The 40,797-nt window shown below is 51.2% G+C and carries 35 protein-coding genes, 10 tRNA genes and 1 riboswitch; of the genes, 23 read left to right on the top strand and 22 right to left on the bottom strand.

Features of this window, described 5'->3' with window-relative positions:
* Positions 1–177: 177 nt before the first annotated feature.
* From cysD to L1D47_RS11360, 6 genes are all read left to right on the top strand, one after another.
* Positions 178–1,083 carry a sulfate adenylyltransferase subunit CysD gene (gene cysD, locus L1D47_RS11335; protein ID WP_088904985.1) on the top strand — a complete coding sequence of 302 codons (906 nt, stop codon included), beginning with the start codon at positions 178–180 and terminating at the stop codon, positions 1,081–1,083.
* Between the two features lie 75 nt (positions 1,084–1,158).
* Positions 1,159–2,568: a sulfate adenylyltransferase subunit CysN gene (gene cysN / locus L1D47_RS11340; protein ID WP_239884948.1), complete on the top strand. Its 1,410-nt coding sequence runs from the start codon at positions 1,159–1,161 to the stop codon at positions 2,566–2,568.
* An 81-nt stretch (positions 2,569–2,649) separates the two neighbouring features.
* Positions 2,650–4,377 carry an SLC13 family permease gene (locus tag L1D47_RS11345; protein ID WP_239884950.1) on the top strand — a complete coding sequence of 576 codons (1,728 nt, stop codon included), beginning with the start codon at positions 2,650–2,652 and terminating at the stop codon, positions 4,375–4,377.
* Between the two features lie 63 nt (positions 4,378–4,440).
* Positions 4,441–5,088, top strand: coding sequence for an adenylyl-sulfate kinase (gene cysC / locus L1D47_RS11350; RefSeq protein ID WP_239884952.1), 648 nt, complete (start codon positions 4,441–4,443; stop codon positions 5,086–5,088).
* A 411-nt stretch (positions 5,089–5,499) separates the two neighbouring features.
* Positions 5,500–6,036, top strand: coding sequence for a hypothetical protein (locus L1D47_RS11355; RefSeq protein WP_235363982.1), 537 nt, complete (start codon positions 5,500–5,502; stop codon positions 6,034–6,036).
* Positions 6,029–6,940 (top strand): nucleotidyl transferase AbiEii/AbiGii toxin family protein, encoded by a 912-nt coding sequence (locus L1D47_RS11360; RefSeq protein WP_239884954.1) that lies wholly within the window; start codon positions 6,029–6,031, stop codon positions 6,938–6,940. The genes L1D47_RS11355 and L1D47_RS11360 overlap by 8 nt, the downstream gene beginning before the upstream one ends.
* A gap of 408 nt (positions 6,941–7,348) precedes the next feature.
* Here the strand turns inward: L1D47_RS11360 and L1D47_RS11365 are convergent, their stop codons facing one another.
* Together L1D47_RS11365 and tnpA are read right to left on the bottom strand one after the other, a co-directional pair.
* Positions 7,349–7,993, bottom strand: a complete 645-nt coding sequence (locus L1D47_RS11365; protein WP_239884956.1) for a hypothetical protein — start codon at positions 7,991–7,993, stop codon at positions 7,349–7,351.
* A gap of 106 nt (positions 7,994–8,099) precedes the next feature.
* Positions 8,100–8,507, bottom strand: coding sequence for an IS200/IS605 family transposase (gene tnpA / locus L1D47_RS11370; RefSeq protein WP_345778765.1), 408 nt, complete (start codon positions 8,505–8,507; stop codon positions 8,100–8,102).
* Between the two features lie 66 nt (positions 8,508–8,573).
* Between tnpA and L1D47_RS11375 the strand changes: the two genes are divergently transcribed.
* Positions 8,574–9,776 carry a transposase gene (locus L1D47_RS11375; protein ID WP_239884958.1) on the top strand — a complete coding sequence of 401 codons (1,203 nt, stop codon included), beginning with the start codon at positions 8,574–8,576 and terminating at the stop codon, positions 9,774–9,776.
* Between the two features lie 244 nt (positions 9,777–10,020).
* Positions 10,021–10,102: riboswitch (cyclic di-GMP riboswitch) on the bottom strand.
* Between the two features lie 22 nt (positions 10,103–10,124).
* On the opposite strand, the gene L1D47_RS11380 is transcribed toward L1D47_RS11375, so the two are convergent.
* Together L1D47_RS11380 and L1D47_RS11385 are read right to left on the bottom strand one after the other, a co-directional pair.
* On the bottom strand, positions 10,125–11,738 hold the full coding sequence (locus tag L1D47_RS11380; RefSeq protein ID WP_239884960.1) for an IS1634-like element ISShes12 family transposase: 1,614 nt from the start codon (positions 11,736–11,738) through the stop codon (positions 10,125–10,127).
* Positions 11,739–12,122: 384 nt separating this feature from the next.
* A complete protein-coding gene (locus tag L1D47_RS11385) occupies positions 12,123–13,589 on the bottom strand; it encodes a capsule assembly Wzi family protein (protein WP_239884962.1) in 1,467 nt (488 codons plus the stop codon).
* A 389-nt stretch (positions 13,590–13,978) separates the two neighbouring features.
* Here L1D47_RS11385 and cysQ point away from each other — a divergent pair, with 389 nt between their 5' ends.
* The 4 genes from cysQ (at position 13,979) to L1D47_RS11405 (ending at position 17,176) form a co-directional block, all read left to right on the top strand.
* The gene (gene cysQ / locus L1D47_RS11390) at positions 13,979–14,773 is read left to right on the top strand and encodes a 3'(2'),5'-bisphosphate nucleotidase CysQ (RefSeq protein ID WP_239884964.1); all 795 of its coding nucleotides are present in this window, start codon (positions 13,979–13,981) and stop codon (positions 14,771–14,773) included.
* Positions 14,774–14,801: 28 nt separating this feature from the next.
* A complete protein-coding gene (gene mak, locus L1D47_RS11395) occupies positions 14,802–15,692 on the top strand; it encodes a fructokinase (protein WP_033540072.1) in 891 nt (296 codons plus the stop codon).
* Between the two features lie 62 nt (positions 15,693–15,754).
* Complete coding sequence (locus L1D47_RS11400; protein WP_239884966.1) at positions 15,755–16,495, top strand: ElyC/SanA/YdcF family protein; 741 nt, start codon at positions 15,755–15,757, stop codon at positions 16,493–16,495.
* A gap of 12 nt (positions 16,496–16,507) precedes the next feature.
* Positions 16,508–17,176, top strand: a complete 669-nt coding sequence (locus tag L1D47_RS11405) for a DUF2982 domain-containing protein (RefSeq protein ID WP_239884968.1) — start codon at positions 16,508–16,510, stop codon at positions 17,174–17,176.
* Positions 17,177–17,226: 50 nt separating this feature from the next.
* On the opposite strand, the gene L1D47_RS11410 is transcribed toward L1D47_RS11405, so the two are convergent.
* The 4 genes from L1D47_RS11410 to galU all read right to left on the bottom strand — a co-directional run bounded on the left by L1D47_RS11410 (position 17,227) and on the right by galU (position 20,238).
* Entirely contained in the window at positions 17,227–17,670 is a 444-nt protein-coding gene (locus tag L1D47_RS11410; RefSeq protein WP_088904977.1) for a polymer-forming cytoskeletal protein, read from the bottom strand.
* Between the two features lie 110 nt (positions 17,671–17,780).
* Positions 17,781–18,257, bottom strand: a complete 477-nt coding sequence (gene napF, locus L1D47_RS11415; RefSeq protein ID WP_239884970.1) for a ferredoxin-type protein NapF — start codon at positions 18,255–18,257, stop codon at positions 17,781–17,783.
* A gap of 47 nt (positions 18,258–18,304) precedes the next feature.
* The gene (gene galE, locus L1D47_RS11420) at positions 18,305–19,318 is read right to left on the bottom strand and encodes a UDP-glucose 4-epimerase GalE (RefSeq protein WP_239884972.1); all 1,014 of its coding nucleotides are present in this window, start codon (positions 19,316–19,318) and stop codon (positions 18,305–18,307) included.
* 14 nt (positions 19,319–19,332) lie between these two features.
* Positions 19,333–20,238, bottom strand: a complete 906-nt coding sequence (galU, locus tag L1D47_RS11425; RefSeq protein ID WP_239884973.1) for a UTP--glucose-1-phosphate uridylyltransferase GalU — start codon at positions 20,236–20,238, stop codon at positions 19,333–19,335.
* 422 nt (positions 20,239–20,660) lie between these two features.
* Here galU and phhA point away from each other — a divergent pair, with 422 nt between their 5' ends.
* The 5 genes from phhA to maiA all read left to right on the top strand — a co-directional run bounded on the left by phhA (position 20,661) and on the right by maiA (position 25,586).
* Positions 20,661–21,458 carry a phenylalanine 4-monooxygenase gene (gene phhA / locus L1D47_RS11430; RefSeq protein ID WP_239884975.1) on the top strand — a complete coding sequence of 266 codons (798 nt, stop codon included), beginning with the start codon at positions 20,661–20,663 and terminating at the stop codon, positions 21,456–21,458.
* Positions 21,459–21,491: 33 nt separating this feature from the next.
* Positions 21,492–21,830, top strand: a complete 339-nt coding sequence (locus tag L1D47_RS11435; RefSeq protein WP_011865235.1) for a 4a-hydroxytetrahydrobiopterin dehydratase — start codon at positions 21,492–21,494, stop codon at positions 21,828–21,830.
* A gap of 233 nt (positions 21,831–22,063) precedes the next feature.
* Positions 22,064–23,608 (top strand): transcriptional regulator TyrR, encoded by a 1,545-nt coding sequence (tyrR, locus tag L1D47_RS11440; protein ID WP_011865236.1) that lies wholly within the window; start codon positions 22,064–22,066, stop codon positions 23,606–23,608.
* 244 nt (positions 23,609–23,852) lie between these two features.
* Complete coding sequence (locus L1D47_RS11445) at positions 23,853–24,839, top strand: fumarylacetoacetate hydrolase family protein (RefSeq protein WP_239884977.1); 987 nt, start codon at positions 23,853–23,855, stop codon at positions 24,837–24,839.
* Between the two features lie 102 nt (positions 24,840–24,941).
* The gene (maiA, locus tag L1D47_RS11450) at positions 24,942–25,586 is read left to right on the top strand and encodes a maleylacetoacetate isomerase (RefSeq protein WP_239884993.1); all 645 of its coding nucleotides are present in this window, start codon (positions 24,942–24,944) and stop codon (positions 25,584–25,586) included.
* A 22-nt stretch (positions 25,587–25,608) separates the two neighbouring features.
* On the opposite strand, the gene L1D47_RS11455 is transcribed toward maiA, so the two are convergent.
* Positions 25,609–26,499, bottom strand: coding sequence for a LysR family transcriptional regulator (locus tag L1D47_RS11455; RefSeq protein ID WP_239884979.1), 891 nt, complete (start codon positions 26,497–26,499; stop codon positions 25,609–25,611).
* Positions 26,500–26,665: 166 nt separating this feature from the next.
* On the opposite strand from L1D47_RS11455, the gene L1D47_RS11460 reads away from it, so the two are divergent.
* Complete coding sequence (locus L1D47_RS11460) at positions 26,666–27,883, top strand: MFS transporter (RefSeq protein ID WP_239884995.1); 1,218 nt, start codon at positions 26,666–26,668, stop codon at positions 27,881–27,883.
* Between the two features lie 13 nt (positions 27,884–27,896).
* Here L1D47_RS11460 and L1D47_RS11465 read toward each other — a convergent pair whose 3' ends face one another.
* From L1D47_RS11465 to L1D47_RS11525, 13 genes are all read right to left on the bottom strand, one after another.
* Positions 27,897–29,264 carry a sigma-54 dependent transcriptional regulator gene (locus L1D47_RS11465; RefSeq protein WP_239884981.1) on the bottom strand — a complete coding sequence of 456 codons (1,368 nt, stop codon included), beginning with the start codon at positions 29,262–29,264 and terminating at the stop codon, positions 27,897–27,899.
* Between the two features lie 2 nt (positions 29,265–29,266).
* Positions 29,267–31,084, bottom strand: a complete 1,818-nt coding sequence (locus L1D47_RS11470) for an ATP-binding protein (RefSeq protein ID WP_239884983.1) — start codon at positions 31,082–31,084, stop codon at positions 29,267–29,269.
* A gap of 92 nt (positions 31,085–31,176) precedes the next feature.
* Positions 31,177–32,574 carry a TRAP transporter large permease subunit gene (locus tag L1D47_RS11475; RefSeq protein ID WP_239884985.1) on the bottom strand — a complete coding sequence of 466 codons (1,398 nt, stop codon included), beginning with the start codon at positions 32,572–32,574 and terminating at the stop codon, positions 31,177–31,179.
* Positions 32,574–33,212 (bottom strand): TRAP transporter small permease, encoded by a 639-nt coding sequence (locus tag L1D47_RS11480; protein WP_041510711.1) that lies wholly within the window; start codon positions 33,210–33,212, stop codon positions 32,574–32,576. Before L1D47_RS11480 ends, L1D47_RS11475 begins: the two co-directional genes overlap by 1 nt.
* Positions 33,213–33,298: 86 nt before the next feature.
* The gene (locus L1D47_RS11485) at positions 33,299–34,309 is read right to left on the bottom strand and encodes a TRAP transporter substrate-binding protein (protein ID WP_275661439.1); all 1,011 of its coding nucleotides are present in this window, start codon (positions 34,307–34,309) and stop codon (positions 33,299–33,301) included.
* Positions 34,310–34,573: 264 nt separating this feature from the next.
* Positions 34,574–35,806 (bottom strand): MFS transporter, encoded by a 1,233-nt coding sequence (locus tag L1D47_RS11490; protein WP_239884987.1) that lies wholly within the window; start codon positions 35,804–35,806, stop codon positions 34,574–34,576.
* Positions 35,807–35,947: 141 nt separating this feature from the next.
* A complete protein-coding gene (locus L1D47_RS11495) occupies positions 35,948–36,175 on the bottom strand; it encodes a hypothetical protein (protein WP_041510714.1) in 228 nt (75 codons plus the stop codon).
* A gap of 315 nt (positions 36,176–36,490) precedes the next feature.
* Positions 36,491–36,566 (bottom strand) — tRNA-Val (locus L1D47_RS11500).
* A gap of 38 nt (positions 36,567–36,604) precedes the next feature.
* Positions 36,605–36,680: transfer RNA gene (locus L1D47_RS11505), tRNA-Val, on the bottom strand.
* Positions 36,681–36,716: 36 nt separating this feature from the next.
* Positions 36,717–36,792 (bottom strand) — tRNA-Val (locus L1D47_RS11510).
* Positions 36,793–36,830: 38 nt separating this feature from the next.
* A tRNA-Val gene (locus tag L1D47_RS11515) sits at positions 36,831–36,906 on the bottom strand.
* 58 nt (positions 36,907–36,964) lie between these two features.
* Positions 36,965–37,040: transfer RNA gene (locus L1D47_RS11520), tRNA-Val, on the bottom strand.
* 34 nt (positions 37,041–37,074) lie between these two features.
* A tRNA-Val gene (locus tag L1D47_RS11525) sits at positions 37,075–37,150 on the bottom strand.
* A 64-nt stretch (positions 37,151–37,214) separates the two neighbouring features.
* Here L1D47_RS11525 and L1D47_RS11530 point away from each other — a divergent pair.
* The 6 genes from L1D47_RS11530 to L1D47_RS11555 all read left to right on the top strand — a co-directional run bounded on the left by L1D47_RS11530 (position 37,215) and on the right by L1D47_RS11555 (position 40,663).
* Positions 37,215–37,475 (top strand): hypothetical protein, encoded by a 261-nt coding sequence (locus tag L1D47_RS11530; protein ID WP_239884989.1) that lies wholly within the window; start codon positions 37,215–37,217, stop codon positions 37,473–37,475.
* Positions 37,476–38,550: 1,075 nt separating this feature from the next.
* Positions 38,551–39,960, top strand: a complete 1,410-nt coding sequence (gene gltX / locus L1D47_RS11535) for a glutamate--tRNA ligase (RefSeq protein ID WP_239884991.1) — start codon at positions 38,551–38,553, stop codon at positions 39,958–39,960.
* A 103-nt stretch (positions 39,961–40,063) separates the two neighbouring features.
* A tRNA-Ala gene (locus L1D47_RS11540) sits at positions 40,064–40,139 on the top strand.
* Positions 40,140–40,219: 80 nt separating this feature from the next.
* Positions 40,220–40,295 (top strand) — tRNA-Glu (locus L1D47_RS11545).
* A 108-nt stretch (positions 40,296–40,403) separates the two neighbouring features.
* Positions 40,404–40,479, top strand: a tRNA-Glu gene (locus L1D47_RS11550).
* Between the two features lie 108 nt (positions 40,480–40,587).
* Positions 40,588–40,663 (top strand) — tRNA-Glu (locus L1D47_RS11555).
* Positions 40,664–40,797 lie beyond the last annotated feature (134 nt).

Below are 40,797 nucleotides of genomic sequence, written 5' to 3' on the forward strand. Positions count from 1 at the left end.
TTTTGGTATAAATAAATTAATATTTATAACTTCTAAATGAGCGCCGTGCTGGTATTATCCTGTTATATGCCGAATTTTGGTTAACCATGCTTAGATTTTATGTTGAATGAAATGTAGAGTAGGTTGGCGTATCGGTTAATAGCAAATTGATAACATTGGAATAAAACGGAAAGCCATATGTCGACACAGCAAACCCACCTTAAACAACTCGAGGCAGAATCGATTCAGATCATGCGTGAAGTTGCCGCAGAGTTTGAGAATCCCGTGATGCTATATTCCGTAGGCAAAGACTCTTCGGTGTTGCTGCATCTGGCGCGCAAGGCATTTTATCCTGGCAAAATTCCGTTTCCTTTACTGCATGTCGATACCAACTGGAAGTTCAGGGAGATGATCGAGTTTCGCGATCGCATGGCTAAGCAGCATGGTTTCGACCTTATCGTGCATAAGAATCCTCGCGGCCTGGAGATGAATATCTCGCCCTTTACTCATGGTAGCGCCAAACACACGGATATCATGAAGACACAAGCGCTTAAGCAGGCACTTGATATGCACGGCTTCGATGCCGCTTTTGGTGGCGCGCGCCGCGATGAAGAGAAATCTCGTGCCAAGGAGCGGGTCTACTCGTTTCGTGACAGCAAGCACCGCTGGGATCCTAAGAACCAGCGCCCAGAGCTTTGGAATATTTACAACGGTAAGGTCGATAAGGGCGAGAGTATCCGTGTATTCCCGCTGTCTAACTGGACCGAGCTGGATATTTGGCAATACATCTATTTGGAAAATATTGAGATCCCATCGCTGTATCTTGCCGAGCCCCGTCCTGTGGTGAAGCGCGATGGGACGTTAATCATGGTTGATGATGATCGCATGGAGCTTGAACCCGGTGAAACTGCAGAACATAAGATGGTGCGTTTTAGAACCTTGGGCTGTTATCCGCTGACGGGCGCCGTCGAGTCTCAGGCAACCACGTTGCCGGAAATTATTCAGGAGATGTTGTTGTGTACTACCTCAGAGCGTCAAGGACGGGTGATCGATAACGACTCCGCCGGCTCAATGGAAAAGAAGAAGATGGAAGGTTACTTCTAACTCAAGGCTTTGAGGTTTTAAGCATCGACGGCCCATAGGCCTGGTACGCAGCAGATAACGAATACGAGAAACACCATGACTACTGAAAACACATTATTGCAGACTGACATTGAAGGTTACCTAAAGCTTCACGAAAACAAAGATATGTTGCGTATCTTGACCTGTGGCAGCGTGGACGATGGTAAGTCGACCCTGATCGGACGCTTGTTGTTCGATAGCAAGATGATCTTCGAAGATCAGATGGCGGCCATTGAGAAAGATTCCAAGCGTTTTAACACCACAGATGAGGCCTTCGATTTGGCCTTGCTGGTTGATGGTTTGCAGTCAGAGCGAGAGCAGGGGATCACTATCGATGTGGCCTACCGCTATTTTGCCACTGAGCAGCGTAAATTCATCATTGCCGACACCCCAGGCCATGAGCAGTACACTCGCAACATGGCTACAGGTGCCTCAACCTCTGATCTGGCGATTATTCTGATCGACGCCCGTCACGGGGTGCAGGTACAGACCCGTCGTCACAGCTATATCTGTTCACAGCTTGGCATTAAGCATGTGATCATCGCCATCAATAAGATGGACGCCGTGGGCTATGACCAAGGTATCTATCAGGGGATCAAGAAGGCTTACCGTGAGTTTGCCAAAGATCTCGCCTTTACCGATGTGCGCTTCGTGCCGATCTCGGCGCTTAAGGGCGACAACGTGGTGAACGAAAGCGAGAACATGACCTGGTACCCGGGCTCAACGCTGATTAAACTGCTCAATACAGTTTCTGTGGAGCAGGACAGAAGCGAGTCATTCCGTTTCCAGGTGCAATATGTCAATCGTCCAAACCTCGACTTCAGGGGCTTCTGCGGTACGGTTGCGTCGGGCGAGATCCGTGTCGGTGATACGATTGCCGCCTTGCCATCAGGCAAAGAGAGCCGCATCAAGTCTATCGTCACCTTCGATGGTGAGCTTGAAAAAGCGGTGGCGGGGCAGGCGGTAACCCTTACGCTCACCGACGAGATAGATATCAGCCGCGGTGACATGTTGGTGCGTCCTCACGATAAACCCAATTCGACCACTCATTTTGAGGCCGATGTGGTGTGGATGACCGAAGAACCCCTCTGTGTTGACCGAGAGTATGCGCTCAAGCTAGGTAGTAAGGCGGTATACGGTTATGCCGATGCCATCAATTACAAGGTGGATATCAATCACCTGACCCAGCATAGCACCCAGCAACTGGCGCTGAACGAGATGGGTAACTGTCACTTCTCGGTCACCGAGCCGGTGCAGTTTGATGCCTACGACGATAACCGTGCAACGGGCGCCTTTATCATTATTGACAGGCTCACCAATGTGACTGTGGGCGCTGGGATGATCCGCAAGGCGATCGATGCTGGTAAGGGCAAGCAACGTGAGATCTCCGCCTTCGAGCTTGAGATGAACGCCTTAGTGCGTAAGCATTTCCCGCACTGGGGTGTTAAGGATATCTCCAAGGCATAAGCGAATCTAAACTGATGCTGCTCGCATTAGCGCAGCAGCATGTTGTCGGATTAAGATAGGACACTATGACATTAGGATACTATGACATTTAACGCTTATCTCACCATCGCCATCTTTGTCGCGACTATCGCGGGCTTGGTGCGTTTTCAAAACCGGCCAGCGCTGGTGTTTGGCGTGACCCTGCTGGTGTTGGTGGCGTTTAACCTGGTGACCAAAGAGCAGCTACTCTCCAGTATGTCGAATCCGGGTTTGGTGACCTTGGTGCTCTTGATCCTCTGCTCTTTTGCTTTGGAGAAGACCCGTCTATTGCGGGTTATCGCCTCTAAGGTGATTGTGAGCGGTTATCGCACCACCTGGCTGCGTCTGTTTGGCATGACGGCGCTGAGCTCTGCCTTGCTCAACAATACAGCTGTGGTGGCCACCTTGTTGTCGCCGATCCGCAATAACCCCCATCATGTGGCAAGTAAGTTATTACTACCGCTTTCTTATGCGGCAATTCTGGGGGGCACACTGACCCTGGTCGGTACCTCGACCAACTTAATCGTCAACAGTATGGTGATTGATGCATCAGGTCAGTCGCTCTCTTTCTTCTCTTTTACTGCGATAGGGGCCTTGCTGGTTGTGGGCTGCGGCCTGGTACTGCGTTTGGTGTCACGCTGGCTGCCGGATATCGCCCATCAGGAGACCTGCTCTAAAGGCTATTTCATCGATGCCAAGGTGGTCGAGGGCTCAGAGCTCATCGGCCGCTCGGTAGAAGATAATGGTCTGAGACATCTCGAGTCGCTGTTCTTAGTTGAGGTGGTGCGCAATGGGCGCCTTATCAGTCCGGTCACGCCCACCGAGGTACTGCAACTCGACGACAGACTAATCTTCAGCGGCGATATCACTAAGGTGATGCAGCTCAGCCAGTTCTCAGGCCTTGAGATGTTTGCCGAGAAAAATGGTCTGCTCGACACTAACCTCACCGAAGTGGTGGTGAAACAGGAAAGTGTGCTGGTGGGCAAGACCATGAAGAAGGCGGGCTTTCGTGCACTGTTTGACGCCGCTGCGGTGGCCATTCGCCGTGATGGCGAAGAGATCTCCGGTAAGCTCGGTGAGGTGCAGATTAAAGCGGGTGACTTTTTAGTGCTGGCGGTCGGTAAGGACTTCCTTACCCGCCACAACATCAGCAAGAACTTTATTGTGATCAGTGGCGTTGAGCCTGAGACCCGCATTAATGGCAAGAAAGCTTGGATCTCCATAGGCGGCTTTGTGTTGACCTTGACCCTTGCCGCTACTGGTGTGGTCGAGATGCTACAAGGCATGTTATTACTGCTGGGCGTGTTGATCTTCAGTCAGTGTCTCAATGTCAATGAGGTGGTGCGCCGCTTCCCGGTGGATATCTGGCTGGTGGTGGCTTCGGCCATATTGTTATCTCACGCGCTGGTTAATAGCGGCGTGGCAGAGTTAGTTGCCAACTGGGTAGAGAGTCGCGCAGATAGCGATCATTTGATGCTGGCGTTACTGCTGGTCTATCTAGCCACCTGGCTGATGACCGAGCTTGTGACCAATAACGCGGCGGCAGCTTTGATGTTTCCCATCGCCTACAGTATCGCCTTAGGCTTTGGAGTCGATTTTCTGCCCTTCGTGATGACGGTGGCCTTTGCGGCGAGCGGTAGCTTCATCAGCCCTTACGGTTATCAAACCAATCTCATGGTGTATAACGCCGGGCGTTATCGTCTGATGGACTTTGTGAAAGTAGGTGTCCCTGTGAGTTTGGCCTATGGCGCGATTGTTTTGTTAGCCGTGCCTGTGTTTTTCCCATTTTAGTCATGGGTTTGCTCAGTCTTAACTCACTGCCTAGCAGTAAAAATTGATTTTTAAGGAAAGCCGATGTCCCCCTATAAGACAGTCGAAGTAAATGTGAAATCCAGCGATGTCCAGTGGCATCAGGCCAGCGTGTCTCATGATGAGCGTGCGCAGGCCAATGGTCATAAAGGTGCCGTGCTTTGGTTTACCGGTTTGAGTGGGTCGGGCAAGTCGACTATCGCCAATGCGGTTGATCGTCTGCTGCATGACAAAGGCTGTAAGACCTATGTGCTCGACGGTGACAATGTGCGTCACGGCCTTAATGGCGACTTGGGTTTTTCTGACGAGGACAGGGTTGAGAATATTCGCCGTATCGGTGAAGTGGCTAAGTTATTTGTCGATGCTGGCTTGTTGGTCTCAACCGCCTTTATCTCGCCTTTTAGCGCCGATCGTAAGATGGTACGTGACCTGCTGGGCGCGGGGCAGTTTATCGAGATCTTCATTGATACGCCGCTTGATGTCTGTGAGCAGCGCGATCCTAAGGGACTCTACAAAAAGGCCCGAGCAGGGGACATAAAGCACTTTACCGGCATAGACTCAGCCTACGAGGCGCCACTGTCGCCAGAGGTGCATGTCAACACTGCTGAGCAATCGGTGCAGCAGTGCGCCGAGCAGGTAGTGGATTATTTAGCTGAGCAGGGGCTACTGAGCGCGGTTGCTACAGAGCTATAGCGTCCTAATACCGATTAACCAAGAGTCCAACTCCTACTCCGTATAAGAGTATGAACCTTATAACCTTTTCCTAGCTAAAAGTTTTATAGTGTAGTAGCGGATATTCATAATGCTGCCTTCACCTCTACTCAAAGCGAAAAACGGTCTTCTGTTGCCAGAAGACCGTGCCAACATGCTAATAATGTTTATTCACTATCGCAGTGATTGTCCTCATTGAATGCGGTATTGCTTGAACCAGCGCCAAACACTCTTATATCAGCTTTGCTTCCAATATTATCAAAGTCTGAGTTACTTAATGCTATACATTAGGGTATGTCAAGTTGTCGCAAAGGTATTTAAAATAATACCTTGTTGTCCACTAATTATTGGTAGTGTACTATTAATATAAAGTAACTTCGATAATCGGGACAGATGATGAAAATTGATGGCGCGATTAATAAACTAGACAAATTCGATAAGAAAGGTATACACGTTTTTACTAAGCGAGATCTGCGTCGTCTGTTTTTTGAAGATACGGACACAGGCTTTAAACAGAGCGTCACTCGCCTCGTAAGACGCAATATTTTGGAACAACCCGTGAAAGGGGTTTACGTTTATGTGCTTAGCAAGAACAAAGGGCGCCGAATGATTGAGATGATCGCGAGTGCTCTTCGGAAGTACGATTACAACTACGTTTCTCTTGAATCAGCGTTGTCGCAATACGGAGCTATTTCACAAATTCCAATTGACCGTATCACTATCATGACTACTGGAAGAAAGGGCATTTTCAAAACGCCTTACGGTGTTATTGAGTTTACTCACACTAAGCGAGATCCGCTGGATATCATCGATAACACGATCAAAACTGATCACCCGTTGAGAATCGCGACGCCTGAAGCTGCGTTTAGGGACTTGAAGAGGGTAGGACGAAATATAAATATGGTGGATAGGAGAGTGCTTAATGAATGAAAGTTTTTCGGCTTTAGTTCACCGAATTATGGAGCAAGGCAATTTGTCTCAGATGCAACCAGTAGTCGAAAAAGAGCTGTTGCATTACGACATCATTTACTGCCTGGAGAAGAAAGGACTATTAGATGACTTGGTATTCCAGGGCGGGACATCTTTGCGTCTTTGTCGCGGTGGTAGTCGATTCAGTGAAGATTTAGACTTTGCGGGTGGCGTAGATTTTTCTGCGGATAAGCTTAAAGAAATCAAGACTTGTATCGAAGAGTACATTGGTAAGCGGTACGGACTTGAGGTTACCGTTAAAGAGCCTTCAACATTGAAGGAGCTTCCAGAGTATGCAGAGTTGCGTGTAGATAAATGGCAAGTCGTAATGGTGACTGCACCAGGTCGAAAGGAATTGCCGAAGCAAAAGATTAAACTAGAGATTGCGAATGTTCCTGCTCATCAACCTGAGCCGGTTGCGCTAAATATTAACTACGAGTTTTTGCCCGAGGGTTACGCTCAAACTATCGTTGTAGCGGAGAGTATAAATGAGGTGTTTGCATACAAAATTATCTCGTTACCAGCCACTCAAAACTACGTGCGCTATCGTGATATATGGGATTTAGTTTGGTTGACTCAACATAACGCTAAGTTCGATGAAGATTTGGTGCGACGTAAGATTGAGGATTACCGACTTGACAATTACCAAGCGATGTTAGACAGGGTTCTGGAACGTATCCCATCGATGATTGGTGATGCAGCTTTCAAAGAACAAATGGTTCGATTTTTACCGACTGACATCGTAGAAAGAACTTTGGAGTCATCGAAGTTCATTCAGTATCTTGAAGCAACGCTGATCAGTTTATTCAAGGATGTTAAGTCAACGTTGTTCGAAGCCAGACAGGAGTTCGAATTTAAGATGTAGCGCTGCAGCATTTAAGTGCTCACAAAGGTATCTAAAAAGATACCTTTGTGAGTACTTTTCACCTATGATCATCGTACTCCAAAGGGCTCTACAACAAGGCACGGGCAGGGGAAACTGAGGTGCATGTTAATACTTAGAGCTGTCGGTGCAGCAGTGCGCCTAGCAGGTAGTGGATTATCTAGCCCAGCAGGGGTTGCTGAGCACGGTTGCTACAGAGCTATAGCGTCCTAATACCGATTAACCAAGCGTCCAACTCCTACTCCGTATGAGAGTATGAACCATATAACCTTTCCTAGCTAAAAGTTTTATAGTGCAGTAGCGGATATTCATAATGCTGCCTTCACCTCTACTCAAAGCTAAAAAACGGTCTTCTGTTGCCAGAAGACCGTGCCAACATGCTAATAATGTTTATTCACTATCGCAGTGATTGTCCTCATTGAATGCTGTGACGGCTTGAACAAATGCCGAATACTCTGATCTATCCGCTTTGCTTACTACATCATTAAAGTCTTTCTCGAATAAGAAAGCTTCAGCGTCATTAAGTAACTGTACAGTATAAGAATTATTTGTATTGAGTTTAGCCGCTATCAACTGGGCATAGAGCATGCTGTAGGTTTTACCTTTAGCACTCCAAAGTGATCCATTATAGGGTTTATCACCTTCCTCTTTCTCACCGAAACGGCCAATGATTTCATCGATTAGCAAGCCGTTAATGGCAACAGTAGCGCCATTCCATGCGTGGTTCTTCCAATATCCAATCGTTTTACTGCACATGACTAATGGGCCTGTAGTCATGTCACCATAAAGGTGATCAAATGGCAGATCATCTTTGTACATTGGATAATTACCGTTAGCTACGGCAGAAGCGTCAACGACGCTTAACTCTCTAATAGCGTTACCTATACCGTTTGAGCCTAAAAGGTTGCCCAGGCCTCCAGCACGAAATGCTAGCCCCGTGTAGCGCTCAGAAACAGGACCGATAAGTTCTACGCCTACTGTTTCTGAGGGAGGAATGGGAAGGGTAAGCTCGAAAAGACCATTCTGGTTGACCATATACAGTGTGCCGTATTGATCAAATGCGATATCACCACCATCCTAAATGGCTAGGGTACTCCCTGCGAAGCAGCAGGGAGGGGAATAGCCAAAGATGCGCAGCATCTTAATACGGCCTATCCTGTTGCTCGATGTATTGCTTGATCACCGTTAATGGCGCACCTCCGCACGTTCCTGCGAAATAGCTACGACTCCAAAGAACGTTTTTACTAAATGCGCCAGCCACATCATTAAACTCTCTGCGTATCCTACGTGAGCTAGTTGCTTTGAGTGAATTAACTAACTTTGCGACACTTGGTGTCTTCGGTGATGTCGAAATTAACAGGTGAACGTGGTCTGACTCACCGTTGAACTCCTTCAACTCTGCATCAAACGCCAGACACAACTCTTTGAATGTAGCTTCTAAACTTTGCAGGTGTAATTCACCAAAGACCTTGCGCCTATATTTGGTGATAAACACGATATGCAAGTGCATTGAATAGCAACTGTGACGCCCTTTGTTTACATTGCGCACTGATATTGACCTTTCTCATTTAAGCTCATAGTATATATACATTATACGCAAACACACCGATTTGTCATGTTGATACCCAAAGCCTACAAATTCAGATTAGAGCCTACTGCCGATCAGGTAGCTAGGCTTGCTGTGCTTTGCGGTCACGCTCGGTTTGTGTGGAATCAAGGCTTGCGTCACTGCTTAGACAAGCTGGATGCTGGCGAAAAGATCCCAAGCGCCTTTGAGCTTAATAAGCTAGTGACTCAGTGGAAAAAGCAAGAAGATCTAGCGTGGCTCAAGGAAGCCTATACCGATAACTTGCAGCAAAAGCTAAAAGACTTACATGGTGCGTGGATGCGTTGCTTTGATAAATCTCTGGCGGCTGAAAAACCTCGGTTTAAGAAGAAAGGCAAGAACCAAGACTCGATCCGATTCGTCAACTTCAACAAGTATTGCCTGCTTGAAGGTAATCGTGTGAAGTTGCCTAGTAAGCTAGGTTGGGTGAAGTTCCGTAAGTCTCAAGAAGTGCAAGGAACAATTAAAAACTGCACAGTGAGCTTTAAGTCGGGGCACTGGTATATATCCTTTCAGGTTGAGCAAGAAATAGCTGAGCCAAAGCATATTTCCACATCTGCCGTGGGTGTTGATGTTGGCATATCAAAGTTTGTTGCGCTATCTGACGGTTCACACCTAAAGCCGCTTAACGCTTTTCGTAAACATGAGAAGCGTCTTGCTACGGAGCAGCGCAAGTTAGCTCGCAAGGTCAAATTCTCTGCCAATTGGCAAAAACAAAAGGCGAAAATTCAGAAGCTGCACACTCGTATCGCCAACTGCCGCAAGGACTACCTACACAAATCATCTTCCGAGATCAGCAAGAATCACGCAATGATAGCGATAGAGGATTTACGGGTATCAAATATGTCCAAGTCAGCGAAAGGTAATTCAGAGGAGCACGGCAAGAACGTCAAGGCCAAGTCAGGACTCAATAAGTCAATTCTAGATCAGGGTTGGTATGAGTTTAGGCGACAACTTGAGTATAAACAGCAATGGAATGGCGGCATCGTTATAGCTGTCCCAGCGCAATACACAAGCCAAACATGCCCTTGCTGTGGTCATGTGTCGAAAGATAACCGCCAAACTCAAGCGCACTTTGAGTGTGTTGAGTGTGGTTACACCAACAACGCAGATATTGTTGGTGCATTAAATATATTAGAGCGGGGACACCGCTTGTTAGCCTGTGAAGTGAGTGGTGCAACAATGCCGCCAGCAGCAGGAACTAGTCACTAAAGCAATTTAGTGTGCGCCCAGTAATGGGAATCCCCCGCCGAAATAAGCGAAGCTAGACGGGGGAGGATGTCAAGGTATCTGAAAGATAAATAACATCATTCACTGCGAGTGCGGAAAGCGAGAAACTCGCAATTACTGACGCTAGTAACACATTACTCTTTTTCATTTCTTTAGCTCCTTGCTTGTCCGAAAGCTATCGGTGCATATTACGCCGATAAAAAACGGGCTCCGTTATAATGTAGTTAACGGTAACCCGGCTATCTCGAACTCGGAGGAGACCCGTGGTTTTGCGTCTCTGTATTGCTACAGGTTTGCCTTTTCGTCTATAACCGACTTTCCGCACCTGATTTAGGAATAAATTTGCCGATACCGTTCGCCTAACACGTCGAGAATGATCTGCTGGTCCACTGTGAGTCCTGTGACTTGAGGTGGCGCCTCTCCCAACTGGTACTCGTGCACCCCGCCAAAGCGTAAAAAAATCCACCGCGCAGTCGGTTTTTGCGTGGGTTTCTTTTTCATGTCCGCCACACTCCGGTTCTGCTCTACTAAGCCCTGCCGGATCCGGTGCTCCAGCGCCGCATAAATCATCAGGCTACAGGTCATCACCATCAGCAACGCTTCGATACGTTCCGGTTTTTTAAGATATAACGAGGAGGTTAAAAATTCGGGACTTTTCAGAAACCTAAAACCACGCTCGACATTCTGCTGGGCTTTATAGGTAGCCAACAGCTCAGCCATGGTGAGCGTTTCACTGTGATCATTGGTCGCGAGGATGAACACCCCTGTCTGGTTGCGCGCCTCAGCCACCCGCGCCAAGCTACTTGCGGCTAACCCCTTGATGTGAAATTGGTAGCTCACCGGCATTTCACCCTTTTGCGGCCTTCCGCGCCCTGCATAGATAGGTTCACTCACGACTTCTGCTTCTAGTTGCAGCAGATTTAAGCTGACAGCAAAACGGGCTAATTCAGCCTGCGCATCGGTCTCGCAGGCAAAACGCTGGGCACATAATTTGTTGAAGGCTTTCAGTTCACGCGTGCTGTCTTTCAGTAGGTTTTTGGCTAATGTTTGCTGCTCACGGTGGCTGGCCTGTTCGCTGCGCACCAGCAACCAACGCTGCGCGACGTCGGCATAATTGGCGCTTTGCCAACAGCCATGATAGCCATTGCCCAGCGCAACCAGCGACTGGGTGCCAATGGTTGCCACGGCTCGCTTGGCTTCATTGAGGGTGACAGGCACACGAGTCACGAACAACTGTTGCTGTTGTGCCAGTAGTTGCAAGGTGTCGGCGCAATACAGCGCCGCATCGCCGACCAGATAACGACTCTCCTGCGCGGCCTTGAGACTGCTCAAGTGGCGCCGTACCGTCTGGGCAAAGGCCTTGGTATCATTACTATTACCACTCAAGGCTTGCATGTAGATGGGCAGGCCGGCCTGATTTTCACAGATAAGCTCCAGGATAACCTGGTTTAGCTCTGGCCGATGGTCGCGGCTATAGCCCCGTACCAATTGCAACTTACCGAGTTGCTCGCCATCGGCTTGGTCATAGGCGCTATCGACGTGGAAGCTGGTGATATCGAGGTGTACTGCAGTACTTTTGAGCCCCAATCGTTCGACGACCTGCTCCGCCATCACCTGATAAAGCGTGCTGACATCGGCCTCAAAGAGGGCATCAAGGCAGCGGCCGAGCACATCATCATTGAGGTCATCGGCACAGATCCCCGGGCCAATCAGGCGTTCTACAGGCTTGTTGGCAAAGAATTGCGGGAACATGTGCAAGGTCGAACTATGAAAGCCAAGACCGTTCAGTATCATCGCCACCAACGCTTCACCATGTGAGACTTTGTAGGGCGGCGTTTTGGGTAGCACCGCATCAATCATGCGAGCAATGCCGAGTTCTTGGCAAAGTGCAGCGACCAAACCAAGGTGGTCGAGGTTACGAATAGCGATAGCTGGAGTAGTCATAATGATCTACCTGCAAAAAGTAGTAATAGATCAGAATGACCGATCGCCGTCAAGTTTTTTAAATCAAAAATTAGGTGCGGAATGACGGCTATAAAGGTATAGCAGCAATTTGAGCAAGTGCAATTGGTCTAGGATTGCTAAAAACAATGACAAATTGTTGGGGCTGGAATTACTCGATTAGTATCAGAAAGTTGTTATATATAGAGGGACTCTATCGCTTGCTTAAATTTTGCATATTTGCGATTAGCAGCAGCATAGTGAATTTGGGCAATTCAAATCGAGAAAACCCAAACAAGCTGGCGCGTCTCCTAATCAATAGGTTGGCGCCAGTGTATGGAGGAGATGGCTCACGGGGAAAGCCTTAATGCCTGTTGATGCTAAGGCTTAAAAACCTCTCTCCCACAGGGCATAGAGGGTCGCGTCCCAATCGTCATCGCCTGCTCGTACAAACTCACGATAACTCACTGTACCGCCAAGTTTTAGCGTGCCCTTTAGCCAAGGCCTATGGTAGCTGGTATCAAGCTGGTATACCCGCTCATATTCACCAGGGGAGACGGGGTTGCCGCCATCTTCATTGCCGGTATCGATACCATCGGTATTGAGTCTCAGCCAGCGCAATTTGTTGGTGATACTGTGGCCGAGTCCTAACTGAGTGATCCCACCAATGACTAAGGTTTCAGAGTCATTGTCATAGGTGCTGCCGAGGCTTTTACCATGGTAGCGGTAGCCGCTTTTATAAAAACCATGTTCATACAGGCAGTTGTATGCATTGGGGTCAATGCCGCAGGCAACCTTGGTATCGGAATACTCAACAAAGAAGCGAGTGTTAATGTCGCTAATCATAAAATCGACTCCACCCATGTTGGCGGCGTTGATCAACTTGTTTTTGCCGTGGTGGTAGTCTTCATGAATGCGTTCATAGTAGATACCATAGGGGATGCCAAAGGCGGTGTCTGACCAGCGAAAATCATAGCCAGCGAGCATGTTCTCTTGGCCATTTTCAATTTCGCCTTCCGATTGTCCGCCATTAAACAAGCCGTCCCACCAGTCACCCAGACTATTGCCATATCCTTCGCCGCCCCACTGCATGGTCCAGGAGAAGCCTACCTCGAGTTGAGAGATAGGTCTGAGTGTGCCTCGAGCGCCCCAATGTTTGGTTTCAGGCACATAGCGGTCACTCTCCATCTCGCTGAAACTGGTGGTAAAGGTCCAAGGGCCTATCCAGTTAAGCCAAGGCGTCTCGAAGGCAGCGCTATTATGGCGACTAAAAGTGATACCTGGCATAGGGCGAGCATTGGTCGTTTGGATTAAACCTGAATCCCAGCCCGGTCCCCAGTATTTCTGCTGCGCGCCAGCGCTGATAATCCAGTTGCCCAACATCACGGCAGCAAAGCTGTTGTCCAGTCGAGTGCTTTTACCATCTATTGGATCTTCCTGGTAGCTGGCAGAGAGTCGGCCGCTAAACCATTCTTTAGTGACCTCGACATCTACCGTGGCTTGCGCCTTATCTCGGTAGTCATGGCCAAACCCCAAAAAGCGCGCGGTATCGGTTGCTGCGCTCAGGGTAAAGCTGGTATCTAAGCCTTGATGATCTTTGGCATAAGCGTTTGTCACCCTGTCGTAGGCAGCAGCCTGAGCCGAAGTGAGCTTAGGGAGCTCAGCGCTATCGAGATCTTGTTTGATACCGGCCCACATCAAGGGATAGGTCGTCACAGGTTGCTTGATGATCCCGGTATCGGCAAGCAGTTGAATGTCAGCACGTAGCGGTAGATCTGTGGGCTCAATCCACCAAGCTGCTTGGCTGGAGAAACTGCACATAAGCAGTAGGCCTGCCGGGAGATATTTGTTCATATGAAGGCGAAATGTCGGTCATTTAATCATGGTCAGATTTTATAAGTAATTTATTAATATACAAGGTAATTGTGCATTTTTGTGCGACGAGATCATATTTGTCACTTAGCTGTTTCAAAGCCGTGGCTTATCGGTATTGTATTTGTGAGACTTGAGTTGGTGAGTCGTTGTCAGTATTACGTAGCAGATTAGGAATCAAGTCGTGTACAAGCCTGCTTTAGCCCACAGCGACACATGCCTGAATACGAATGCAAGTCGTGTTAAAGGCTTTTCTTGGGGTAGTGGCTAGCTTAGTATCTTTTAAACAAAGTATGATCAAATTGTTATTAAATTCTTGGGATCAGAGATGGCATACTAAAAGGCATCGAGCAAAGAAGAGAATTCATATTGTGAGTCATACATTTAAGCAAGAATGGTTAGCCGAGTTGGTCGAGATTGCCAAACAAGCGGGCGAGGCAATTATGGCCGTTTACGGCACCGATGAGGTCGAAGTCACGGCCAAGGCTGATGATAGTCCTGTGACGGCCGCCGACCTGGCCAGTCACAAGGTGATTGTTAATGCGTTGGCGCGTTTAACCCCTGAGATCCCCGTGATGTCAGAGGAGGCGGCCGATATCCCTTGGGAGACCCGTCGTCAATGGCAGCAATATTGGCTAATAGACCCGCTTGATGGCACTAAAGAGTTTATTAAGCGAAATGGCGAGTTTACCGTCAATATCGCCTATATCGAAAATGGTCGCGCCGTGGCCGGTGTGGTTTATGCACCTGTATTGGATAAGTGCTATTACGGCGCCCTGCATCTGGGAGCCTGGTTAGCCCACGGCGATCAGCTGGTTGAGTTGACACAAGAGCAAGTCAAAGCGCCGAGCGTGCCAAGAGTAGTAGGAAGCCGCTCCCATGTGAGTCCTAGCTTAGCAGCCTATCTCGATGAGCTGGGCGAGCACACTATGACCAGTATCGGCAGCTCGCTTAAGTTCTGTCTGCTGGCGGAAGGTAAGGCTGATATCTATCCCAGATTGGGCCTCACCAGCGAGTGGGATACTGCGGCGGCTCAGGCTGTATTAGAGAGTGTTGGCGGTAGTGTGATCAATGCCGACACGGGTCAGCCGCTGGATTACAACCAGAAAGAAGACATTTTAAATCCCTACTTTATTGCCACGGCGAAGCATTGGCTCGAAAAGTAAGATAAAGAGAATAAGATTGGAGCAGAGAATGATGAGAATGGGTGTTGATTTGGGCGGAACCAAGATAGAGCTGGTGGCCCTGAGCGAAGCGGGCAAGGAGCTGTTTAGAAAGCGGGTCCCCACACCACGAGAATACAATGCCACCCTGGATGCTATCGAGGCACTCGTCAACGAAGCTGAATCCACATTGGGTCAAAAGGGCACAGTGGGCGTCGGTATTCCCGGGGTGATCTCGCCTTTCTCTGGTCTGGTAAAGAATGCTAACTCTACCTGGATCAACGGCCATCCCCTCGATTTAGACTTAGGTGCACGCTTAGAGCGCGAGGTTCGCGTGGCCAATGACGCCAACTGTTTCGCCGTTTCCGAAGCTGTGGACGGCGCCGCGGCAGGTAAAGGATTGGTGTTTGGGGTGATTATAGGCACAGGCTGTGGTGGTGGTATTGCCATTAACGGCAAGGTGCATGGTGGCGGCAACGGCATCGGCGGCGAGTGGGGACACAATCCGCTGCCTTGGATGACCCCTGATGAATTTAATTCGACCGAATGTTTCTGCGGTAACAAAGATTGTATTGAAACCTTTATCTCTGGTACCGGCTTTGTGCGCGACTATAAGGCCGCTGGCGGCGATGCCCCAAGTGGTATCGAGATCGCCCGCAGAATGGAACAGGGTGAGGAGCTGGCAACTGCAGCATTTGAGCGCTTTATCGATCGTCTGGCGCGTTCACTGGCGCATATGATCAATATGCTCGACCCGGACATTATTGTACTCGGTGGCGGTGTGTCTCACATTGAAGCCATCTACCCGAGACTACCTGCCGTACTGTCTAAGTATGTGCTTGGCGGCGAGTGTCGTACCCCTGTGGTGCAAAATATGTATGGCGGCTCATCTGGCGTGCGCGGCGCCGCTTGGCTGTGGTAATGACTTACGTCCGGCGCTAGGTTACACTTGCCCCCACTTTTCATAGGGGGCAAAGGATAGCCATGTTCTGGGTAAAAAAACTAATTTCACAACTGTTAATGCCGATCCCGTTATCGGTATTTCTTCTGTTTATCGCCATCCTAATACTCAGGCGACGTAAACTGGTCAAGACACTGATCGCTTCATCCTTTACTATCCTCTTGCTGCTCAGCAGTCAGTGGGGCAGTTATCAGCTGGCCAATTCCCTTGAGCAGCAATATCCGGTGAATAATACGCCCATGGCACAGGGCTGCGTGGTGATGGTGCTCGGTTCTGGCCATGACTCAAGCATCTCTGAGCGGGCAACGCTGCAGCTGTCGGCTACGGCGCTGGCTCGCCTAACAGAAGGCGTGAGGCAACTCGGTCTTGGTCAGCAATGTCAGTTAGTGGTCAGCGGTTGGGGAGGCAGCGACGCCATTCCACAGGCTGAGGTAATGGCCAATGCCGCCATAGAGCTTGGGGTAAAACCTGAGCAGATCATTCAGTTTCCGCTGGCAAAGGATACCCTGGAAGAAGCACAATTTCTCGAGTGGGAAATTGGTGATAGGCCCTTCAGGCTGGTGACCTCGGCTACCCATTTGCCCAGAGCTATGATGATATTTCACCAAGCAGGCATGCATCCTCAAGCGGCACCTGCCGATTTTATTGCCCGTGGCGGCTATTGGTGGCAGTTAGATGCCCGTAATCTGTTGGCTTCTCAGCGGGCCATTCATGAGTATGTGGGACAGGTTTGGCTGAAGATTAAATTTGCCCTAGCAGATTAACGTTTGGAGATTATGGAACAAGAAGCTGTTGTCATTCGCGCAATGACCAAGCGCAATGCGCGCACATTCACTTTAGTTGGCATCATCGCCTTGGCCTGTGCTTTGGTGATGTTTATCGTCTCCAAGGCGCTTATGGGGCCGGGGATGGTCTTTTTTATTTTCGGTATGATCTTTACTGTGCTGGGAGCTGCAAAGTGGTTGCAACCAGACGTGAGTATAGAGCTGCGGCCTAGAGGCTTGGTGTATCACCATCACAGGGGCAGCCTCTATATGGAGTGGCAGAACATACAGCGAGTCGATATTCCGCGAAGTATTCAGTCGTTTGATAGCCATGATCTTCCCTACATAGGGGTAAGGTTAAAGTCTTTGTGGCCGTTGATCGATGATATTCCGGCAAGACTGGCTACCGGGCTATTGAGTGAGCAGCGCCCGCTGTTAATGTCTTCGCTGACCTTAGATGGTGAACTGGCGGATTTGGAGCGTTATCTTAACTCTGAGTTCACCCCATTTATCTTGGAAGGAGAGCAGCTTAAGGGGGTACAGGCAATGTTTGCACGGCGCTGCGAGCAGCTCAACACGCAACTGGGTTACCATGTCTATCTGCCGGTGGATTGTTTAGACCGGGAGCCGAGGGAGTTTATCGCCTTGGTTCGGGAATATAAAAACAAGGCCACACAATAGTGTGGCCTTGTTATTCAAGTCATGCTGGGCTTTTATCAAAAGCTGGGAGTCTATGAAGAGGTTGTCAGTTCTTTAATATAGTTATCTAGCTGAGACTCGCCTTGATGTTCTGTTTTGCTCTGAAAGTCTGTGTTGTCAGGTTCACTGGAGAGCAGGGCGACTTCTTCTCGCACTCGCATACCAATAAATTGGCCGCCTTCGAAGATCTCCATCGAATTACAAGCAATCTCGCCTTCGACACTGCCCGTGCTGGTAATGTTAAGCTTTTCACACTTCATCTTACCCTTAAACACGCCAGAGACTTTAAGCTCTTTGCACTGCAGCTCGCCTTCGATATAACCATCGGCTTCAATGGTCAATTTACCGGTAGCACTGATCTTACCGTGCACTTCGCCGCCAATAAGGGCTTCGCCCGCAAAATGCGTTTCCCCGGATAATTTAGTCCCTTGTGCAATAAAAGTGAGACCTGCGTTGTTATTTTTCTTTCCAAACATAATGATTAACTTTTTGGCCCGTTTGGACCAATAGTACCCTTAAATTTTGTGCAGCAAAACCACTAATATTTGGCGCTCGCTGTCAGATTTTTGGCAACCTTGCCCTAGGCTCAAGCCAGCTTGATTGACTGGTTAGGGCAGGGCGCAACACAGGCGCCGCAGCCGGTACACAGCTCAGTGTCTATCTCTGGCTTGGGGGCTCGACCTATGCCTGGGGTAAAGGTGATCGCTCTGGGATCGCAGGCATCTTTACAGGTCTGACAATAGATGCCGCTGTTGGCCAGACAGGTGTCGTTGACCGATGCCTTTATCTGCCATGGGCTTTGCTCAAGATCGGTGAACAGCGGCTCGGGACAGATCTTGGCGCAGTCGCCGCAGAAGGTGCATTCGTCTCGACTGAAATTCACTTCAGGAAAACCACCATCACCGCGAAAGAGGATCTGGGTCTCGCACGCCTCGATACATTTGTCGCAGCGAGTGCAGATGTCGGTAAACTCTACATCGGTGCGGCTCCAAGGCGGACGGATCACCTGGTTCTTGCGGCGACTAAAGAGGTTACGGCGGCTTTGGTTGATGCGATTGCTCATAGCTTTACTCTGAGGTTTTAAGGGAGCCAAGGCTCCCTAAGTCTGATTTAGGCCTTGTAGCCGTTGGGATTGGACGACTGCCAATGCCAGCTACTGTTAGCCATATCTTCGATGCTGTGTGTCGCCTGCCAGTTGAGTTCACTCTGCGCCTTGTGTGGATCGGCGTAACAAGCGGCGATATCGCCAGGGCGACGGGGCGCGATCTGATAGGCGATGCTGTGGCCGCAAGCTTTCTCGAACGCCTTAACCATGTCCAGTACGCTATAGCCTTGACCTGTGCCCAGGTTATAGGTGACTAGCCCTGGTTGAGTATTCAGCTTTTCGAGCGCTTTGAGGTGACCCTTGGCCAGATCCACCACATGAATATAGTCGCGCACACCTGTGCCATCGTGGGTGTCATAGTCATCGCCAAACACGCTGAGCTTCTCACGTTGCCCAACAGCAACCTGGGCGATAAAGGGCATCAGGTTGTTGGGAATATCGTTGGGATCTTCGCCGATAAGGCCACTCTCGTGGGCGCCAACAGGGTTGAAGTAGCGCAATCTGGCGATGTTCCAGCTAGGATCTGAATGGTGTAGATCTTTAAGGATATGCTCGACCATGAGTTTTGACTGGCCGTAAGGATTGGTCGCTCCTGTAGGGAAGTCTTCGGTGATGGGCAGTGAGGCGGGGTCGCCATAGACGGTGGCCGATGAGCTAAAGACCAGGTTTTTCACGTTAAATTCGGCCATCACCTCGCATAGCACTAGGGTGCCGGTGACATTGTTTTCATAGTATCTCAGTGGCTGAGCAACTGACTCACCGACCGCTTTAAGCCCGGCAAAATGGATCACTGAATCGATATTATGGTCGGTAAAGACCTTCTGCAGGAAGGCCTTGTTGAGTACATCTCCCTGATAGAAGATGAACCCTTTACCAGTGATCTGCTCGACCCGTTTTAGCGCTTCGACGCTGGAGTTGCTCAGGTTGTCAATGATAACTACCTGTTGATCATCATTGAGTAGCTCAACGACAGTGTGACTACCTATGTAGCCGGCGCCACCTGTGACTAAAATCGTCATTAATCTTTATCCTGTTATAAATCTGATACTAAGGCTTTGAGATAGTGGACAAAATCCCTGCCCACTTCGTGATGGCGCAGCGCGTACTCTACGTTGGCGCGCATATAGCCGAGTTTGTTACCACAGTCATGGCTCTTGCCGTGCATATAGTAAGCGTTGACCGTTTGTTTCTCCATCAGCATGGCGATGGCATCGGTCAGTTGGATCTCATCCCCGGCGCCGGCTGGCGTCTTACTGAGCAGGGGCCAGATCTGTTTGGGCAACACATAGCGGCCTACTACTGCCAGATTGGATGGCGCCTGGCCGACCTTAGGTTTTTCCACTAATTCATTGATTGGTTTAGATTGACCTACTTCGAGCTGATGGCCATTCACATCAGCGATACCATACTGATCGACACAGTTTTCGGGTACCCCTTCGACCATGATCTGACCCTCTTGGGTTTCATCAAACAGCTTGACCATTTCGGCGAGGTTGTCTCGAGTCAGATCGCAACTGGCCTCGTCAATGATGACATCGGGCAGCAATACGGCAAAGGGCTCATCACCGACGACTTTCTGGGCACATAGGATGGCGTGCCCCAATCCCTTGGCTTGGGACTGGCGTACGCTGATAACGGTTACGTCATTGGGACAGATGGCCTGTACCTCGGCCAGTAACTGGCGCTTTACCCTGCGCTCAAGCTGCGCCTCGAGCTCAAAGCTTGAGTCGAAATGGTTTTCGATGGAATTCTTACTGGCATGGGTGACTAAGACGATTTCGTTGATCCCGGCGGCGATAGCCTCGTTGACTACGTATTGGATTAAGGGTCTATCCACTATGGGCAACATCTCCTTGGGGATAGCCTTAGTTGCCGGAAGCATGCGTGTGCCAAGACCCGCGACGGGAATGACCGCCTTACTAACTTTTTGCTGTTTCATCTTAATCCTAGTTGGCTGCGCAAATGCCTTTCTATTCTAATAAAAGCGCTCTGAAAAGTCAGGGGATTTAGGCCTATGTAAAGTGTGAAGCTTTATTCACCTCTGTTTGTCTGGTGATCTGAGGCCCCTTGACTGTGTGGCGAGCCACAACAAGTGAAAAATACCCTTACATAAATCTCGTCAGGGCTCGCTAAGCCAATGAGAATGGTCTAAAACCTAGCATTTGTTTCACAGTTGTTACGTTTATTTGTTTTTTATCTCGTTGATTTTATTTGTTTCTGTAGATTGGTTATCCATAGTTGTAAATTTTACATTACACAATGGCCCCTGTGTGGTCAAAACTATAAAGTGTGATCCTGTTAACAAAACATGGCGTTTAGTCAAATATGGAGGCAGGAGCAGTCAATTGTGTAGTATTTATCATGAGTAAACAAACCGCTTATCAGGCGAGATTGCCTGATAGTCATGGGTTCATCGAATACCCTGACAACGAACATGAGATCTGGCAAGCACTGTATGACAGACAGAAGGGTAATTTGCCCCGCTATGCGTGTGATGCCTACCTGAAAGGGCTCGAGGATCTTGCCTTGGCTTCAGACAGGATCCCGCAGCTAGGCGAGATCGATGCAGTGCTACAACAGGCTACCGGTTGGAAGACCGCTGCCGTGCCGGCCTTGATCTCGTTCGAGAAATTTTTCCAGCTGTTGGCGAACCAGGAGTTTCCGGTCGCGACCTTTATTCGCAGCAAAGAGGAGTTCGACTATCTGCAGGAGCCGGATATCTTTCATGAGATATTTGGTCATTGCCCATTGTTGACCAACCCCTCTTTTGCCCGTTTCTCTCACGAATACGGTAAGTTGGGTCTGGCCGCCTCGAAAGAGGAGCGTGTCTTTCTCGCCAGACTCTACTGGTTTACCGTGGAGTTTGGTTTGATCCGTCAGGCCGACGATGAGCTGAAGATCTACGGCGGCGGCATATTAAGCTCGCCCGGTGAGACGCTATACGCCATGAGCGATACCCCAGTGGTGAAGCCTTTCGATCTGTTGGATATCTTAAGAACCCCTTATCGAATCGATATCATGCAGCCAATTTATTACGCTATTGATTCAATTGATTATTTAGACGAAATCGTCAAAATGGATATCATGGGCGCCGTGTCTAAGGCGCGTCAGCTAGGCCTACATGCCCCCATGTTTGAGCCAAAATCGAAAGCCAGTTAATAGAGCCAGATAAGAAAATCAGAAGGAAGAAGTATGACTGAATTAGCCCAAATGAAATGCGAAGCCTGCCAGGCCGACGCGCCTAAGGTGACAGACGCCGAGTTGGCCGAGCTGATCCGCATGATCCCAGATTGGGGCGTCGAGGTGCGTGACGGTATCATGCAGCTTGAGCGTGTCTACAAGTTTAAAAACTTTAAGCTGGCAATGGAATTTACCAATAAGTTGGCTGACTTAGCCGAGGAAGAGTTTCATCATCCCGGCATTCTAACCGAATGGGGCAAGGTCACCGTGACCTGGTGGTCTCACTCCATCAAGGGCCTGCACCGCAACGATTTCATCATGGCGGCCAAGACAGACCAGTTATTGGACTAAGTTAAAATTGATTTAAAAACAGCGTCATAGCCTAGCTATGGCGCTGTTTTTTTGGTTGCTTTTCGAATCCGGTGTAAACAACTCTTGCCACAAATCTCATTACACTCTAACGTATAGGCGTTTTATCGGCATTTCTGCGTGGCGTGTCACATTTTTTCTGGCATGAGACGCAACCGTGCTCGCGATAATCCCAAAAACCGTGAAGTAATAAATATAAAAAGGGACGAAAGGGTATGCGCTTAGAAGTAAGTTGCATCGACCGCGTGGGTCTAGCAAAAGACATTCTGGTGATCCTCGAAGGCTATGGCATTAACCTGATAGCTATCGACGCCAGTAACCAGGGATTTCTCTATCTGCAGTTTGCTGAGGTCAACTTTGATGTGCTCAGTGAGCTGCTGCCGTTAATCAGGAAGGTGGAAGGGGTGCATGATGTGCGCACAGTCTCTTTCATGCCTTCCGAGCAGGAGCATTACGCGCTCAAGACCTTGTTGAAGACGCTGCCGGATTCTGTCTTCTCCATCGACGTTAAGGGGCGGATCCGCATCGTCAATGAGTCGGCGCTGATGACGGTCAACATGGGTGAGCACGAGGTGCTCGACGAACCCCTCAATCATTGGGTACAGGGCTTTAACTTCAACCGCTGGCTCAGCGAGCCGCTGGTGTTGGCCCAGGCCACACGGGTTAACATTGGCCAGAGCGAATACCTGGCCGAGATGCTGCCCATCTATCTGCCTGACGAGAACGACAAGACCATTCTGGCCGGTGCCGTAGTCTCCCTCAAATCGCCCGCACGGGTCGGCAAGCAGTTTAACGCCCTACAGAATCAGACCACAGGGTTTGAGAATGTGCTGGCGGTCAGCGACAAGATGAAAGAGGTGTTAGTGCAGGCCAGACGCATGGCCCAGCTCGATGCGCCTCTGCTGATCACGGGTGAGACGGGCACAGGCAAGGAGCTGATGGCCAGAGCCTGTCATGATGCCAGCATGCGTCGTGAGCACCCCTTTATTGCGATTAACTGCGCCGCCATGCCTGACAGCGCCGCCGAAGAGGAGCTCTTCGGTTATGTCAGCGGTGGTGAAGTGGTCAAGCGCGGCTTCTTCGAGGAGGCCAAGGGCGGCACCGTCTTCTTAGATGAGATAGCGGAGATGTCCAAGGCGGCCCAGGTCAAACTGCTGCGCCTGCTGCAGGACGGCACCTTCCGCCGAGTAGGCGGCGATGTGGAGGTGCGCTCGGACGTGCGCATCATCTGCTCGACCCAGAAGAACCTGGCCGAGCTGTGCCAGACCGGCGAGTTCCGCGAAGATCTCTACTATCGCATCCATGTGCTCAGCTTCCATATGCCGTCGCTTCGCGAGCGTAAGGTGGATGTGATCCCGCTGACCGAGATGTTCCTCGAGCATTACAGTCAGCAGCTGTCTATTCCTATTCGTCGTATCTCGGCCCCATGCCGTGAGCACCTGCTTGGCTATGCCTGGCCGGGTAACGTGCGCCAGCTGAAAAACGCCATCTTCCGTGCGGTATCCATGTGGGATGGCTCGGCGGAGCTGACGGTGGATCAGCTAAAACTACCGTCATACGCCGAGGGCTTTGGCTATTTCGATCATCAGTTTGAGGGCAGTCTGGATCAGGCGATGAAACAGTTTGAGGCGAGTCTGCTAAGACGCCTCTATCCGGCTTATCCGAGCACCCGTCAGCTGGCGAAGAAGCTTGGGGTGTCCCATACGGCTATCGCCAACAAGCTGAGGGAATATAAGATCAGCAAGCAAAAAGGGATGTAAAACCTTATTGCCAGTTGGCTGGTGGTTTTCTAGGCAGAGACAAGGCCGAAACCCCATGGATTTGGGGCTATTTCTGTCTGTCATGAATTGTTTACAAAATTGATTGTTGAGGGAAGGAGTGTGATTTGTATCACGCTATTCCTATCTTGAGGCGCATAGGGTATTCCTATGCCAAATTGATAGTCCCAGACCCAACGGGGTTGCCCCTTGGGTCTGACAAGAGAAGAATTCGATAGGAGTGGGTATGAAGTTAGCAAGTTATAACAACGGCCGTCGTGACGGTCAGCTGATGCTTGTGAGTAAGGATCTAACCAAGGCTGTTGCGGTACCGGCCATAGCGCACACCATGCAGCAGCTGCTCGACGCCTGGGATCTACTTCAGCCGCAACTGCAAGAGCTATACGAGGCCCTTAACCAAGGCGTGCTCGATAACACGGTTGATTTCGACGAGAACAAGTGTCTGTCGCCGCTGCCACGTGCCTATCAGTGGGCCGACGGTAGCGCCTATGTGAACCACGTTGAGCTGGTACGTAAGGCGCGCGGCGCCGAGATGCCTGAAACCTTCTGGACAGATCCTCTGGTGTATCAGGGCGGTTCTGACAGCTTTATCGCCCCTAAGGCGGATATTGAGCTGGCCAGCGAAGAGTGGGGTATAGATTTTGAGTCTGAAGTGGCAGTGATCACCGACGACGTGCCTATGGGCATTGACGCAGATTCGGCCGAGAAACATATCAAGCTGTTGATGCTGGTGAACGACGTGTCGCTGCGTAACCTGATCCCTGCCGAGCTGGCTAAGGGTTTTGGTTTCTTCCAATCTAAGCCATCGAGCAGCTTCTCGCCTGTGGCCGTGACCCCGGATGAGCTGGGTGACAAGTGGCATGAGTCTAAGGTATACCTACCGCTGATCACTCATCTGAATAACGAACTGTTCGGCAAGCCAAACTGTGGCGTCGACATGACCTTTAACTTCAGTCAGTTGATCGCCCATTTCACCAAGACTCGCCCACTGGGCGCCGGCGCCATCATAGGCTCGGGTACCATCTCTAACTATGATCGCAGTGCTGGCTCTAGCTGCCTGGCCGAGACTCGTATGCTGGAAACCATCAGCGACGGTAAGCCATCGACCTCATTCATGCGTTTCGGCGATCGCGTGCGTATCGAGATGCTGGATGAGAACGATAAATCCATCTTCGGTGCCATCGACCAGCAGGTGGTCGAGTACAAAGGTTAATTCTCAAATTTGTTGAGACTTCGGGGCAGCCAAGGTTGCCCCGTTTTTGTAATCGCCGTAAGTAAAGGCAGGTTAGTGCCAAGGAAACAGGGGAGCTGTGTGATGAAATTATTGGGCTACTGGCGCTCCAGCGCCGCTTATCGAGTGCGTATCGCATTGAATTTAAAGGGCCTGGATGCGAGTCTCGAGTCTGTGCATCTGGTTAAGAATGGTGGTGAGCAGCATCTGCCTGAGTATGCGGGGCTTAACCCTCAGGAGTTGGTGCCGACCCTTATTGAAGGCAACAACGAGTTTGTTCTGTCTCAGTCGCTGGCGATCATCGAATACCTCGACGAGCAGTATGGCGGCACCTTGATGTTGCCAAAGGCGCCCAAGGCGAGGGCCGAGGTGCGTGCCATGGCGCTCTCTATCGCCTGTGAGGTTCACCCGCTGAATAACCTCAAGGTGTTGCAGTATCTGACCAATAATTTGGCGCTGGACGAGGATGCTAAGAACGCCTGGTATCATCACTGGATCCACCAGGGTTTTAGCGCGTTCGAGAAGCAGCTGGAAAAGCATGCCGGTACCTACTGCTATGGCGATGAGGTGACCCTGGCGGATCTGTGCTTGATCCCTCAGGTCTATAACGCCAATCGTTTCAAGGTCGACTTAGGCGCTTATCCCAACATTCGCCGTATCTGGGACAACTGCCATAAGCTAGAGGCCTTCCAGTTGGCGGCGCCCGAGCGCCAGGCGGATGCCATCTAGGGACTAGGCCCTTAGCATGCCGCTAAGGGTTATTCATCAAAAACTCGACGAACGCCCTGTCGGCCAGCCCGATGGGGCGTTCTCTATTCCAGGCAATATGCAGGTCCAGATGCACCGCAGGTGAGAAGGGGATGGCGCGGATGGGATCTCTTTCTTCGATTACCATCTCTAGCACACTGGTGATGGCAAAGCCCTGGGCGACCACCTGTTTAATCAGGTTGATAAGGTTGGTCTCGAAGGCGATATTGACCTCGAGATCCAGCGCCTTGGCTTGAGATAGCATCCATTCGCGGTGGAAATAGCCGGGCTTAAACATCACCAGTTCCTGCTCGAAGAACTGCTCCAGGGTGATCCCCGAGTGCTCCGCCAACGGGTGATCCTCACCCACGGCCACCACCATCTGCTCCCTGAGCAGCAGATGGCTGTCGAAGTTAGGCTGCAGGTCTTGCCCCGTGATGATGGCGATATCCACCTCTTCGTTTTGCAACATCCGCAGGCTGTCGCGGGTGCCGCCTTCAAACAGTGACAGCTTAAGATCCGGATATCTGTGCCTGAAGGCCATCAGGCGCGAGGGCAGGTAGTAGGACCCCAGCATGCCCGGCACTGCGATGCGCACCTCGCCCTTGGTGAGGTTGGCCATGGACTTAATATGGGCCTCGGCCTGTTTGACCTGCTTGAGGATCAGCCTGGCGTGTTGCGCCAGTGCCTCGCCCTCGGCGGTGAGAGTGAGACGGCTGCCGTCCTGGCCGCGGTAGTGCTTGTTGCGATTGATAAGCGTGACCCCGAGGGACTCTTCGAGACGTTTTATCCCCTGACTCAGGGCGGGCTGGGCGATGTTGAGCTGCTTGGCCGCCAGGGTAAAACTGCCCCGAGTCGCGAGCGCCTCTAACTGCCTAAGCTGTTTGATATCCATGTTTTACCACCCCGGGTGAAGCCTTGTCGCTTAAAGGCGCATTGCTATCGGTTTGAACCTTGATTCGTCAATAATATAATGTTATTGACATCATATTTATAATCTATTTTTGTTATGTTAGCGCCGGTGCTAGCCTGTGTCTATCTCTCCTTTTGAGCGCGAAATCATGACCGCCAGCCGTGCACTACAACTTCGTCTGATCTGGGGCCTGTCGCTGGCCTCTGTGGTGATCTACATCAACCTGTATATGGTGCAGGGAATGCTGCCGCTGATCGCGACCAGTTTTAGCGTGTCGCCGGCCCATGCCACCCTATTGCTGTCGGTGACCAGCTTCTCCATGGCCTTTGCGCTGCTCTTCTATGCCACTCTGTCGGACAAGCTCGGCAGGCGTAAGCCGCTGCTGTGGAGCCTGGCCTTGTTGGTGGTGGCGGATATCATGTTGATCTGGGTGCAGGATTTTTCGGCGCTGGTGGCGGTGAGGCTATTTCAGGGAGTATTGCTGGCGGCGGTGCCCGCCATCGCCATGGCCTATTTTAAGGATCTGCTCGATACCAGTGTGCTACTCAAGGCCGGGGCCATCTATATCGGGGCCAATAGTTTAGGTGGCATCGCGGGGCGCCTGATTGGCGGCCTGATGACTAAGTATCTGAGCTGGGTAGAGGCCATGGGCCTGGTGAGTGTCTTGACCCTTGCTGGGGTGGTGGGCGTGTTACTGTTATTGCCGCGCCTCGACCGGGTGCGGATCCGTCGCCGTCAACACAAGAGTGGCTTTGGGCTTGCCGATCTTAAGGGGTTTGGCCTGCACCTTGGCGATGCCACCCTGGTGAAGCTCTATCTTCTCGGCGCGCTGGCCTTCATGGTGATGGTCAATCAGTTCAGCTATATCCAGCTGCATCTGATGCAGGCACCGTTTCACTGGGGCAAGTTTCAGGTGACCCTGATCTTCCTCTGTTATCTGAGCGGCACCTACGCCTCGTTTCGCTCGGCCAAGTGGGTGACGCGTCTGGGCCGCCAGCCACTGTTTATTCTCTCGGCCGTGATGATGTGTGTCGGCAGCCTGGTTACTTTAGGGGATACCAGCAGCGCCATCGTTATCGGTTTCCTGTTGTCCAGCTTCGGCTTCTTTACCTTCCACAGCATCTGCAATGCCTGGGTGGCGCAGCGCGCCCAGCAGCACAGGGCCAAGGCCACGGCGCTCTACCTATGTAGTTACTATCTGGGGGCGGCGCTCGGCGGGCCTTTCCTGTTGCCGTTTTGGCAGCACTGGGGTTGGAGCGGTGTGGTCGGCGGCAGCCTGACCCTGCTTAGCGGCGTGATTGTTATCGTGGTGATGCTGCAACGCACCCACAGGCCGAGCACCCCGCTATTGGATGCGGCGGGCTAACGGGTTGCCAGACTTAGTTGATAAAGGTCTTTCGGTTGAGGCCGAACTTCTGCATCTTGTCGTAGAGGGTCTTGCGCGGCAGCTCCAGCTGCTCCATGGTCAGCTTGATGCTGCCCTTGTTATTGCTCAGGGCCTCTTCGATCAGTAGGCGTTCGAAAAACTCCACCCGCTGCTGTAGCGACATGTTGGCATTGAGTTGACTCCTCTGCCTCAGAGAGGTAGCAAAGGCCGCCTCAGGGCCCAGGAGCACGTAGCGCTCGGCCAGGTTACGCAGCTCCCTGACATTGCCCGGCCAGTCGTGGGAGACCAGTTGGGCCGTATATTCCGCCGTCAGAGGGATCAGCGCCTTGTGATAACGCGCCGAGGCGACCCGGGCAAAATGCAGGAACAGCAGGCCAATATCTTCGCGGCGTTCTCTCAGGGCCGGGATTGGCACAGTCACCAGGTTGAGGCGATAGAGGAGATCCTGGCGAAATTCACCTGTGTCACACAGGCCCTTGAGATCCACCTTGGTGGCGGCGATGATGCGAATGTCCAGGTCTATGCTCTTGTTGGAGCCTAGGCGCTCCACCTTCCTGTCTTCCAGCACCCTCAGCAGTTTTACCTGCAGGGAGAGTGGCGTGCTCTCGATCTCATCGAGAAACAGGGTGCCGCCATTGGCATACTCGAACTTACCTATGCGGGTCTTATCGGCGCCGGTGAAGGCGCCGGACTCAGCGCCAAACAGCTCGCTCTCTATGATGGTCTCTGGGATGGCGCCGCAGTTGATGGCAACGAAGTTGGCCTCGGCTCTGGGGCTGTGGTCGTGCAGGTAGCGGGCGACCAGCTCCTTGCCCGTGCCCGTCTCGCCTTCGATCAATACATCGGCAGGCATATCGATCACCTGGTGGATGATGTGGCGCATCTGCTTGATCCCCGGACTGTGGCCCAAGATACGCGGCCCCGGCGTGCTCTGGGATTCCAGCTCACGTTTGAGGCTGCGGTTTTCCAGGGTTAATGCACGTTTCTCCAGGGCGCGCTTGGCGATGTCCAGCATATGCTCGTTGTTAAAGGGTTTCTCGATAAAATCATAGGCGCCCTGTTTCAGCGCCTGTACCGCCATGGCGATATCGCCGTGCCCGGTTAGTAGGATGATGGGAATGTCCTTGTTTTGGCCCAGCAGGGTGCGCATCAAGGAGAGGCCGTCGATATCCGGCATGTTGACGTCGGAGATCACTATGCCGGGCCAGTTGTCGGGCAGGCCAAGGCCAATCTGTTTGGCATCGGTGAGGGCCAAGGCGCGGTAGGACTCCAGTTCAAACAGCTGCACCAGCGCCGAGCCAATCAGAGGCTCGTCATCGACGATTAAGATATCGTATTGGTTAAAAACTTGATTCTGCATGGTTAGTTTCCTGACGCATGTATGGGCAGTGTGATCTGGAAGATGGCGCCGCCTTGCTCTCGATTGGCAACGCTTATCTTACCCTGCATCGCCTCGACGATGCGCCTGGAGATAGAGAGCCCCAGGCCCAGCCCCTGGCGCGAGCTGGTGTAGTAGGGGTCGAAAATCTTCTGCATCTGACTCTCGTCTATGCCTGTGCCCGTATCTTCTATGGTGATCTCTAGACGATTGCTCACCACGACACTGATGATCAGCTGTTTCGGGCTGCAGGCGCGCATGGCGACCATGGCATTGCTCATCAGGTTGATCAACACCTGCTGCAGCCGGATAGGGTCACCCCAGATGAGCGTCTCACACTCTGTGTTGTTCAGCACGAGATCGATCCCCTGTTTGTCTACCTCTGGCTGGATGATGGTCAGGGCATCCTTGATGCATTGTGCCACGCTAATCGCCTTGTCGTTGCCCTGGCTCTTGCGGGTAAAGCTCTTAAATTGCGACACTATGGCCGCCAGTCGATCGGTCAGCTCTATGATGGTCATTATGTTGCTGGAGACATCGTCCCACTTGGCGCGTGAGAGCAGTGTCTGGGTATTCTGTGCATAGCTGCGGATGGCGGCCAGCGGCTGGTTGATCTCATGGTTGATGCTGGCCGAGAGGCTGCCGATCACTGTGAGTTTGGCGGCCTGGATCAACTCATCCTGGGCTTCCTTCAGCTGCTGATGACTGGTTTCCAGCGCCTGGGTGCGCTCCTTGACCCTCTGCTCTAGCTGTTCGTGGGCCTGGCGCATGCGGCGGGTATTCTTACGCTTCTCTATGGCGAACAAGAGCGCCAGCGCGCACAGCAGGTAGAGGGCGCCATAGAGCAGGAGTAGCGGTGGCAGCGAGCGGTAGATGGGCGCCATGGGCGAGAGGATATGCACCTGCCAGCCGGCATCGCTCATGAAGGCGGCGTTATCCATAAATTCGGCGCCTTGCTTATCTTTGCCAATCTGGTAAATCCGGTAGTCTGCCGCCAGTGAGGCGGCAAAGGGGGGCTCGATCGCCAGCGGCCTGATGTCACGATTGGCGTAGCGTCTCGATGTCTCGATACGCTTTTTGAGCTGATGGGTCACAGGCGTTAGCGCGGTGAGGCGCCATTCCGGTCGGCTGGAGAGGAAGATGATATGGTCCGGGTCGCTGATAGCGAACTCGTAGTTGCTGCCCCTGGCCATGCCCGTACTCTGCTGCTCTATCTCGGTGACATCGACCTTCACCACGATAGCACCTAACACCTTGGCCTTGTCCTGGCTGGGGGTCACTGGATAACCATGGCTGTAGATGGGGTAGGAGAAGTAGTAGCCGCGTTTGTTTGAGCTGGTACCGACCGCGAAATAGCGGCCCATCTTGCCTTCGATGGCGTCCTTGAAATAGGGCCGAAAGGCATAATTCTTGCCGATAAAGGAGTAGCTTTGCTGCCAGTTACTGGCGGCGATGGCGTCGCCGTTCACATTCACCAGATAGATGTCCAGCGCCTCTGTGATGCTCTGGATCTCTTCCAGATAGCGGTTGAGCGGCGTGATGGTATCGGGATCGTCCTGCTGTAACAGGGCACTCGCCAGCAGTGGGTTGGTCGAGAGTACATGGGGGATGCTCTCATAACGACTGAGGGAGCCAGAGAGGAAGCTGAGCAGCTCTTTCATCTGAGCGTTAGATTGTTGCCGCGTCATCTCATAGCCATGTTCCAGATGGAACCAGTAGGCGACGCGCAGGGTAAAGGCGAGGCCAAGGAGTATGATGAAGCCGACGCCGAGGTATTTTCTTCTTGTTATCATTTTCGACATAAAAGGCATGTCCAATTGAAAAAGCGAGCCTGAAAGGGAGTTGTTAATAACCCGTTTCAGACTCGCCCAATTGTTAAGCAAAATCAAGTGTTTTAATAACCGTTTAACTTATCAATATATTCAGGCAGGAACAGGGAGATCTGCGGAATATAAGTGATCAGCACCAGGAAGAAGAGCAGCAGTGCCAGCCAAGGGATACAAGATTGGATCACCCATCCCATGCTGCGGCCCGTTATTCCCGCGGTGACAAATAGGTTGAGGCCTACGGGAGGCGTTAGCATGCCGATTTCCATGTTAACCACCATGATGATGCCAAGATGGATAGGATCTATCCCCAGCTGGGTGGCGATGGGGAACAAGATCGGCGCCATGATCAGCAAGATGGCCGATGGCTCCATGAAGTTACCCGCGGCCAGTAGCAGCAAGTTGACTATGATGAGGAAACCCCATACCGGCAGCCCCATGCCCACTATGGTCTCGGCGATCAGATGTGGAATACGCTCTGTGGTGAGCACATGGGCGAACAGCATAGCGTTGGCGATGATGAACAGCAGCATGATGCTGACCTTGGCGCCATCGCGCACCACGTGGCGTATCTCCTTGTCGGCCGGGGTCTTGAAGACAGCAAGCACCATAAAGCCCAGGTTACGCAGCACGGCTCTTAGCAGCGACTCGCCGCTATCGCGCCAGCTGACGTTTTTCAGCGGGCCTATGTCGCGATAACCAAATACCGCAATGAAATAGGCGTAGACGCAGGCGACGGCTGCGGCCTCGGTCGGGCTGGCGATACCGCCGTAGATGGAGCCCAGTACGATGAGGATCAGCGCAAGGCCACCCATCGCCTTGGCGCTCGATATGGCCAGGGGGCGAAAACCGGGAAAGGGCCTTGAAGGCAGCTTCTTGATGCGGGCCACGATATAGATGGCGAGCATCAACAAGAGGCCCATCATCAGGCCGGGGATAAGTCCCGCCATAAACATGCGCGCCGCAGAGACTTCGGTTGCCGCCGCATACACCAGCATGACGATAGAGGGCGGGATCAGGATCCCCAGGGTGCCCGAGGTGGTGATCACCCCAGCGGCAAATTTCTCTGGGTAGCCGGCCCGCACCATGCCGACGATGACGATAGAGCCGATGGCGGCGACCGTGGCGGGCGATGAGCCCGATACCGCGGCAAACAACATGCAGGCCATCACTGAAGCCATGGCGAGACCACCGCGGATGTGGCCCACGCTGTCCATGGCGAAGTCGATGATGCGCCGGGCGACGCCGCCGGTTGACAGAAAGGCCGACGACAGAATGAAGAAGGGGATCGCCAGCAGGGTGTAGTGCTCCGAGGTAGATTCATACAGTTTCAATGCCACCGAGGCCAAAGAATCGTCGGAGAAGAGCAATATGGTCAGCATGCTGGAAAAACCAAGCGCGATGGCGATGGGCATGCCCAGCAGCATACAGATAAACAGGCTGATAAAGAGGGTTGCTATAGTCATTATTTTTCATCTCCAGGCTGTTTGTCGTCGGCCTGAGCCTCTTGATCGATAAGGTGCATGCTCTCCTTGGCCTCATCGGCGAAGGCGAAGCCATCTGTCTTGTTGGTGATGATGGCCAGAGCAAGTTGCAAAAAGCGCCAGGTAAGCAGAATAAAGCCGATGAGCAGTATGCTTTGGGAGATCCATAGGGGAACGGCTGGCTCCTCGACGTCGATGCGCAGGTATTCCCAGGCAAAGTCACCGTCTAATCCGCCGATGAGAAAGTGGGGCAGGTCAATGTCTTCCATCGGCACGCCGATCTGATACATCTTCGCCAGGTATTCCCAGCTGCCGAATAAGAACATGCCGCAGTAGACTAAACAGATAGCGACGGCCAAGATGGCGGTATACTTACGTCCCCTTCTAGGCAGTTTTTTGACAAAGGCATCGACCCCTATGTGGGCGCCGACCTTGACACCATAGGACATGCCAAACAGCACGAACCAGCCGCAGATGGTGAGCGTCAGCTCCTGGATCCACAAGAAACCTGTGTTAAAGAAGAAACGAGCGATCACCTCGACAAAGACCAACAGGGTCATTGCGGTGATCAAGGCGTTAAGTACCACCTCTTCGATATGAGAAAAAAAGCGAGACATCATCTCTAGGACTCCTCAAATAGGAAAGAGGCCGAATACCGTGGAAACGGCCTCAATGCATTCCTATAAAATTAGGGGGTTAGCGCTTATTATTCGTTTGAGGCAACGGCGGCATCGATAAGATCTTTACCTATCTTATCTTCGAACTGTGCCCATACAGGTTTCATGGCGTTGACCCAGGCGGCGCGTTGCTCTGGGCTCAGGTAGGTGATCTCAGAGCGCTTAGAGTCGATGATGGCTTGCTTGTCTTTGTTAACCTTGGCGGCGGCAATATCGTTACCATAGGCAATCGCTTCATCCAGTGATGCCTTGATCACCTTGCGCTTGTCGGCGGGTAGCGACTTCCAGAAGGTGTTTGAGGTGACCACCATGTAGTCGAGTACGCCGTGATTGCTCTCTGTGATGTTGCTCTGTACTTCGTAGAACTTCTTCGAATAGATGTTAGACCAGGTATTTTCCTGTCCATCGATGGCGCGGGTCTGTAGCAGAGTAAAGACTTCCGAGAAGGGCTTCTTCACCGGAATGGCATCGACCGCCTGGAACTGCGCAGCCAAAACGTCTGAGGCCATGATGCGGAACTTCTTACCTTGGGCATCTTCCGGCAAGATCAGCGGGCTACTGGCCGAAAATTGCTTCATACCATTGTGCAGATAACCCAGGCCGACGACACCTTTACGCTTCATCGAATTCAGCAGCAGCTGGCCGGCATCGCTCTGTTGGAAGCGGTTAACGGCGTCCATGTCTTTGAACAGGAAGGGCAGATCGAATATCTGCAGCTTCTTGGTGTAGCGCTCGAACTTGGACAGCGATGGCGCCACAAATTGCACATCGTTAAGCAACAGGGCGGAGAGCTCGTTGTTGTCACCAAACAGCTGAGAATTTGGGAACACGTTTACCTGATACTCACCGGGTAGACGCTCTTCTACGAGTTGCTTGAACTTCAGTGCCATTTGGCCTTTAGGGGTGTTTTCGGCAACCACATGGGAAAACTTAATTTCCGTTGGTGCCGCCCAGCTGTTCAAGCTGGTTCCCAAAATTGCGGCGATTGAGGCCATCTTGACGATCTGTTTGATAAAGGTACAGGTGTTGAGTCTGGTCATTTTGTTATCCCTATAATTGTTAATCCTTCAGTGCCTTAGGGCGACTGACGGTTCACTATGTGCTTAACTCAAAGAAATTATAGGCAAGGACCAGGCCAAGAGTGTTTAAATTATGTAAATGGCTTTATATCAATGTGTTGCCGCGTGTTGGTTAAATGGTAAACATGACGACTTGGGGAGGATATCGCCCATTGGTTGTAGTCGGATGGGTGGAAACCCACCCATTTAGGCGGGCTGAATTGTGAGGCGTGTCACGTGTTATGGTTAACCGTGCGCTGGCCAGTATTGTCGCCTGAAGTGACCGTGATATAGGACGGCTCCGGCGCCCACCGCGCACAGGGCGCCGATTAACAGGACGATTTTAACATCAAACACGGCTAACAGTCCGCCGAGAAGCGCTGCCAGCAGGTTACCGACACAGAAGATGGTCACCAGCATGCCCATCAGTTGCCCCTGCGGCCTGTCCTGATAGGCATGGGACAGGTAACTTGGCAGGAAACTGTTATAGATGGCGATGCCCGCACCTATGGTCACGAAGGTAAGCAGATAGCTGGCATTGGTGAGATAGGGAAAGCAGGCCAGAGAGGCACCAAACAGTGAGATGCCGACCAGACTCGCGCCGGCGTGGGTCAACCTGCGCTGCAACAAAGGGGTAAACCAGATGCTGGTGGCGATCATGCAGCCGGTGAGTAGCACAGTGACCCAGCTGATCTGCGCCGGCGTAAAGGCCGCCTGCTGAACCAGATGCAGCGGATAGAATTCATAGTAGAAGTTAACCCCCATGGTCAGTAGCAGGTAGAGCAGAAAGAAGCGTCTGAGGGCTGGCTCTCTGAGCAGTACCAGGCTAGAGCCTTTCTCCGCGTTGGCCTTGGTTTCATCGAGCTGACGTGGCAGAAGCCAGCGACTCAGCAGGGCACAGAGGATGCAGGCAATGGCCGCGGCGCCGAATACCATCTCCATTCCCCACTCGATGAGGTAGCCGCCCGTCAAGGGCCCAAGCAGATAACCGCCGTAACCCATGGCGCTGATCAGCGAGAAACTGCGCGTCTTATCGATTTGTGGGTGCAGATCGGCCGCTATCGCCCTGGCAATTGCGATATTGCCCTCGCATATCCCCGTGAGTAAGCGAGCGAGACAGAATAGAACAAACTGCTCAGAATGGGCGGCGAAGGCCGTGAGTCCATAGCCCATGGCGCTGCCGAGTAGCGTAAGGCTAAGCAGGCGCTTGCGCCCATGAGTGTCAGACAGGCTGCCGATGAAGCTGCCGCCTATGATGATCCCCAAGGGATAGATGCCTAAGACTATGCCCAGCAAGAATTCGCTGGGTAGCCCCATAAATTGGGTGAGGGGAGAGCTGTTGTCATGAAAAAGGGGGGCCAGCACGGGATAAGGCAGTGCAATGCCTGCCACACTGATCAGGGTAACGATTAAGGTGACGCCGAGAATGCGCTGGGCCGTCTGTTCGGGAGCGGTTTGTAGGGAGTCGGTGGCGTTCATGACAGCGTTTAAAAGAATGAATAGATAGCACTACTCTACATCAGTAGTCTTTTAAATAAATCATTTTGTTTATTTAATTGATTGGAGGGAATTGGAGCTTTGTTAACTTGTTTATTTTATTGAATTAACGTTAGAGTCATCTTATTTGGGCGGATTGATACGCTTAAGAATCGCCTCACTGGGCAGCAGTTCCAGGTGACCCTGGGCATCGAAATACCAACCCGTGATAAAGCCTTTCTGTCGCATGGTAACCAGATTTTGCATCACCTCCTTGGCTTCGATCATCGCTTCCTGCTCATCGCATTCATGGGTGAGTTTAAGGTACGCGGCAATGCTTGCCAGCGACGCAGATTGAGTGACATCGGCCATGTTCAACCACCTTGAGTAGTACTTGGTTTGAGCAAAGTCTTATACCAATCGTAATAAATAATTGATCATTCTAGCTTGTTAAAACGCTCGATAACTGTATTAGTATTTTTAATTGTAGAATAACTACTTATCTAAAAATCCTGCTTTGTTCTCAAGCGTTTTTCCTGCGCTATTTCTGATCACATATTTACTGTGATTGGTATTAATGAAGAATAGTTGAGGCTAAGGGATTCGCAATAGCGATAAGCGGCGGTAAAGGCTTGCTGCTAGGCTGTTTGATTATAAATAGGGGAGTGAAGCAAAGAAGCGGAAATATGGTGGTCGATACTGGGCTCGAACCAGTGACCCCCTCCTTGTAAGGGAGGTGCTCTCCCAGCTGAGCTAATCGACCTGGGACTGTGTGTGATTTATCGTTTCATAGCCATGCTATGGTGGTCGATACTGGGCTCGAACCAGTGACCCCCTCCTTGTAAGGGAGGTGCTCTCCCAGCTGAGCTAATCGACCTGGGATAAATACAGCATTTACATATTTTGATAACAATGGTGGTCGATACTGGGCTCGAACCAGTGACCCCCTCCTTGTAAGGGAGGTGCTCTCCCAGCTGAGCTAATCGACCTGGGACATTATTATATTCGATACTCTCTCATGAAGAGATGGTGGTCGATACTGGGCTCGAACCAGTGACCCCCTCCTTGTAAGGGAGGTGCTCTCCCAGCTGAGCTAATCGACCTGGGAATATCTCACAACATTAAACTCGATGCACCACATATTCAATCAAAGAGAAAATATGGTGGTCGATACTGGGCTCGAACCAGTGACCCCCTCCTTGTAAGGGAGGGGCTCTCCCAGCTGAGCTAATCGACCTGGGACACATCAAATTTTATTACCATACAGTGTATGGTGGTCGATACTGGGCTCGAACCAGTGACCCCCTCCTTGTAAGGGAGGTGCTCTCCCAGCTGAGCTAATCGACCTCGCTGTGTGGGGCCGTATTATAGGGGGGAACGATCTACTGTCAACGCTTTTTTCGAGAAAATAATGAGTCCGGTTCAAATTTGTTCGGATCGTCTTAATGTTAAACAAATCAGGATGATTTCTGATGGCGCCTTGGCGAAAGCCTGTACAGAAGGGGGCTTTCGCTCGCTGGTTCGAGTCAATAATCAGCAGGGGGAAGTAAGGAAAATAGGCATGAGGGATAAAAATTGTCGTGTAAAGGGAACGAACAAATGGGAAATTGCTCACCTTTACAGCCTACTCTTCGTTTGGCTGGGCAAGATGATCTGGCATCAGTACAAGTAAGCTGGCTTTATAAGTAGAGGTAACTAGGGAAGGTGCGAACAAGTCGTCGCACAGCTCTGGCTTTGATAGCAGCGACAGTTCAAGGCATTCAACTGAGGGCATGCCGAGGCCTGCTGAAGTTGAATAACGCCGAAATGGTGTTGCTATCAAAGCCCCGCAGGGCGAGGCTTACAGCGGTATTTGCTGCGTTACAGTTCTTGCGAAGGACTAGGGCCATTCGCTGCAAACTGTGCCTTGCATCTATCCACTTTAAGCACACGCAGAGCAAGCACCGCACAGCTCTGGCTTTGATAGCAGCGACAGTTCAAGGCATTCAACTGAGGGCATGCCGAGGCCTGCTGAAGTTGAATAACGCCGAAATGGTGTTGCTATCAAAGCCCCGCAGGGCGAGGCTTACAGCGGTATTTGCTGCGTTACAGTTCTTGCGAAGGACTAGGGCCATTCGCTGCAAACTGTGCCTTGCATCTATCCACTTTAAGCACACGCAGAGCAAGCACGGGACTTATTCGCACCTTCCCTAGACCTCTGCATTATCTATAAGTCGATACAAGCCATAAGGGGAGCGAGTCATTCTGCGCTCGCGGATTCTCTATTGCTGATACATGCGCTTTATATGGGGAGTGCCTATTAGCAAACCGTTACTTAATATAAGGGAGTCTCACTAGTGTCTTGAAGCTGGGCGGGCCCATAGACGCATAGTCATCTCTTTTATCTATACTTCTTTTTTCTACGCATCTTCTATCCCTACTGCTTTCTATCTTTATAGCTTTATATCTTTACAGCTTTTATCTTTCGTTGTGCCTATTGATATAGATGAAGCCTGTCGCCTCTTAGTGATAAGGGGCGGGTTAGTTAGATGGCAATCTGGCGTGACTAATGAGAGCTCGGCATTCGTATGTGGTAAGTGACAGAGACGAGCCTGTGCGTTGTGACGGGGCGGTCACCTTTTTTGGTCTCGGGCCGGGTGCTATTGGTCTGGCTATTTTCTCTTATCCCATTTGGCTGTTAGAATAGCGGCCACATTAAATAGCTCAGTCTATATTTAGACATTTCGATAACAGGTTACTGTCCCATTATGACGATTAAGACGCGTTTTGCTCCAAGTCCTACCGGTTTTCTTCACGTAGGTGGTGCTCGTACTGCACTTTATTCATGGCTCTATGCCCGCGCTAACCAAGGTGAGTTTGTGTTACGTATCGAAGATACCGATCTCGAACGTTCAACGCCTGAAGCCTGCGCAGCAATCTTAGAAGGTATGGAGTGGCTTGGACTGAACTGGGATGAGGGTCCGTACTATCAGACTAAGCGCTTCGATCGTTACAACGAGATCATCGCCCAGATGCTAGAGCAGGGCACCGCCTATAAGTGTTACTGTAGCCGCGAGCGTATCGAGACGATGCGTGAAGAGCAGGCCGCTAGGGGTGAGCAGCAAAAGTATGATGGTTGCTGCCGTGATAAGGCGCCGCGCGATACCGATGAGCCATTTGTGGTTCGTTTTAAAAACCCAACCGAGGGTAGTGTGGTGTTTGACGATCACGTGCGTGGTCGTATCGAGATCTCAAACGACTTACTCGATGACTTGATCATTGCCCGTACTGACGGCACACCGACCTATAACTTCTGCGTGGTGGTCGACGATTGGGATATGGGCATCACCTGTGTGGTACGTGGTGAAGATCATATCAACAACACGCCTCGTCAAATTAACATTCTTAAGGCGCTTAGCGCGCCCGTGCCTGAGTACGCTCACGTGGCGATGATCTTAGGTGATGATGGTGCCAAGCTGTCTAAGCGTCATGGCGCTGTCGGTGTGATGCAGTATCGCGACGATGGTTACCTGCCAGAGGCGCTGCTTAACTATCTGGTACGCCTAGGCTGGTCTCATGGCGATCAAGAGGTCTTCTCTATCGATGAGATGAAGCAGCTCTTTAGCCTGGATGATATCAATAAGGCGGCGTCTGCCTTTAATACCGAGAAGCTTATTTGGTTGAACCAGCACTATATGAAGGAGCTGGCGCCTGAATATGTGGCCAAGCATCTTGAGTGGCATATGCAAGATCAAAACATAGACACGTCAAATGGTCCGGCATTGGTCGAAGTGGTCACAGCCCTGGCCGAGCGTGCCAAGACGCTTAAAGAGCTGGCTGCTTCTAGCCGCTACTTCTATGAAGACTTTGCAGAGTTCGATGAAACTGCAGCGAAGAAACATCTGCGTGGCGTGGCGCTAGAGCCGCTACAACTGATACAGAAGAAATTTGCCGAGCTAGAAGAGTGGACTGTTGAAGCAATTCACCAGGCGATCGAAGCCACTGCTGCCGAATTGGAGCTTGGCATGGGTAAGGTGGGTATGCCACTGCGTGTTGCGGTAACCGGTGCCGGTATGTCGCCTGCTGTAGATTTAACCGCTTTCCTCGTTGGAAAGGCCCGTTGTGAGCAAAGAATCTCCAAAGCGATTGAATTTGTAGCAAATAGAATAAATTCCTAAAAAACGAGTTGACACTTTTGGGTGTGCTGCATAGAATGCGCCTCGCAGTTGAGACACAGCCGGCAGATGCTCGCGGTGCACTCAAAGGTGACAAGTTAGGTAAGGGGCCTTAGCTCAGCTGGGAGAGCGCAACACTGGCAGTGTTGAGGTCAGCGGTTCGATCCCGCTAGGCTCCACCATCTAATTTGAAAGCGTTGAAGCAATAGCCTACTGGCTTCAACGAGTATTCACTCGATACGGAGTATAACGTATCAACAGTGTCCCATTCGTCTAGAGGCCTAGGACACCGCCCTTTCACGGCGGTAACAGGGGTTCGAATCCCCTATGGGATACCACTTTCTTGAGTGGTTGACTGTATAAGTTGACGATTCGATAGCGTTGAAGCGATAGCCTACTGGCTTCAACGAGTATTCACTCGATACGGAGTATAACGTATCACCAGTGTCCCATTCGTCTAGAGGCCTAGGACACCGCCCTTTCACGGCGGTAACAGGGGTTCGAATCCCCTATGGGATACCACTTTCTTGAGTGGTTGACTGCATAAGTTGACGATTCGATAGCGTTGAAGCAATAGCCTACTGGCTTCARCGAGTATTCACTCGATACGGAGTATAACGTATCACCAGTGTCCCATTCGTCTAGAGGCCTAGGACACCGCCCTTTCACGGCGGTAACAGGGGTTCGAATCCCCTATGGGATACCACTTTCTTGAGTGGTTGACTGTATAAGTTGACGATTCGATAGCGTTGAAGCGATAGCCTACTGGCTTCAACGAGTATTCACTCGATACGGAGTATAACGTATCACCAGTGTCCCATTCGTCTAGAGGCCTAGGAC

The sequence above is a fragment of the Shewanella sp. Isolate7 genome, assembly GCF_022398425.1.
Lineage (GTDB): Bacteria > Pseudomonadota > Gammaproteobacteria > Enterobacterales > Shewanellaceae > Shewanella.

Coding starts and splice junctions, on each gene's coding strand:
- L1D47_RS11530 (WP_239884989.1), top strand. CDS start 37,215: ATGAGTCCGGTTCAAATTTGTTCGGATCGTCTTAATGTTAAACAAATC.
- L1D47_RS11495 (WP_041510714.1), bottom strand. CDS start 36,175: ATGGCCGATGTCACTCAATCTGCGTCGCTGGCAAGCATTGCCGCGTAC.
- mak (WP_033540072.1), top strand. CDS start 14,802: ATGATGAGAATGGGTGTTGATTTGGGCGGAACCAAGATAGAGCTGGTG.
- cysC (WP_239884952.1), top strand. CDS start 4,441: ATGTCCCCCTATAAGACAGTCGAAGTAAATGTGAAATCCAGCGATGTC.
- L1D47_RS11435 (WP_011865235.1), top strand. CDS start 21,492: ATGACTGAATTAGCCCAAATGAAATGCGAAGCCTGCCAGGCCGACGCG.
- napF (WP_239884970.1), bottom strand. CDS start 18,257: ATGAGCAATCGCATCAACCAAAGCCGCCGTAACCTCTTTAGTCGCCGC.
- galU (WP_239884973.1), bottom strand. CDS start 20,238: ATGAAACAGCAAAAAGTTAGTAAGGCGGTCATTCCCGTCGCGGGTCTT.
- L1D47_RS11375 (WP_239884958.1), top strand. CDS start 8,574: ATGTTGATACCCAAAGCCTACAAATTCAGATTAGAGCCTACTGCCGAT.
- L1D47_RS11465 (WP_239884981.1), bottom strand. CDS start 29,264: ATGCAGAATCAAGTTTTTAACCAATACGATATCTTAATCGTCGATGAC.
- L1D47_RS11455 (WP_239884979.1), bottom strand. CDS start 26,499: ATGGATATCAAACAGCTTAGGCAGTTAGAGGCGCTCGCGACTCGGGGC.
- L1D47_RS11365 (WP_239884956.1), bottom strand. CDS start 7,993: ATGGTCAACCAGAATGGTCTTTTCGAGCTTACCCTTCCCATTCCTCCC.
- L1D47_RS11380 (WP_239884960.1), bottom strand. CDS start 11,738: ATGACTACTCCAGCTATCGCTATTCGTAACCTCGACCACCTTGGTTTG.
- L1D47_RS11460 (WP_239884995.1), top strand. CDS start 26,666: ATGACCGCCAGCCGTGCACTACAACTTCGTCTGATCTGGGGCCTGTCG.
- L1D47_RS11360 (WP_239884954.1), top strand. CDS start 6,029: ATGAATGAAAGTTTTTCGGCTTTAGTTCACCGAATTATGGAGCAAGGC.
- galE (WP_239884972.1), bottom strand. CDS start 19,318: ATGACGATTTTAGTCACAGGTGGCGCCGGCTACATAGGTAGTCACACT.
- L1D47_RS11405 (WP_239884968.1), top strand. CDS start 16,508: ATGGAACAAGAAGCTGTTGTCATTCGCGCAATGACCAAGCGCAATGCG.
- phhA (WP_239884975.1), top strand. CDS start 20,661: ATGAGTAAACAAACCGCTTATCAGGCGAGATTGCCTGATAGTCATGGG.
- L1D47_RS11385 (WP_239884962.1), bottom strand. CDS start 13,589: ATGAACAAATATCTCCCGGCAGGCCTACTGCTTATGTGCAGTTTCTCC.
- cysD (WP_088904985.1), top strand. CDS start 178: ATGTCGACACAGCAAACCCACCTTAAACAACTCGAGGCAGAATCGATT.
- L1D47_RS11470 (WP_239884983.1), bottom strand. CDS start 31,084: ATGTCGAAAATGATAACAAGAAGAAAATACCTCGGCGTCGGCTTCATC.
- gltX (WP_239884991.1), top strand. CDS start 38,551: ATGACGATTAAGACGCGTTTTGCTCCAAGTCCTACCGGTTTTCTTCAC.
- L1D47_RS11345 (WP_239884950.1), top strand. CDS start 2,650: ATGACATTTAACGCTTATCTCACCATCGCCATCTTTGTCGCGACTATC.
- L1D47_RS11480 (WP_041510711.1), bottom strand. CDS start 33,212: ATGATGTCTCGCTTTTTTTCTCATATCGAAGAGGTGGTACTTAACGCC.
- L1D47_RS11445 (WP_239884977.1), top strand. CDS start 23,853: ATGAAGTTAGCAAGTTATAACAACGGCCGTCGTGACGGTCAGCTGATG.
- L1D47_RS11475 (WP_239884985.1), bottom strand. CDS start 32,574: ATGACTATAGCAACCCTCTTTATCAGCCTGTTTATCTGTATGCTGCTG.
- L1D47_RS11410 (WP_088904977.1), bottom strand. CDS start 17,670: ATGTTTGGAAAGAAAAATAACAACGCAGGTCTCACTTTTATTGCACAA.
- L1D47_RS11490 (WP_239884987.1), bottom strand. CDS start 35,806: ATGAACGCCACCGACTCCCTACAAACCGCTCCCGAACAGACGGCCCAG.
- tyrR (WP_011865236.1), top strand. CDS start 22,064: ATGCGCTTAGAAGTAAGTTGCATCGACCGCGTGGGTCTAGCAAAAGAC.
- L1D47_RS11400 (WP_239884966.1), top strand. CDS start 15,755: ATGTTCTGGGTAAAAAAACTAATTTCACAACTGTTAATGCCGATCCCG.
- cysN (WP_239884948.1), top strand. CDS start 1,159: ATGACTACTGAAAACACATTATTGCAGACTGACATTGAAGGTTACCTA.
- maiA (WP_239884993.1), top strand. CDS start 24,942: ATGAAATTATTGGGCTACTGGCGCTCCAGCGCCGCTTATCGAGTGCGT.
- L1D47_RS11485 (WP_275661439.1), bottom strand. CDS start 34,309: ATGACCAGACTCAACACCTGTACCTTTATCAAACAGATCGTCAAGATG.
- L1D47_RS11355 (WP_235363982.1), top strand. CDS start 5,500: ATGATGAAAATTGATGGCGCGATTAATAAACTAGACAAATTCGATAAG.